Source organism: Burkholderia sp. Ax-1720, from assembly GCF_011753035.1.
GTDB lineage: Bacteria > Pseudomonadota > Gammaproteobacteria > Burkholderiales > Burkholderiaceae > Burkholderia > Burkholderia gladioli.
The window spans coordinates 1-50,350 of the sequence record NZ_VWWK01000040.1 but is presented as its reverse complement, the minus strand read 5'-3'; the positions used below and the strand labels follow the sequence as shown (position 1 = coordinate 50,350).

The following is a 50,350-nucleotide window of genomic DNA, read 5'->3' as shown; positions in this document are numbered from 1 at the left end:
CTTACTTGCTGCCGAAAAGGCGTTGCAGCAGGCCCGGCTTCGAGTAGTCGACGAAACGCATCGTCTTTTCCTCGCCGAGGAAGCGCGACACCACGTCCTTGTAGGCCTCGGCGAAGCTGCGCCGCTCCCACTCGAAGCGGGCCCAGGCGCCGCCGGCCGTGGCCGGGCTGCCGGCGCGCGACGGCTCGGTGGCCAGCACGGTGTCGGCCACGCCCTGCTCGCGCAGCCAGGCGTCGTCGTAGACCGAATCGATGTAGCGATGGCCTTCGTCCGGCGCGATGAACACCACGGTCTTGCCGTCCTGCCGTTGCGCGCGCACCCATTCCGCCACCATGAAGGCCGCGCCCGAGGTCGGCCCGCAGTACAGGCCGTGCTCGGCATGCAGGCGCCGCGTGCTGGCATAGACCTCGGCCGGCGACACCCAGTGCACCTCGTCGAAGCAAGCGTGGTCGACATTGCCGGGATGGATCGAGTTGCCCAGCCCGCGCAGCGCGCGCTTGCCCACCGGCAGGCCGAACAGCACGCTGCCGAAGGTGTCGACGCCGACCAGCCGGATCGAGGGATCGGTCTCGCGCAGCGCCTTGATGGTGCCGCAGGTGGAGGCGCCCGAGCCGACCGTGCCGACCACCACCAGGTCGCGGCCGAAGGCGGCGATCAGTTGCCGCGCGAAGGCGCGATAGGCCTGCTGGTTGTCGGGGTTGTCGTACTGGCGCGGCCAGAAGCCGCCGGGGTTGTCGCGCAACTGCTCCTGCAGCGCCTCGAGCCGCAGCACCTGAACGTTCGAGCCGGAAGCGTCGGCGCCGACGATCTGCACGCGCCCGCCGAGCTGCGCGAGACGCGCCTGCAAGCGCGCGTCGATCGCCGCGTCGCTGACGATATGGAACGGGATGCGCTTCTCCGCGCAGACGATGCCGATCCCCATCGCGAAGGTGCCGCTGGAGGTTTCGAGCACCGGCATGCCGGGATCGAGCTGGCCGGTGGCCAGCGCCTTCTCGATGATGTACTTGGCCGGCACCAGCTTCATGAGCCGGAACGCGGCGGCCACCAGGCCGGGCCGCAGCGCGATCAGGTCCGGGTGGTCGAGCGAGGCGGAAACGCTGTCGTAGAGCCGGGCGTCGAAGCCGCCGGCATGGTCGAGGATCTGGGTCATGGTGTCGTTCATGCGATCGATTGTTCGAGCATCCACAGATAGGTATCCGAATCGGTGCCGCTGCCGCGCACCGCCTTTGGCCAGCGCGCCGCGCGCCATTCGTCGGCCAGCGCGGCGCGCGCGGCCGCGTCGGCGCTGCGATGGCGCCGGTAGCACCACTCCACGCCGCTGGCGATCGCGGCCTTCAACTCGTCGGCGAACTTGCTGGGCTCGAGCACGTGGCGCGGCAGCTCCTGGTGCGCGCCGGGCGTGCTGCCGGCGGCCGCCGGCGCGATCTCCAGCAGCTCCAGCCGGCCGGTGCGGTTCTTGCGGATCGAGAGCCGGAACGCGGCGCCCGTGCCCGAGGTGATGGCCACGTGGTAGATCCCTTCCGGCACCTGGCCGGTGCCGCCCACCTTGGCGCCCGGCAGCCGGTAGTAGGACACCGTGCCGTCCTCGATCAGCACGAATTCCAGGCCCCGGTAGCGCAGCATCGAGGCGTGGAAGAAGTCGGTGATCAGCCAGCGCCGGGCATCGACGCGATGCACCCAGTAGTAGATCAGCGGATGGGCGGCGACCATCTCGCCGAAGGCGCTGCCGAGATGCTGCAGCTCGGCGGGCGCGAGCGCCTCGAACGGCGTCTCGCGGTACAGCAGACGACGCAGCTTCATGCTTCCTCCCCGGTGTCGACGCAGCGCGCGACGATGAAGATGCCGAACGCGCAGGCGGCGATCAGCGAGGACGACGCCATCACCTGATGGATCGCCAGCGATTTCGCGAGATAGCTGTACAGGAAGTACATCACCGCGATGGTGACCGACATGCAGAGCCCGATCAGCGACAGGAACGAGGCGCGGATCCGGCTCGGCAGCCGTTTGTTGAAGTACTCGTTGGCCACCACGGTGACGATCGGGTTGATGATCATCACCAGGAAGAAGCCGGCGAAATCGACCGCCACCACGTTGAACCACATCGAGGCCAGCACCGCGGTGGTGAGCAGCGTGCTGGCGATCACCACCGGGTAGAAACGCAGGAAGGACATGGTCCGCTGCATCACCAGGTAGACCACGCCGATCAGCATCTGCGCGGCGAAGAAGAACCAGGTGATGGTCTCGATGCTGAAGCCGTTGCCCTTGAACAGCGCCTGGCTGAAGGTGAAGAACGGCGAGGTGCAGGCCGCGAAGGCCGTGAAGCCGAGGATCGGCAGCGCCACGCCGCGCCAGTGGCCGCGCAGGAACGCGAACAGTTCGCGCATCACCTCGCCGCGCATCACCTCCTTGCCCGGCGGCTCGTGCCCCGCCGCCTGGCCCTCGGCGGCCAGCCGCGGCGGCTCGGCGGCGAAGCTCCAGGCCGCCAGCGCCAGCGCATAGACCACGAAGTAGGCGGCATACACGGCGTTCCACGACAGCTCCTGCAGCAGCCCGCCGGCCAGCACCGCCAGCGCCCCCGAGATCAGGCCCAGCGCGTTGGCACGCAACTGGATGCCGTTGAAGTCGGCCACCCGCCGGTCGGCCACCAGGCTGTCGTAGAGCAAGGCCGTGTCCGAGCCGTAGACCAGCGCGAGCGCGGTACCGAGCAGCGCATAGAGGCACAGGAAGGCCACGAAGCCATCGCTGACCATCACCCCGAGCGCATACAGGCAGTAGGCGGCCAGCCCCAGCAGCACCGAACGCTTGCGGCCGAAGGCATCGCCGAACATGCCGGCCGGCACCTCGAACAGGATGTTGGCGACGAAGAACACGCCCTGCAGGATGCCGATCTGGTAGGCGTCGAAGCCCTTGTGCAACAGGAAGATCACGAAGATCGCGCGATCCACGATGGCCAGCGTCAGCACCCGGTAGGCGAGGTAGATCCGCGCGTTGCGGGTGCTGAGCCGCCCGGCCCGATCGACCGGGCTCGGCAGTTCGGCGACGGTGTCAGGCACGCGCATGGCACCCTCCCCGGCTGGCCGGCGCGGCGGCGACGGCGAGCCGCCGCGTGCGCGAGGCGCCCGGCGCGCGGCCGGGCAGGCGTTCAGCAGATCGTGTCATAGACCCTCACGCTTCCGTGGGCGGACAGCGCGTCGACCGCCCGCGCCAGGTTCACCGCATGGTCGGCGCGCCCCGCCTCGTAGAGGATCCCGATGCAGGTGCCGCTATGCGCCGTCACCAGCCCGAGCCCGCCGGTCGCGGCGCTGACCTCCTGCACCGCCGCCAGGTGCCGCTTCGGGTTGACCTTCTGGTTGATCTGGGCGCTGCGCGTCGAGACCCGCCCGATCTCCGCCAGGTCGCGCGCCGCGAAGGCCGCCACGATCCGCTCCAGCAGCTCGTTGAACTCGGCGCGATGCTCGCGGTTGTGGCGATTGGCTTCGCCGCCGCGATGGTATTCGAGCGTGTCCAGCGTGCCGCCCTCGTCGAGCGAGACGATCTGCAGGTTCGGCAGCCGGCCCAGCCGCGCGCGCAACATGCCCTTGCGCTGCAGGTAGACCACCGATTCCGCGAACATCACGCCGTCGGTCGGCTCGATGCCGCTCATGTCGCGGCACAGCTGCTCCAGCGGCAGCTCGCGGCCCAGGTAGACCTCGATCGCGCGCGCGGTGGCCAGCAGGTCGGCCGAGGAACTGCTCAGGCCCTTGCCGACCGGGATATCGCAGTCGATATGGAAGGTGCCGCCGACCGTTCTGCCGTGACGCGCGAGGATCACCCGCGCGAGCGCGGCCGCCTTGGTCTTGCCGCTGGGCTGCGTGACGATCTCGCTGCTGCCGTGATCGGGCACGAAGGTGCTGACCGAATACTTGCGGATCGGCAGGGTGACGAGGAAGTCGCTCTCGTCCTCGAGCAGCACGCCCTGCAGCAGTTCGCCGAACGAGCAGTACGAGATGCCCGCCGCCGCGCGCGGGGCCGGATGGAAGGAACGCATGGGCTCGGACATGAGCATGGTCGTCCCGTCAGCGGCCGGACTGGTGCGCGGCCAGCATCGAGCGCAGCCGCGCGAGCAGCTCGTCGAGTGCCTGGTCGCCGCACGAGCCCAGCGAGTTCTTGCGCGCCACCATGTCCTCCACCGTGATGCGCGCCACGTCCTCGCCGAACAGCGCGCTGGCCTGCGCGAAGCGCTCGTGCGGCAGCTCGGCCACGTCCACGCCGAGCGTGTCGGCGGTCTTCACCAGCTCGCCCACCACGCGATGCGCCTCGCGGAACGGCATACCCTTGCGCACCAGGTAGTTGGCGTACTCGGTGGCGATGATGTGGCCGCCCAGCGTGGCCGCGCGCATCCTCTCGGGCACCGGCGCCATGGTGCGCACCAGCTCGGTGAGGATCGCCAGCGAGCTCATGCAGTTGTCGAGCGCGGCGAACCAGGCGGTCTTGTCCTCCTGCAGGTCCTTGTTGTAGCCCAGCGGCAGCGCCTTGAGCAGGGCCATCAGGCTCATCGCGTTGCCGATCACCGAGGCCGACTTGCCGCGCACCAGCTCGGGCACGTCGGGGTTCTTCTTCTGCGGCATGATCGAGCTGCCGGTGCAGTAGCCGTCGGCCAGCGCGATGAAGCCGAACTCCTGGCTGGTGAAGGAGATCAGCTCCTCCGACAGGCGCGACAGGTGGATCATCAGGTTGGCCGCGTGCGCGCCGAACTCGACCAGGTAGTCGCGGTCGGACACCGAATCGATGCTGTGCAGGGTCGGCTCGCGAAAGCCCAGCAGCGAGGCCGACAGGCGGCGGTCGATCGGCAGGCTGGTGCCGGTCGAGGCGCAGGCGCCGAGCGGGCACTGGTCGGCGCGCTCGAGCGCGTCGACGAAGCGGCTGCGGTCGCGCTCCAGCATCACCACGTAGGTGGCCAGCCAGTGCGTGTAGTAGGTGAACTCGGCGCGCTGCAGGTGCGTGTAGGACGGCATCACCAGGCCGGCGTGCTGCTCGCCGTGCTCGAGCAGGGTGCGTTGCAGCGTGTCGATCGCGTCCACCAGCTCGCGCGTCGAGCGCATGAAGTAGATGCGCTGCGCGGTGGCCTGCTGGTCGTTGCGGCTGCGCGCGGTATGGGTCTTCTTGCCGAGTTCGCCGACCTTCTCCACCAGCAGCGTCTCGAGATTCATGTGGATGTCCTCGAGCGCCGGGCGCAGCGTGATCTCGCCGGCCTGCCAGCCGGCGCGGATCTCGCCGAGCGCCGCGGCCAGCGCCGCGTGCTCGTGGTCCTGCAGCAGCCCCACCGCGTGCTGCATGTCGACGTGGGCGGCGGTGCCGTCGATGTCGGCCTCGAACAGGCGCGCCTCCAGCGGCAGGCTGGTGTTGAAGGCCACCAGGCTGTCGGTCATCTGCTGGCTGAAGCGGCCGGCCCAGGGATTCGCCAGGGGCGTGCTCATGCCTGGCCTCCCGCTTTCGCGCCGCGCGCGGCCTCGATGCCGATGCGCAGGCCCAGGGTGTTGAGGAAGCCGGTGGCGTCCTCGCCGCTGATCGACTGGCCCGCGTGCAGGGTGACCAGGTCGCGCGAGTACAGCGATTGCGGCGACTCCACCGCGGCGGCGGTGGCCGAGCCCTTGTAGAGCTGCACCGTCACTTCGCCCGTCACGTACTTCTGGGTCTCGTCGATCAGGGCCTGCAGGCACAGGCGCTCGTCGCTGAACCACAGGCCGCGGTAGACGATGTCGCCGTATTCGTCGGACACCAGGTTGCGCAGGCGCTCGACGTCGCGGCCCAGGGTGATCTTCTCGAGCTTGCGGTGCGCCGTGTGCAGGATGGTGAGCGCCGGGTTCTCGAACACGCCGCGCACCTTCAGGCCGTTGATGCGGTTTTCGATGATGTCCTGGAAGCCCACGCCGTTGCGCGCGCCGGCCGCGTTCAGGCGCGCCACCAGCTCGACCGGGCCCAGCGCCTCGCCGTCCACGCTGACCGGCACGCCCTGCTCGAAGCCTACGCGCAGCGTCTCGATCGCGTCCGGCGCGAGCGTCGGCGGCGTGATCCAGTTGGCGTCGTGCCAGTCGAAGGCATTGCCCACGCTCTCCAGGTAGTCGCCCTCGGTGGTGATGTGCACCAGGTTCTCGTCGTGGCTGAGCAGGTTGTCCGGGCGGCTCTCGACCGGGATGCCGTGCTTCTGGCAATAGGCGAACAGGTCCTCGCGCGAGGCGATGTCCCACATCCGCCACGGCGCCACCGTCGGCAGGTTCGGCGCGAGGATGCGCGAGGCCATCTCGAAGCGCACCTGGTCGTTGCCCTTCTGGGTGCAGCCGTGCGAGAGCGTGTCGACGTCGTGCGCCAGCGCGTAGTCGGTGAGGCCCTTGACGATCGCCGGGCGCGCCAGCGGCGTGCCGAGCAGGTAGTCGCGCTCGTAGGCGGCATTGGCCTTCAGCGCCGGGAACACGTAGTCGCGGATGAAGGTCTCGCGCAGGTCGGCGATCACCAGTTCGTCGGCGCCGGCGATCGCGGCGCGCTTCTTCATGCGCTCCCAGTCCTCCTTCTGGCCGAGGTTGGCGCAGTAGGCGGTGACGCGGCAGTCGAACTGCTGCTTGAGGAAGTGCAGCGCGGTGGAGGTGTCGAGGCCGCCCGAGTAGGCGAGCAGGATGTGCTTGGGTTTCATGTCTGGTCTTCCGTGAGGGTGGATCGCCGCCGGGTCAGCCGACGAGATAGTTGTCGCGCTTGCCGCGCACCTGGTTGACGTTGTCGACGAGTTCCGAGAACTCGATGCCGATGCTGTATTTCTTGCCGTCGATCTGCATCAGGCAGCCGCCCTCGCCGCGAAAGCTGAAGGTGCGCAGCAGGTCGATCAGCTCGCGCGCCACGTAGGTCGCGTCCGGGTCGATCTCCATGGCCGCGGTGGTCTCGGTGATCTTCTTGCGCGTGCCGCCGTGGCGCTGGCGGAACAGCCGGTAGGTGCCGGTCTCGATGCTCGGCCAGGTGGTGCGGAACAGCTCGATCGAGGCGTCCATGTGCTTGTCGTAGATGATGTCGCCGGTATCGGTGCCTTCCACGCGCACGCGCATCTGGCTGATGATCGGCCCGGCATCCACGGCGGTCTCGATGCGGTGGATGCTCACCCCCGCCGGGGTGCCGTCGAGCACCGCCCAGGCGTAGTAATAGAAGCCCTTGTTGTAGGGCAGGTAGCCCGGATGCAGGTTGATCGAGTCCTTGGCGGCCAGCGCAAGGAAGCGGTCGTCGAGGATGTAGTCGAAATAGATCGAGACGATGAAGTCGGGCGCGAGCGGCACGATCAGCTCGTCGAAGCGCGCGCGCGCGTCGAGCACGTTGATCGCCGGAATCGCGTGCCGCTCGCACAGCGCGAGGATCTCGTCGAGCTGCACCGCATTCGCCTCGGGATGGACGATCACGGCCACCACCTCGACGCTCGGCCGCTGCGCCAGGTAGCGCAGCGATTCGAGCCCGGCGATGTTGTCGATGCAGAGCAGCACCTTGTCGCGAATTGGGGTATTCATTCAGGAATCCTGTTCGGTCCGCGCGCGGGTCGGCGCGCGGTCGTTGTCCGGTCGCTCAGTCGGCCTCGCCGCGGTGCTTGAGCACGTAGCAGATGCCGAAGCCGGTCGGGTCGGCCTTGGCGCTGGTCACCTCGTCGCGCACGATGTCGTAGCCGGCCTCGTCGAAGATCTGGTCCCACTCGCGCTTGGGCAGCAGCAGCTGGTTGGTGAACGGATGCAGCAGGAAGTACGGGTTGTAGTAGCCGCGTCCCATCGGCGCCTGCATGGCGGCCGCGTTGTCGATGTCGTAGTCGACCTCCATCACCATCAGGTAGCTGCCGGCGAACTTGCGGCCGAGCTTGCGCAGGTACTCGATGAAGGCCGGGCGGCCGATCTGCGAGATGATTTCCTGCAGCACGAAGCCGAACAGGATGAAGTCGGGCGCCTCGTCGATCTCGTAGTCGAGCGCGTCGACATTGACCAGGCGGATCTGGTCCTGCATGCCCATCGACTCGACCTGGCGCAGGCCGGCCTCGTAGGCGCCGGTGTCCGGCTCGATGCCGACCGCCTTGATCGCGCCGAGCTCCTTGACCAGGGTGCAGAGGTATTGCGCGTTGCCGCAGCCGAAGTCGACGATCTGCTTCGCATCGGGCTTGACCGACTCGATGAAGGCCTTGGTGATCGGAATCGTGTCGTACTGCGAGATCTGGCAACTGCCGACGCCGACCAGCCGGCCGTTGCGCTTGTAGCCGTCGATGCCCTCGGTCAGCATCGCGCCGACGTTCGAGAAGATGCTGTCGTAGCCGCCGATCAGGATGTTGAACCAGCCCTCGTAGTGCTTGATGCGCGAGCCGTAGTCGGACAGGCGGAAGCTCGCCTGCGGGTCGCGCCCCTCGCCCTCCTTCACCAGCAGCCCCTCGACGGCGAGGTATTCGAAGATGGTGCGCAGCAGGTACGCGTCCATCTTGCGGCCCTCGGCGATCTGCGCGAGCGACTTGCCCGCCAGCAGGTCGTCGAACACGCCGAGCTGCAGCATCTGGAAGATCACCTTGGCGCCGACGAAACCCTTCACGTAGTCGAGCGTCTTGAACTGTTCCGGCTGGAACCAGGTCGAGTCGAGGATGGCCTCGACGGTCGGTTCGGCATCGCGCACGTCGGCGCGTTCGAGCGTTGCTTCAGTCATGGAATTCACCTTGGATGGAAACGGATTCGGAAAAACCGGCGGCTTCGGGGAAGCTGCCGAGCGCGGCCAGCAGACGATCGTTCTCGTGAGCGAGGCCGATGCTGATGCGCAGGTGGCCGGCCAGGCCGAACTGCGCGGCGTCCTTCACCTGCACGCCCTGCCCGGCCAGCCAGGCCAGCGTGCGCGCGCCGGCCGGGTTGGCGACCAGCACGAAGTTCGCCTCGGAGGGCACCACGCGGTAGCCGAGCGCGCGCAGCGCCTCGCTCACGCGAGCGCGCTCGGCCAGGATCGACGCCACGTGCGCATCGCGGGCCTGGTCGTGGTCGAGCACGGCCTCCAGCGCGTTCAGCTCGAGCGTGCCGACATTGCTGAACCACTGGCGGCGCTTCATCGACGCGATCGCCTCGGCCGGCCCGAACAGCACGCCCAGCCGCAGCCCGGCCAGCCCGTAGGACTTCGAGAACGAGCGGAACACGTACTCGTGCTCGCCGAAGGCGGGCCGCTGGCGCCGCCGCGTCGAGTAGTCGACGTAGGTCTCGTCGATCAGCAGCTTGCCGGCGCGCGCGCGCAGCGTTGCCAGTTCGTCCTCGCCCAGCAGCAGGCTGGTCGGGTTCGAGGGGCTGGCGAGCGTGACGAAGTCCTCGCGCGTGAGCCGGGCCAGGTCGGCCGGGTCCAGTTGCAGCGACTCGGTCAGCCCCAGCTCGAAGTGCGGCAGGCCATACACGCCGATCCGCCCGCGATAGCCGTCGAAACCGGGCCAGGCGCTGACCTGGCGCATGCCCGGAAACGCCTCGCAGAGCCGGTCGAAACACTCGTCGATGCCGCGCACCAGCATCAGGTTCGCTTCCGGGCAGTCGAAGTGCTCGGCAAGCCGGCGCATCACGCGCGGTTCGTCCTCGAACGGATAGCGGTTGACGCGCGAGGCGGCGGCGGTGATGGCCGCCACCACCGCCGCCTCGACCGGCGCCGGGTTCTCGTTGAACGCGAGGCAGACGGCCTCGACGGCTGTCGCCGTGCGCACGCCTGCTGCCCGCTCCTTCACTGCTCCATCGCTCACGGTGTGATCCTTGCCGGGTGGGTTGGGAATCGCTGCCTGGCTGCCTGGCACGTCGGGCTCAGCGCGGCGGCGGGTTGAGGCCGGCGCGCTCGTTGCGCATGCCCTTCCAGCGCCAGCCCTCGATCGCGCGCTTGATGTACTCGCCGAAGAACTCCGGCACCAGGCTGAACAGTTGCGGATAGGTGATGAAGAACGAGCTGATCGAGATCGACACGTCCATCGAGATCACGCAGTGGCACCAGTTGCGCGGAATGTGCAGCGACTCGCCCGGCTCGATGATCACGCGATAGGGCGTGGCCTCGCGCAGCTTCGGGAAGCGCTTGAAATCGGGGTTCTCGATGTCGACCGGGCTGAAGGTCTCGCGCTCGAACTCGCCGATGTAGAGATGCGACTTGGCCTGCTCCGGCGGGAACAGCCAGACCATCTTGCGGCCGACGATCTGGGTCAGGAAGTTCGGCATCGGATCGGTGTGGGTGGGCGTATGCGTGCCGGCCGGCCCGATCCACAGGTACGAGTCCATGTGCGCGCCGGGGATATGCTCGATATGCCCCTTGATGTACGGGTGCTGGACCAGGTCGGTGCGCAGGTTCGGGAAGGTCTTGCGGAACGGGTGCGAGGCCATGTAGTACATGTGGTCCGGCTTCTCGCGCAGGATCGCGATCAGTTCCCTGAGCTTCATCTCCTGGAAGCGCAGGTACTTCACGTAGCCCTGCGGGCTGTTGTTGCCCGGCCCGCGCTCGTGCGGCTGGAAGCTCTCGACGCCGATCGTCTCCTCGCCGAAGTTCTTCTCGAAGTAGTCGAGCGACCACTTCTGCATGGCGGGCCAGCCGCCCAGCGCGCCCGCGATCTTCACCGGGCGGTCCTTGTTCAGGTAGTGCTTGCGGAAGTCCGAGACCTTGGGCTGGTGCAAGGTGTCGACGGACAGGATTTCATCGAACGGCATGGTCAATTTCCGATCCCGAATGTTGGTTGAGGTGTTCGCGGACGCTGGCGGGCACCATGTCCGTCCAAAGTTGCTCGATCCGCTGCAGGCAGGCCTGCTTGCTGGCGGGTTCGCCGACCGTCTCCCAGCCGGCAGGCAGGTTGCGTCCGTCGAGCCATACCGAGTACTGCCCCTCGCTGTTTCGCACTACAAAATACAAATCGTCATCCATGGCTGTTCCCCTGGAAAGGCAATGTGAAGCGCCGAACTTCGCCGCGATCGCGGCCGGGCCGCGTCGCGCGAATGCAGAAGCCGCCTGCCCCGTCAGGGGATATCGAAATGCGCCGCCACCTGGTCAATTCGGATTGGTCAACAAAATCACCCGAAAAACATAATGTCGATTCATTCCCGGCTCCAATGAGCGCAAAGACTGAGGCATCCGCCTTACGAGTGTCAAGACTTATTCAAATAACGAGTCATTTTGAGTTAAATCAGAAAACGATCCGATATCAATTGAAAAAGTTTTGAAGCGTAAATAAATGAATCGAACCTGCCGATTCTGACGGCGGAAAAACTTACATCGCGCCGACACTGGCTGACATTCGAGAAACGTGATATCACGCGCGCGGTCGCGCCGGCGCGAAGCTTACATGCCAGGTTGCCGCCATCGCCCCACATCCCTTTGCCGGCGCGGATTCAGCCAGGTCGCTCGAGCCGGCCTTACAGGTCGAAGCATGATTTGAAAGGCATTTTTCATATTGGCATTCTTTTTGTTATCGAGCCTCGACGCGCTCAAGACGATCGCTTTCTTATCGCCATCACTCATTCCGGGAAATTTCGATATCGTCACTTAATGCCGGCGGCGCGCGAAATTATTACCTGGCATTGCCGTTTCATTTATTGACCACCGCACCCGACGTCAACCGGAATCCCAATTGATTTCTTTTTTTATTCATTCCGAATCGGATCGGCGAACTCAAAACGCTATGATTGAACGCGACGATTATTCATTTTTTATTTATTGCGAAGCGGATCACGAATTAGGCGATTGATGCGGGATGTTTCGCGAATCGCCTCATGCGCACCATCCGCGTTTCCACAAACGCAACCCGGAACGACAATGTTGCACGAACAGGAACGACCGAAGAAAGCGTCGCCGAACCACGCCGAAAGCGCCGGCGATACGCCCGGCGCGGCTTCTCATCAGGCCGCTCGCGCGCCCGAGGCCGAGACGCGAGACACGATCGCCGTGCTGGCCGACGGCATCGGCGAGCTGGAAAGCACGGCACCGCTGGAAGAAATGCAACGATCGCGCCTGATGGCCAGCTTGCTGGATCCAGGCGGCGAAGGACGTCCATCGTCGCTGACGCTGGCGTTCGCCTCGCGTGCGCGGCTCGATGCCTGCCTGGCGTCGCTGCAGCGTGCGATCGACGGCAATGCTGCCTTGCGTAGCGGCGTGGCCTGGACGCTGCCTTCGCGGCCGATGCGCTTCACGCCGCGCGAGGCGACGCTGCGGGTTCATACCGCCCGGCTGGCGGCCGGCATCGACGGCGAGGCGCAGTTGACGGCGCTGGCCGCCCTGCCCGGCATGCAGATCGATCCGCAACGGCCGCCGCTATTGCATGCCGTGATTGCGCGCCTGCCCGGTGCGCGGCCATGGCGGTTGCAGTTGCTGGCCTCGCCGCTCGCTATCGAACTCGATGCGCTCGCAACCTTCCTGCACGAGGCCGTCGCCGACGATCCCGGCTCCGGGCTGGCCGTGTTTCAACGGATCGAGCCCCTCCCCGCCGCATTGCGCCCCGCCCCGTGGCATGAGATCGAGGCCCACGCACCCGCAAGCACCGAAGCGGGCGATGCCGATGTCGACACGGATACGGCGCTGCGGGCCCAGCTCGCCGCGCTGGCCGCCGAGGCGACCGGCCTGGCCTCGAACGGCCCGCATGCCGACCTGCTCGGCAGCGAAGCGCCCGAGGAACGCGCGCTGCAGGCCCTGCGGATCGCCATGCAGGTTCGCGATCGGCTGGACGTCTCGATCCCGCTCGGCGCGTTGCTCGCGGCGCCGACGCCGGCAGGCATGGCGACGTATCTCTCCGGCGTCGTGCAAGCACGGGCCCGTGTTACCGGCCAGGACGAGCCCGCGCCAATTCCGATCCAGGCGGGGCGACACGCGCAGCCGCCCGTGTTCTGCCTGCCCGGCGCCGGCGCCAGCGCGGCGAGCTTCGTGGCACTCGCCACCGCGCTCGGCCCCGGCGTGCCGATCCATGGCTTGCAGGCACGCGGCCTCGACCCACGACAGGCGCCCGAAACCAGCGTCGAGGATGCCGCGCGCCGCCATCTGCAATCGATCCTGGCGCTATGCCCGCAAGGCCCGGTGAGGATCGTCGCGCACTCGTTCGGCGGCTGGATCGCGCTCGAGACGGCGCGGCAGCTCGAACGGCTGGGGCGCCGCTGCGCGCCGCTGGTGCTGCTCGATTCGCCGCCACCGCCGATCCTGCCGCTCGCACCCGAACCGAGCCCTGCCGATATCCTTCGCACCCTGGTGCGCCTGCTGGAGCAATCCTCGGGGCTGTCGTTCGAGCTCGACGACGCAACGATCGAAGCCGCCGCCGCGAGCGATTTCGAGGCGCGGCTCGCCTTCGTCGGCAAGCTGATGCGCGACGCCGCCCTGTTGCCGGCCGCCGCGGGTGTCCATCGGGACGCCGCCATCGCGCCGATGCTGCGTACCTTCGAGGCGCAACTGCGCTCCTGCCATGTCGCACGTGGGCGCCTCGACGGCGAAGCCATCGTGATCGTCGCGCACGACGGCGGCGAAGGCAGCCCGATGCCGGGCGCGTTCGGCTGGAGCGCGCTGGTCGAGCACGTGGAGTTCGCCGTGATGCGCGGCAATCACATGAGCCTGCTCCAGGAGCCGGCCGTGCGCGAGATCGCGCTGACGATGCGCGAACGCTGGCGCATCGTCTGAGGCGGCCGGGGCGCCCGCTCTTCCACCTTGCTCGTCACGCCTGCGCCGCGGTCCGCCTTCCCGCCGCTTTGCCGTCGTCCTCCCCGCCTCGACCGCGGCTCGCAAAAAAACTTTCCCCGTGCTGTAACCGCCGTCCCTGATGCGTCGAACTCACTGTCGTACCCGCTGCGGGTATCACTCACCTACCCATCAGGAGAATCACCATGTCGGCAAAGCAATCGATCCATTCCGCCCTCGTCCTCGGTGCCGTCGCGAGCCTGCTCGCCTCGGTCGCCCACGCCGCCCCGCTCACCAAGGCCGAGGAAGGCGCAGCCATCGCGGCCCACAAGGAAAAGTGCTACGGCGTGGCGCTCAAAGGCCAGAACGACTGCGCGGCAGGCCCCGGCACCACCTGCCAGGGCACCTCGACGGTCGACTTCCAGGGCAACTCGTGGAAGTTCGTGCAGGGCGGCACCTGCGCCAGCATCGTCACGCCGGGCGGCGGCCACGGCTCGACCACGCCGATCAAGTCCTGATCGCCGCTGTTTCCACCGATGGCGGCCCTTCGCGAAAAATTCGCAGCTCGCTGTAACCCGCCGCCGTCCTCCAACGAACTCACTGCCGTACCCACACCAGGTACCCCTCATCCACCCATCAGGAGAATCACCATGTCGGCAAAGAAATCGGTCAATTCCGCTCTCATCCTCGGTGCCGTCGCGAGCCTGCTCGCCTCGGTCGCCCACGCCGCTCCGCTCACCAAGGCCGAGGAAGGCGCGGCCATCGCGGCTCACAAGGAGAAGTGCTACGGCGTGGCGCTCAAAGGCCAGAACGATTGCGCGGCAGGTCCCGGCACGACTTGCCAGGGCACCTCGACGGTCGATTTCCAGGGCAACTCGTGGAAGTTCGTGCAGGGCGGCACCTGCACCAGCATCGTGACGCCGGGCGGCGGCCACGGTTCGACCACGCCGATCAAGTCCTGATCGCCGCCGGCGGCCCAGGAGACGAGCATGATGGAGTTCCTCAGCCCGGCAGGCCACGAGCCCAGCCGTCTCCAGCCGGCCGCCGCGCAGGCGGGCCTGCTGGCCGGCACCAGCCTCAAGAGCCAGCACATCGCCGAGATCCTCGACGAAACCCTGCACGACGCATTCTTCGAAGTCCATGCCGAGAACTACATGGGCGCGGGCGGCCCGCCCCATCGCTGGCTGGCCGCCGTGCGCGAGCGCCATGCGCTGTCGGTGCATGGTGTCTGCATGTCGATCGGCGGCCCGGCCCCGCTCGATGCCGCGCATCTCGCGCGCTTCGGCGAGGTGGTGCGGCGCTACCAGCCCGCGCTGGTTTCCGAGCACCTGGCCTGGTCCTCGCATGGTGGCGCGTTCTTCAACGACCTGCTGCCGCTGCCCTACACGAAGGCCACGCTCGAGCGCGTCTGCGATCACCTCGACCAGGTGCAGAACGCGATCGGCCGCGCCATCCTGCTCGAGAATCCATCGACCTACGTGGCCTTCGCGCAATCGAGCTTCAGCGAGACCGAATTCATCCGCGAAGTGGCGCGACGCAGCGGCTGCGGCCTGCTGCTCGACCTCAACAACGTGTTCGTGTCCGCGACCAATCACGGCGGCTCGGCCGAGGCCTACCTCGCCGAGTTCCCGATCGAGCGGGTCGGCGAGATCCACCTGGCCGGTCATACCGAGCAGCGCGACGACGAAGGCGAGGCGCTGCTGATCGACAGTCACGATCGCCCGATCGCCGATGCGGTCTGGCAACTCTATGCCGACCTGATCGCGCGCACCGGCTCGATTCCGACGCTGATCGAATGGGACAGCGCGCTGCCCGACTGGCCGACGCTGCGCGCACAGGCGCTCGAGGCGCGGCGCATCCAGCTCGCGCTCGCGCCGCGTTCCGAACCGGCCAGTGCCCACCACGAGGCCGCCGATCATGCGCACTGAGATCGATATGGATAACTACGCTTCGGCATTCGCACCGGGCCTGATCGACCCTCGCGTCGACGCGCCGGCCGAGCTGGTCGCGCATCGAGGCAAGCGGGTCGCGAAGCGCTACGACGTCTATCGCAACAACGTCACGGTCAGCCTGATCGACGCGCTCGCCGCGATCTACCCGGCCGTGCAGCGCATCACCGGCACCGAATTCTTCCGTGCCATGGCGCGCTTCCATCTGCGCGAGACGCCGCCCGTCTCGCCCCTGCTGTTCGAATACGGTCGCGATTTCCCGGCCTTCATCGAGCGCTACGAGCATGCGCGCGCGATGCCCTGGCTCGCCGACACGGCACGCATCGAGCGCGCCTGGCTCGACGCCTATCACGCGGCCGATGCCGAACCGCTGTCGGCGCAGGACTTCGCCGCCTTCGCGCCGCAGCGGCTGGCCGAGCTGCGCTTCACGCCGCATCCGGCCACGCGCATGGTGCGCTCGCCCTATTCGGCGCTGGCGATCTTCGCGATGAACCGGGGCGACGCGCCGCTGCGCACGCTCGATGCCAGCGAGGCGGAAGACGCGCTCGTCACGCGCCCTGGCCTCGAGGTGATCGTCACGCGCCTGCCGGCCGGCGGCGCCGAATTCCTCGGCAGCCTGATCGACGGCGCCACGCTCGGCGAGGCGCTCGCGCTCGCCATGCAAACCCAACCCGCGTTCGAGCTGTCCGCCCATCTCGGCGGCATGCTCGACGCCGGCGTGTTTAGCGCCGCCCACCTCGGAGACTGATCATGATGTCCGACGCCCGAACCCTGAAGCGCTCGCCGCTGGCCTGCGCCGCCGTGCTGGTCGGCCGCGCGCGCCGCGCGGTGCAATGGCTGGCCCGCCCCTGGCTGGTCCAGCTGGTGCTGCGCCTGGCCCTGGCGGTGCCGTTCTGGAAATCGGGGATCCTGAAATGGAACGGTTTCCTGCAGCTCAACGACACGGCGATCGAGCTGTTCACCAGCGAATTCCAATTGCATCTGCCCGGCGGCCCCTATCCGTTCCCGGCGCCGGCCCTGTTCGCCTTCCTGTCCGGATGCGGCGAGGTGCTGTTCCCGGTGCTGCTGGTGCTCGGCCTCGGCACGCGCTTCGCGGCGATCGGCCTGCTGCTGATGACCTGCATCGTCGAGCTGACCGTGCCCGACGGCTGGCCGGTGCACCTGACCTGGGCCGCGATGGCGCTCGGCATCGCCGCCTGGGGACCGGGCCGGATCTCGATCGATCATCTGCTCGGCGATCGTTCGCCGCGCGACTGACACGGCGCGACGGCCGGCAGCCCGACGAGATGCTCCGATGAAAACCCGCGAACTGGTCGCGCGGCTCGCCGCCGATGCCGGGCCGGTCGAGCCCGACCGCGTGACGCGCCGGATCGGGCGCGCCCTGCTGGGCGGCCTGGCCGGCAGCATCGCGCTGCTGGTCGCGCTCTACGGCATCCGCAGCGACATGCCGCAAGTGCTGCTGAGCGCGGCCTTCTGGATCCGGCTGGCATTCCCGCTGGCGATCATGGTGGCGGCGGTGCAGTTGACCGAGCGCCTCGGCCGGCCCGGCGCGCCCACGCGCCTGGCCTGGTTCGCCGCGGCACTGCCGCTGGCGGTCATGGCGCTGGCCGGCATCGGCCTGCTGCTGGCGACGCCGCCCGGCTACCGGCTGCAATTGATGCTGGCCGACTGCTGGCCGCTCGCGGTCGGGAACCTGGTGCTGCTGTCGCTGCCGCCGCTGGCTGCGGCGATGCATGCCTTGAAGGGGCTGGCGCCCACCCGCCTGGCGCTGGCCGGCGCGGGCGCCGGGCTGCTGGCCGGCGCGCAGGGCCTGCTGGTGGATTCGCTGTATGGGGCCGACGGCGCGCTGTCGCTCTGGGGGCTGGCCTATGCGCTGGCGATCGGCCTGACCAGCGCGCTCGGTGCCGCGCTGGCGCCCAGGTACCTGCGCTGGTGAGACGGATCGATGATGCCGCGTCGCGCAGGAGCGCGACGGGAATGGGAACGGGACAACGTGGAAATCGGGATCAGCCGCCGCCGACGCAGGCTTCCTCGGCCGAGATCGTCTCGCGCAGCGCGGCGGTGTGCTCGATGAAGGCCGCGTACATCAGCAGCGAGCAATCGCTGTCGCGCAGCGCGACGCCCCGCTGCTCGGCCTCGCTGTCGAGCAGGCGCAGCAGGCCCTCGCGATCGCTGCACTGGTCCAGCATCGCCTTGAGCAGGATCTCCTGGGCATGGACCCGGCCGGACAGCACGTCGATCCGCATCTCGTCCCTGCTCATCCTGCCCGCGCCCGCCGCGGCTCCGGTTCGCTCGCGCCGCTGCGTGCCGTCTCGATACTGCCCGTTCATCTGGTCTTGCTCCCGTGATGCATGCCGCGCGCCCGGCGCGATGCCGCGGCCGCGCTAACCGGCCCCGCGCGCGAAGCCGTCCTGTCTGCCCTGTCCTGCCCGATGTGCGGCTCGCGCCGCGGTTCAGCTGACGAAGATCGCCAGCGCCACCGCGCAGGCCACCAGCAGGGCACTCGCCCCGAGCAGGTATTTCTCGAACGTCACGGCCCGGCTGCGGCGCGGTTCGCCCAATGGAGTTTCCATTGCCCTCTCGATATCGAAACGACGCCGCGAATCGAAACGCGCGGCGGCTGAGCCAGATCGCGGCATCTGCCGCGAGTTGAAGGAATTCCGGTTTTTCAACATCGCGGAATGAATACGGGGATTATGCAATCCGCGCCTTTCATTCGCGATAGACGGCATTCTGTTATCGACAACAGTTCGATTTATCATTGTCCGATCACCGCATGAAAGATGAACCAGCAGTGCAACAATTGCAGCATCGAATCCAGGCCGGCACGCGCCAGGACTGGCGCCGCGGTGCGGCCCATGCGCCGTTTCCGGCCCTGTAGCGGGAATGCGGACATATCCTAGCATCCGTCATTTCCCGACACTAGATTAATCGTGCGGCCCGAGTGATATCGGGGCATTTCGTTCTCGACGATGATCACCATCGAGCCGCATTCAATCCAATTACATATCCAATAAGCCGAGTGTTGCGGCGCGTTTTACTGTCAGCGAAATGTGATTAACGGAAAATTTTTCGTTAAGCCGCTTGTAATAGCCATATACGGTGGGCACCGCCACGCACAATTGCCCGGCGATATCGTGGGCGGTGCAGCCGCTGCGCAGCAGCCTGAGGATGCCGGTCTCGCGCTCGGTCAGCGCGAGCGAGCGAGCCGCGTCGGAACGCTGTTGCCGTGCATGCCAGTCGAGCAGTTCGCTGGCGATCAGCCGATAGAGGATGCGCTTGCCGTGCAAGGCGGCCTCGCCCTCGCCCGCTCTCGCGTCGAGGCCGACGTAGAGCACCCCGCCCAAGCCCGGCGTCGGCAGGTGGGCCGGCGCGATCAGCTTGGCGCGAAAGCCGTGCGCCGCGTCGTGCTCGCCCAGCGCGCAGGGGCCGTCCGCGCGCGGCGCGATGGCGGCCGCGCCGGTGGGCGCCGAGTTGCGCCGCGCGTAGGCGATGCCGGGATCCGTCTCGAACCAGCCGCGCGCGCGATAGCTGTCCAGCCAGGCCGGAGCGGCATCGGTCAGCACCTCCTCGTCGCCCAGCCTCGGCGGCTCGCCTTCCGCCGGAACCAGCAGGAAGGCGAAACGTTCGGCGCCGAGCAGCCGGACCAGGCGCGAGACGATCTCGCGCAGGGCCTCGCGATGCGGCGCGCATTCGAGCTCGTCGAACAGCGCGAAGCAGTCGTATTCGGATGCTTCGTGCGACAGGGCTGGCGCCGCGATCGACAGCGCGCCGGCACGCACGCCGAACGCGCCGGCATGCGCCTGCGCGCACAGCACGCCATCGGAGGGAGTCGGCAGGCCGGGCCTGCCGTCGGTCTTGCCGGGTCTTGAGAAAACGCTCATACGAAGGCTCTCTAGGTGTGTGCCGGGGTTCGTGCGCCGATGGCGCCCTCGATCGAACCCGCCACGTCATGGATAGACGGTTTCCGCTCCAGCCTGCCCTTGTCGCTTGCAAAATCTGTGATCGCAGTTTGCTCGATCGCTTCAATGGACCAGGGGCATCCTCTCCGATCGGAAAGGACGCCGTGCCGCAACTTCGACTGCCTGATGCTGCCCTGCTCGCGCCGCCGGGCTGGTGGCCCGCGGCGCCTCTCGTGTCATGCCATCGTGCCGGCTCAGGTACGCAGGCTCGCCCCGCCGTCCAGCTCGTCGGCGGCGGCCTGGTCCTCGCTGCGGGTCAAGCGCAGCGACACCGTCATCGCCACCGTGCTGGCATAGACGTTCAGCGCGGTGCGGCCCATGTCGAAGAAGGCATCGACGCCGAGGATCAGCAGCACCGCCTCGGCCGGCAGGCCGATCGCGGCCAGCACGATGGTGATCGCCACGATCGCTCCCGAGGGCACGTTCGCCGCGCCGTCGATGGTGATGATGGTCAGCACCAGGATGGTCAGCGCGAGCGGCCAGCTCCAGGCCACGTGATAGGCATCGGCCAGGTAGCCGACCGCGAGCGCCGTATAGAGCACGGCGCCGTCGCGGTTGAAGATGTAGGACAGCGGCAGGATGGTGGAGGCCACCGACTGCGGCACGCCCATCTCGGTCAGCTTCTTCAGGTGCACCGGGTAGGTGATTTCCGAGGAGCGCGTGGTGAAGGCGAGGATCAGCGGCTCGCTGACCTTGCGGATCACGGCCAGCGGCCGCTGGCCGGCGGCGATCACGATCGCGCTGAGCAGCAGGCCGAGGATCAGCATGCCGAGATAGGAGATGCCGAGCAGCTTGACCAGCGGCATCAGGCCCGACACGCCGCGGCTGCTCATCAGGCCCGCGACGGCCGCGAAGATCGCCAGCGGCGAGAGCGCGACGATCCATTCGACCATCTTGAACAGGCCGGCGAGCAGCGAGGCGAACAGGTTGATGGCGGGACGCCCGGCCTCGCCGGTGGCGCCCAGCGCGGTGCCCAGCAGCACGCCGAACACCAGCACCGGAATCGCGTTGCCCGAGGACAGCGCGGCCACCAGGTTCTGCGGGATCAGGTCGGTGATGAACTTGACCCAGTCGATGCTCGAGGCGAGGTGCTCGGGCAGCGCGCCCGATTCGGTCAGCGGCGCGCCCAGGCCCGGGCGGAAGATCCAGTTGAGGCCGAGCCCGAGCGAGCTCGACACCAGGGTCATGACGATGAAGAACAGGATGGTGATGAGCGCGGTGCGCCCGAGATTGCGTCGCTGCTCGACCGCGCGGTAGCTCCCGACCGTCACGGACAACAGGATCAGCGGCATCACCACCATCTTGATGGCGTGGCCGAACATGGTCGACAGGAAACCGACGTCGGCCGCGAAGCGCGGCGCCGTGACGCCCGCGATCGCGCCGAGGATCAGCGCCACGATCATCAACAGGGGAAGCGAGGTCCTGCTATTCTTTTGACTCATTTTTGGCCCGGATTAATTTGATTCTTGCAGGGGTACCGTCGACGATGTGATGCCACATATGCGTGCGGGCCGCCTCGGGCTGCCCGTCGCGGATCGCGGCATAGATCGCCAGGTGCTCCACGGTGCCGCGCCGCACGGTCTCGATGTCCTGGCGTGGCAACTCGTTCAATGCAAGCGTCTGTGCTCTCAGTAATTTATAGAAGTTATGCAGCCGCTCGTTACGCGCGGCCAGGAACAGCTCCTGGTGAAACACCCAGCCGATGCGCTGCTCGGCCATGATGTCGGTGTCGCCGCTCTCGATCAGCCGCTCCATGCGCTCCACCGATGCCGACATCGCCAGCGTCGGCCCGCGGGCTGCCGCCAGGTAGGCCGCCGTGCTCTCCAGCGCGAGGCGAACCTCGTAGATCTGCTGGAGATCGTCGCGCGTCGGATCGTTGACGAAGGTGCCCCGCTTGTCGAACACGGTGACGAGGTTCTCCGCGGCGAGCCGCTGCAACGCGCTCCTGACCGGCATCTGCCCGATTCCGAGCTTGCTTGCCAACCCGCGATGTGAAATTTTTTGCCCTGGTTCCAGCCTGCCGTCGAGAATTCGTGTTCGAATTTCGTCGTAGGCGTGGTCAGCATCGGAATTTGTTTTTTCTTCCATTCTGTGATCGCAGTGTTGTCATTGCTAAACTCGCAATCGGCCCGCGCTGAGGATACCTCTACCGCCAGCGCCGATCAACCGTCAGATGTGACGAATCGAATAACGACTACGAAGGCATCTTTTTGCTCCCCGATTCTCAATGAATACTCACGCTCCGATATTTGAAATTCTTACGGTTAGCGCGGATCAGGTGTATCCGCTGCGCGCGCGACTGCTGCTCGACGGCGATGAAATCGCCTCCCGGCTGTCCGGCGATCTCGGAGCGGATACGCTGCATTTAGGAATCCGGCGCGGCGAGCAGTTGGTGGGCGTGGCCTCGGTATGTCGCGAGGATTGCCCCGACCTGCCGCGCGACGGCTGGCGCCTGAGGGGCATGGCGATCGACGAGGCGCTGCGCGGTTTCGGCTTCGGCCGTGTGCTGGTGCGGCTGTGCGCCGAGCATGCGCGCGAGCGCGGCGGCCGCACCCTGTGGTGCACCGCGCGAGAAACCGCGAAGGGGTTTTATGAAGGATTGGGGTTTACCAGCGATCCCCGAGTGCTGTCATTGCCGACCAAGCCCGATGTGCAGTTTTATCGGATGTGGATGGATATTTGAAAATCGCCGCTCAATCGGCGCGATTATCTAGAGTAGAAACTCCAGGGCGCGGCGTCTCGATGTCGTGAAAATACGTCGCGCCGAAAGCGTGCGCGCGGCATGGCCGCCGGTTAATCGCGACGGCGATGCGATGCGCCATTATGCGGGCCGCATCGCCGGCCGCATCACGCACAGGATCATTCACCTGTTATTTATCCCGTCGCGCCGGCCCTGCCTCGACAATCTGACGGCAACTTGATTCGATGACGAGTATTGGTCCCTTCTCGGTACAGGTGGTGGCGCTGGCGGCCGCCGCGCTGCTGGCATGGCTGATCGCCCTGGGCCTGGCGCGTGTCCTGCCGGGCGAGGCCGATCGGCGCGCGCCGAGCCTGCTGGTCGACGCCCTGCTGGTCGGCCTGCTGGCCGCGCGCCTGGCCTATGTGCTGCGCTGGTGGCCGCAGTACGCGGCGGCACCGGCCTCGATCGTCGCGATCGGCGACGGCGGCTTCTCGGCCTGGGCCGGGCTGGCCGCGGCGCTGGCCCTGCTTGCCTGGCGGCTGCGGCACCGGCCGGCGGCGCGCCGCCCGGTGCTGGGCGGCCTGCTGGTCGGCCTGGCCGCGTGGGGCATCGCGCAAGGGGTGCTGGGCAGCGTCCGGGACAACGCGCCGTCGCTGGACACGCTGGCGATCAGCACGCTCGACGCCAAGCCGGTGGCGCCGGGCCGTTTTGCCGGCAAGCCGGTGATCCTGAATCTGTGGGCGAGCTGGTGCCCGCCCTGCCGCCGCGAAATGCCGGTGCTCGCGCGGGCACAAGCAGACCATCCCGAGCTCACGGTGCTGATGCTCAACCAGGGCGAGGACGCCTCGACGGTGCGCGGCTTTCTCTCGCAGATGGGCCTGCGCTTCGACGAGGTGATGCTCGATCCGCGACGCGACGCGATGCGCGTCTACGGCTCGCGCGGCCTGCCCACCACGCTGTTCTTCGACGCCCGTGGGCGCCTGGTGGAATCGCATGTGGGCGAGATCACCGCGGCCCGGCTCGAGGACATCCTGCAGCGGCAGTTCGGCCGCTGAGCGCTCGCGCGAAAACCGCTGAGCGCTCGCGCGAAACCGGATCGCCCCCGCCCTCAGCCAGGCAGCCGCACGCCTTCGGCCGGCTCCGTCCCGGCCAGCCGCACCGGCCTCATGCGCGGCATCAGCACGTGCATGATCGCGAGCGCCACCAGGTAGGCCAGCGCGCCGATCGCGAACAGCGCCCAGTACTGCCCGGTGCGCTGCAGGGTCTCGCCGATCACGCCCGAGAACAGGAAGGAGCCGAGCATGCCCATCGTGCCGCCGATGCCGATCACGGTGCCGACCGCGCGCCGCGGAAACACGTCGGAGACGGTGGTGACGAGATTGGCCGACCAGCCCTGGTGCGCGGCCGCCGCCAGGCCGACCGCCAGCACCGAGAACCACAGCGCATGGAACTGCGAGAGCAGGCCGATCGGCGTGACGCACAGCGCGCACACGCCCATCGTCAGCTTGCGCGCGAAGTTCACGCGGCCGGTGCGCGCGACCAGCCGCGACGAGGCCCAGCCGCCCAGCACGCTGCCGCCGCAGGCCATCGCGTAGATCAGGATCAGCGGCGGCCCCATGTGCTGCATGTCGATGCCGTTGGCCTCGTTGAGCCACTTCGGCAGCCAGAACAGGTAGAACCACCAGATCGGATCGGTCAGCAGCTTGCCGACCATGAAGGCCCAGGCCTCGCGATGGCGCAGCACCGCGAGCCAGCCGACCCGGCGCGGCTCGGGCTCGCCGCCGGCATCGGCGTCGATGTGGGCGAGCTCGTCGGGTGCCACGCGCGGATGCTCGGCCGGCGCGCGATAGATGCGCCACCAGGCGGCCAGCCAGACGAAGCCGACCGCGCCGCTCACCGCGAAGCTGGCGCGCCAGCCCCACAGTACGGCCATGATCGGGATCACGGCCGGCGCGACCACCCCGCCGACGGTGGCGCCCATGTTCCAGATGCCGGTGGCCAGCGCCCGCTCCGCCTTCGGAAACCAGATCGCGGTGGTACGCAGCGCGACCGGGAAGTTCGAGGCCTCGGCGAAGCCGAGCAGCCCGCGCACCGCGGCGAAACCCGGCACGCTGGCGGCCAGCGCGTGCAGTATGGCGGCCGCGCTCCACATCGCCATCGCGCCGCCATAGACCAGCCGCGTCGAGACGCGATCGGCGAGCCGCCCGAACAGCATCAGCCCCAGCGCATAGGCGGCCGTGAAGATCATCACCGTCTGCGCGTACTGCACCTGGCTCCAGCCGATGTCGGCCTGCATCAGCGGCGCGAGCAGGCCCAGCGTCTGCCGGTCCATGTAGTTGATGGTGGTGGCGAACAGCATCATCGCGCAGATGGTCCAGCGGTAGCGCGTCGAGGGCCGGCCCGCGGCGCCCGGATTCGGTGGGTTCACGTCTGTCTCCATGTTGGTGTTCGATCCGCGCCCGCGCGCATGACGCGAGACGCGCGACGGGGCGCATGACGCGAGACGCGCGACGGGGCGCATGACTCGCCCTCGCCGCTTGCCGTCGTTGCTGCCGGTTGCTCCCTGTCGCTGCCTTATCGCGCTGCCTCGACAGCCCCTCCTCAGTAGCGCGGCTTCAGGTTCTTCCAGTCGGGCCGGTACTTGCGCATCTGGCCGACGTCGTCGCGCTGGCGGATCCCGCAGCCCAGGTACAGCTCGTGCAGCTTGCGCAGTTGCTCGCGATCGATCTCGAGCCCCAGGCCCGGCGCGTCGGTGAGCTGCACGCAGCCGTCGCGGATCGGCAGCTTGCCGCCGCGCACCACCTCCTCGTCGGGCTCCTGCCACGGGTAATGCGTGTCGCAGGCATAGGAGAGGTTCTCGACCGAGGCGGCCACGTGCGTCATCGCCATCAGGCTGATGCCGAGGTGCGAGTTCGAATGCATCGACACGCCGATCCCGAAGCTGTCGCACATGCGCGCCAGTTGCTGCGTGTCGCGCAGGCCGCCCCAGTAGTGATGGTCGGCCAGCACGATCTGCACGCTGTTCAAGGCCACGCCGCGGCGGAACTCGTCGAAATCGGTAACCACCATGTTGGTGGCCAGTGGCATGCCGGTGCGCCGGTGCAGCTCGGCCATGCCCTCCAGGCCCGGCGTCGGATCCTCGTAGTACTGCAGATCGTCGCCGAGCAGCTCGGCCATGCGCAGCGCGGTGTCGAGCGACCAGTTGCCGTTCGGGTCGATGCGCAGCGGCGCGGCGGGGAAGGCACGCCGCAGCGCCTTGATGCAGGCCACCTCGTGCTCGGGCGCGAGCGCGCCGGCCTTCAGCTTGATGCTCTCGAAACCGTGCGCGTCGATCATGCGGCGCGCCTGCTCGACGATCTGCGCCTCGTCGAGCGCCTCGCCCCAGGCATCGGGCGCATAGGGGCTGTCGATATGTTCGGCGTACTTGAAGAACAGGTAGGCGCTGAACGGCACCTCGCGACGCACCGCGCCGCCGAGCAGGTCCACCAGCGGCGCGTTCAGGTAGCGCGCCTGGGCATCCAGGCAGGCCACCTCGAAGGCCGAATAGGCATTGCTGACGGCCTTGCTCGCATGCGAGCCCGGCGCGAGCTCGGCGCCGGCGGCGCTGGCGGGCGCCTGCCTGGCCACCACGCCGCGCACGATCTCGCGCAGCCGGTTCAGCTTGAACGGATCGAGCCCGACCAGCTCGCCCTTCACCGCGTCGAGCACGGCCAGCGCGGGCGCGTCGCCGTAGCTCTCGCCCAGGCCGATATGGCCGGTATCGGTCTCGATCTCGATGATCGAGCGCAGCGCATAGGGCTCGTGGATGCCGGCCGCGTTCAGCAGCGGCGCGTCCTTGAAGGCGATCGGGGTGACGGTGACGCGGGTGATCTTCATGCGGATCTCTGGATGGGAAAGGGGGGAAGGCGTTGCTCAGCCGGCGCGGCGCGACAGGGGCTCGGCGCGCCGGCGGGGCCGCTCGCGCGTGAACCAGACGGCGAGCACGGCCAGCAGCGAGCAGATCGACAGGCCCGCGAGGCCGCCGCGGATCGAACCGGTGTGCTGCTCGAGCAGCCCGAACACGGCCGGCGCGACGAAGCCGCCGAGGTTGCCGATCGAATTGATCAGCGCGATCACGCCGGCGGCGATGCGCGCATCGAGATGATTCTGCGGGATCGGCCAGAACAGCGAGGACGCGGCCTTGAAGCCGACCGCCGCGAAACAGATCGAGACGAAGGCGAAGGCCCCGCCGCCGAAGCTGGAGACGAACATGCCGAGCGCGGCGATCAGCAGCGCGACCGAGGTCCACCGCTGCTGGTGGGGATGGCGCGCGGCCAGCCGCGCGAAGCCGATCATCGCCACGATCGATACCAGCCAGGGAATCGAATTGAACAGGCCGACCTGGAAGTCGCTGTAGTGGCCCATCTTGCGGATGATGCTGGGCAGCCAGAAGGTGGCGCCGTAGATCGTCAGCGAGATCGCGAAGTAGATGAAGCAGTAGAGCGCGATGCGCGGATCGGCCAGCAGCTTGAGCGGCGATACATGGGCCGGCTGCTCGCGCTCGCGCGCGGCCTGCTCGGCGGCGATGGTCTCGACGATCGCGCGCCGCTCCTCGTCGGCCAGCCAGCGCGCCTCGGCCGGGCGCGAGTCGAGCCAGCACCACGCCACCGCGCACAACAGGATCGAGGCCGCGCCCTCGGTGACGAACATCCACTGCCAGCCGTGCAGGCCGCTGCCCGCCATCGCGCCGAGCCCGAGCAAGGCGCCGGAAACCGGGCCGGCCAGGATCGAGGCCAGCGCCGAGCCGCTCAGGAATACCGCCATCGCCTTGCCGCGCGCGCCGGCCGGCAGCCATTGCGTGAAGTAATAGATCACGCCGGGAAAGAAACCCGCCTCGGCCACGCCGAGCAGGAAGCGCAGCACGTAGAAGGAGGTCTCGCCGCGCACGAAGGCCATCGCGGTGGCCGCGATGCCCCAGGTCAGCATGATCCGCGTCAGCCAGGCCTTGGCGCCGAAGCGCGCCAGCAGCAGGTTGGAAGGCACCTCGAAGATCGCGTAGCCGACGAAGAACAGCCCCGCGCCGAGCCCGTAGGCGGCCGTGCCGATGCCGACGTCGGCCGCCAGGTGCTCGCGCACGAAGCCGATGTTGACGCGGTCGATGTAGTTGACGATGAACATGATCACGAACAGCGGCAGCACGCGGCGCTCGATCTTCGCCACCGCCCGCGCCAGCGGCGCGGCTGGTGCCGGCGCGAGCGCGCCCGGCGCGGCGGAATGCTTCGCAGTGTCCACGGCTGTCTCCTGGATGTTCTCGTTCGTATTCGTTGCGCCCGCGACGGGTATTCGCCTTGAGCTGGGGCGGATTAAAACACTAAAACATTAGTGCGTCAATGAAGCGGGATTGCGGTATCGTGGCGGCTGGCCGGCGCCGCGCGGCGGCCGGCTTTCCCGCTTCCCGTCATCCCATGCCCACATGACCCCGACGCTTTCCGACGCTCCCGCCGCCTCGTCCCCCGCCGAACTGATCGCGCCCTCCTTCGACCGCTCGCGCCACGCGGCGCCGCAGGTCTTCGAGCACCTGCGCGAGCTGATCGTGGCGATGCGCATCGCGCCGGGCACCGTGCTGCAGCGCGCCGAGCTCGCCGCGCTCTACGGCCTGAGCCAGACGCCGATCCGCGACGCGCTGATCCGGCTCGGCGAGGAAGGCCTGGTCGACATCTTTCCGCAGCACGCGACGGTGGTCAGCTCGATCGACGTGCCGCTGGCGCGCCAGCAGTTGTTCCTGCGCCGCTCGATCGAGCTGGAGATCGTGCACCGGCTCGCCAGCGCGCCGAGCGCCCCGCTGCTGGCGCGGCTCGCCGACAGCATCGAGCTGCAGCGCATGCACGCGGCGCGCGAGAACTACGTCGAGTTCGTGCACGCCGACGAGGCCTTCCACAAGCTGATGTACGACGCGGCCGAGGTGATGGATCTATGGACGCTGGTGCGCCGGCAGAGCGGGCACCTGGACCGGCTGCGCAACCTGCACGTGCCGATCCCGGGCAAGACCGAGCGGGTGCTGGAGCAGCATGCGGCGATCGTCGCCGCGATCGCGGCGGGCAATCCCGAGGCGGCGCAAGCGGCGCTGCGCGCGCATCTGTCGGGGACGCTGTCGCAGGTCGACGAGATCCGCGCGCGCTTTGGAGGATTCCTGAAGAATTGAAGGCCGGCGGCGCACACCTCGACGACGCGCGCGCCGCCCCGGCTCGCGTCAGTGGCCGGTCGCCGCCGCGCCGCTGGCAGGCTGCCTGACCACGGCGTCGGCCAGCGCCTGCGCGAGATCGTCCTTCTTCGCGGCCAGCGCCTCGCCGAGCGCCTTGTCGAGCGTGTTCGCCTTGCCGGTCTCGAGCACCGTGACCTTGATCGTGACCGGCGCGTTGTCCGTCAGGGCCGGCACCTTCTGCCACGGCAACGGCCTGCCGTCGAAATACTTCGCATCGAACATCGTGTCCTTGCCCGGCTTGAGCGCCTCGAGCGAAATCACCGAGCTCGAGATCGGCGCCGTTTCGGACGGCTTCAGCACATCGATCGTTACGCCGAGGTCGCGCTTGTGGGCGCCGAACAGTCCACCCGATTTCAGGTGCTCGCCGTAGTAGAGGAATTGCGGCTCGAAGGCATACACGCCGGCGGGCTCCTTCGATTGCTGGTAGAGCCCCTCGAAGTACAAGGCCGGCGCGTCCTGCAACCCGAGCTTGCGCAGTGCGTCGGAAGCGTCGCTCCCCAGGCTGGTGAAATCGCCTGCCGGACTGTCCCCCGGATTGCCATAGCGGCCCACCGCGCCGTAGACGCAGGCATAGATGACCGACATCCGCGCTGTCTGCACCGGGTTGCCTTTCGCGTCGACCAGCGCGCGGCTGTTGCTGTCGGTGGCGGGGATCGCATCGAGCATGCGCGGCGCGCGCGCATAGGCGGTCTTGGTGATGGACGTATCGTCCTTGAGATAGTCCGCCGCCTTCTCGAGCGCCGCCCCCGCCAGCTTCTGCACCACCACGCCGGCCAGGGCCAGCGCCACCGGCGCCAGCGCAATCTCGGTGCGCTGCGCGCCCGTCTTCGGGCACTTGATCGCCACGCCGACCCGCAACTCATCCGCCTGCGCGACGCCAAAACACAGCGCACAGACTCCCGCCACCATCGTCCCTGCCTTGTTGGGCCTCATCGTATCCCCCGTTCGTGCTTGTTGAACCACGCTCACTCGGCCAGCCGTTTCGCCGGAATGGCCACGTTGTATGCCGCACTTTTCAGTCCCTTCACCGTGCAGGCTTTCGTACCGCCCCCCACATGCATGGCCACCAGCACCAGCTTGTCGTCGCGCACGACAAACACCGGCGCGCCGCTGGTGCCCTGCACCGCCTGGCAGCTATGGACGATGCAACCGTCCGCGGTGACTTCGCCGACCACGCACCCGGATTTGCTCTCGCGCATCCACGACAACTCGCTGGAGGGGCCGGTACTGATCAGTTGCAGATCGCTGAAGAGCCCGAACAGGGTGAGGTCGGCACCCTTGGCCAGGCCGGCCGTATCGACCGGAATCTGCGGCGGCGCCGGAGGCGAGCCGGCCACCAGCAACTCGATGTAGTCGTCCTGCATCGGGAATCCACCCGAACTGCCGGCCGCCTTCGAATTGCGGGTTTCACTGCATACCTCGTAACGAGCGTCCGGTTCGCCGGGATAGGAAAACCACACCGAGCCGGGGCGCACCATGGCATAGCGCCGGTTGTCCGCCGCGTCGTAGATGCAATGGCGAGCCGTCCAGATTCGATTGGCGCTGCGCCGGAAGGCCGTGCAGGCCGGCTTGCCGTCGATCGTCAGCACGCCGACCAGCTCCTTGAGCTGCTCGGGCCTGGCGGTGGACTCGAGACAGCTCGCGTCGTAGGCGGAGAGATTCCGCAACGCGGGGGCGAAAGCCGCCGGCGCCGGCCCATGTCCGGGCGTATTGGCCCACTCGGCCAGCGTGGTGGCGCTGCCCAAGGGCACCTCGGCGGCACTCAGGAGCGCCTGCTCGCTGTCATTCAGTGCCCGCGTGGCGTCGTTGCAGGCCTTCGCCTTCGGCAGGTACGCCTGCTCCCTCGGTGACAGCTTGATAGGCCCGGCATTGGCAATGGCTTCGTCCGAGGGAATCCGATAAGAAGTCTCGTCGCGGCGCCGATTCAGGGCCTGCGCCAGCAAGCGACCCAGGATCGGCTTGTCGCCCGCATCTGGATTCGCCCACGCCGGCCGGCTCGCCTCGAAGCGACGCAATAACTCGATTTCCGGTGAATTACGCCATCGCGGCATCGATTCCGGAATCATTCCGGACGGATTCAACGACGCGCCGCCGCCACGCTCCGACAATAGCGACGACGATAATGACGACGACCAGCGCATCGAGAGATCCGGATTCACCATGAGGCCGCCGCCGGACACATGTGGATTGCCGGAAAAGGCATGTCCGGATAATTGCGCGAGGGCCGGATTTTCGGGTGCACCGCTTTTTCCGAGTGCCCAGGCGCCCTGCGCACAGGCGTGATGCTGGATGGATTCCGCGGGCGCCGGTGCCGACGCGGCCATGATGATGGCCCCGATCAGCCCAGCCACGCCCCGTGCCGTAGAACGGCTGCGCCACGATCCGCCGGGAATCGGCGACTTCAGGCACCGCGCGGACGATGCCGCAGCGGCCACTCCCCCGGTCTCGCTCGAAACGAACATGATTGCCTCACTGGCAATTGGAATCGTTTTAATAGGATGGTTATTATTTTCCGGAACTCAGCCAATGCAATTCACATCACGCAACAGCCGAATTCCAGATTTTCCACAATCTATCAAATCGATTCACCGATCACCAGTGAAAATCGTTAATTATTTTTTCACACGACTCGCCTTAATTCATCAGATTTTAGGCAAGCGCATGCGCAATCGTTAAAATCCGAAATCGATATAAAGTACGCACTTATAAAACCCGACGACATGATCGTTCGCACTCGACACGGCAACCATCACGCACTACCGCTCATGTCCGCCCCGCGCCCCTGAGCTTGAACACGCTGACCGCGTCGGCCAGCAACGCGGCCTCGTCGCTCAGCGCCACCGCCTCGCGCTGCGCCTGATCCACCACCTGCGCGTTCTGCTGGGTCGCCTCGCCGATCTGCGTGACGGCGATGTTGACCTGCTCGATCGCCTGCGACTGCTCGCGCGAAGCCTGGCTGATCTCGCCCATCAGGTCGCGCACCTGGCCCACCCGCTCGACGATGCCCTGCATGGTGGCGCTGGCCTCGCCGGCGATCCGCGCGCCGCTGTCGACGGTGGCCGTTGATTCGGCCACCAGGGTCTCGATCTCCCTGACCGATGCCGCGCTGCGCTGCGCGAGCGCGCGCACCTCGGCGGCCACCACCGCGAAACCCTTGCCCTGCTCGCCGGCGCGGGCCGCCTCGACGGCCGCGTTCAGCGCCAGGATATTGGTCTGGAAGGCGATGCTCTCGATCACGCTGGTGATGTCGGCGATGCGGCGCGCCGAGCGGCCGATCTCGTCCATGGTCGAGACCACCCGGCCGACCGCCTGGCCGCCGTCGAGCGCGGCCTCGGCGGCGCCGGCCACCAGTTGATTGGCCTGCGCGGCGTGATCGGCGTTCTGCTGCACGTTCGAGGTCAGCTCCTCCATGCTGGCGGCGGTGCGCTCCAGGTTGCCGGCCTGCGCGGCGATGCGCGTGGCGATGTCGCCGCTGCCGCCGGCGATCTCGCTGGTGCGCGCCGACATGCCGGCCGCGCCCTCGCGAACCTGGGCGACGATGCGCGCCAGGCCGTCGCCGATGCCGTCGATGGCGCGGATCAGGCGGCCGATCTCGTCGTGGCGCGGCGGCGCGCCGTCGGCGATCCGCACGCTGAGGTCGCCCGCGGCGATCCGCTCCGAGGCGCGCGCCGCCGCCTCCAGCGGGCCGCTGACGAGCCGCCGCACCGCCAGCACGAACAACACGCCGAACACCAGCACCAGCGCCAGGCCGACCAGCAGGAAACGATTGCGGGTGGCGTTCACGTCCGCCATCACCTCGTCGCGCGGGGCAATGCCGGCCACCAGCCAGTGCCATTCGGGCAGGGTCTGGAACACCACGTACTTGGCGCGCGCCTCGCGCTCGCCGAGCGCCGCGTCGGCCGACACGTAGTCGAGCCGGCCCTGCCCGGCCTCGAGCATGCGCCGCACCGGCAGGTCGGTGTCCTCGGCCGGCTTGCCCTCGGCGCGCGGATGGACGAGGTACTTGCCGCGATCCGCGCCGCCCGAGGCGTCGATCGCCAGGAAGTAGCCGCTCTCGCCGATCTTCTGGCGGCGGATGCCGTCCTCGATCGAGGCGATCTCCGCGCCGACGTCCACGCCGACGAACAGCGCGCCGATCACGCGCCCGCTCGCGTCGCTGATCGGCTTGTACTGGGTGATGTAACGTTTGCCGAACAGCGCGGCCAGGCCCGTGTAGCTGCGGCCCGACGCGACCGGGCCGTAGGCGGGCCCCTTGCGGTCGAGCAGGGTGCCGATCGCGCGCGTGCCGTCGGCCTTCTTCAGCGAGGTGGTGACGCGCACGAAATCGTCGCCGCGCCGCGCGAAGATGGTCGCGATCGCGCCGCTGCGGGCGAGGAATTCATCGGGGATCGTGAAGTCCAGGTCGAGCACGCGATCGCCCACCTTCAGCGTCGGCGCATCGGTGCCCTGGATGTTGATCGTTTGCGCGGGGTCCAGCGAAAAACCGCCGGGCAGCAGGCTCTCGAACTGCGTCATCGAGCGCCCGACCTCGGTGCCCAGGGCCTTGTCGAACAAGGCGATGGTCTCGGCGATCGACTGGTTGCGCTCGGCGATGCGCAGCAGCACCTGGTCGGTCACGTGCGTGCCGGCGGTGCGCGTCAGGGCCCAGGCGAACACGGCGAGGCTCAGCGCGAACAGCAGGCAGGAAAGAATCGCGAGCCGCACACCGATACCGGCGCGGCGCAAGGCAAGGAAGTTCATAAGGGACCGGCAGTGACAGGAAAAGACCGTGGATGGACGGCGAGACGCCTCGCGGCTCCACGGCCCGCGCGACAAGGCGTGCGCGGTACCCGCCCTTATCGGCAGTTTCCCGGGGATCTTGAATATGTCATTTCAGACATATTTCAAACTGCTTCCAGCGACGAAAGAATCGGCGCACGCGTGCATATGGCCGCCCGACGCGGCGGCGGCCCCGGCTAGCCAAGCCCTGACGCGATCGCCGCCCGGACCTTCGCCATGCGCGCCCGCGCCATCGCCAGGAACACCTGCACGATCGGTTTCTCCTGCTGCCATCGCGGGCACACGGTGAAGCCGCGAAACAGGATCTCCGGCGCGAACGGCCGGAACACGATGCGCGCGGGGTTCGTCTCCTCGATCGCCAGCGGATTCACCACGCCCACCCCGAGCCCGCGCGCCACCAGCGCGCAGATCGTCGCGCCATAGGGCGTCTCGATCGCCGGCACCTGCAGCGCTTCGGCCTGGCGCAGCACACGATCGACCGAGGCGCGCGTGTCGTCCGCGTAGGACGGCAGGATCAGGCGCTCGCCGCGCAGGTCGGCCGCCACGATGCGCTCGCGCGCGGCCAGCGCATGCCCGGCCGGCAGCGCGCAGACGCCCGGCAGCCGATACAGGTCGACGCTGGTCACCTCCACCACCTCGGGCGGGGTGGTCGCGAAACCGATATCGCAGCTCGACGAGGAGGCCCAGCGCTGGATCGTGCCCTCGCTGCGCATTTCCAGCGACACCGCCACGCGCGGATGCTCGGCCAGGAAATCCTCGATCACGGCCGGCAGGAAGGACAGCGCCATGATCGGCGCGGCCACCAGGCGCAGCCGGCCGCTGCCGAACTGGCGGATCTCGCGCGCCGCCTGCCCGAGCTTCTCGAGCCCGACGAAGCTGCGGTCGACCTCGCGATAGAAGGCGGTGCCCGCGTCGGTGGCGCGGATCCGCCCGCCGTGGCGCACGAACAGCGCCAGCCCGGTGGCCGCCTCCAGTTCCGCGATCAGCCGGCTCACGCTCGGCTGCGAGGTGCCCATCTCCTCCGCGGCGGCCGTCATCGAGCCGCGCAGCATCACCAGCCGGAATGCCTCGATCTGCCGTTGATTCATGCGCGCCCCGCCTGGTCCGGATCCCCTGGCAGGTTGCCATATCAAAAATGAATGGAAGCTGTTTTTGTCGCTATTTGACCGCATGAGCGGCGCAAACCTAGACTGGTCCCGACCTCTGCACGACGGAGCCCGGATGCGACCCGACGCCCTGCTGTTCCACGACGACTTCCGTCTCGCGCCTTATTGGTGGGACGCGGCGCCGCCCGAGACCGACCGTTCGCCGCTGCCCGGCTCGGTCGAACTGCTGGTGATCGGCAGCGGCTACTGCGGCCTGTCGGCGGCGGCCGAGGCCGCGCGCCACGGCCTGGCCACCGCCGTGATCGACGCGGCCGAGCTCGGCGCGGGCGGCAGCACGCGCAGCGGCGGGATGGTCTCCAGCGGCCAGAAGCTCGCGCTGACCAGGGCGATCCGCGGCGTCTCGGCCGAGCGCCTGCAGCGGCTGATGCGCGAATCGATCGCCAGCTTCGACTTCCTCAAGCAGTTGATCGCCGACGAAGGGCTCGACGCGGACCTGCAGATCAGCGGCCGTTTCTTCGGCGCCTACACCACGCGCCACTTCGATACCCTGCGCGCCCAGGGCGAACTGCTGCGCGACAAGACCGGCGTGACCGTCCACGTGATCTCGCGCGAGCAGCAGCGCGCGCTGATCGGCAGCGACTACTACTACGGCGGCATCCTGATCGACGATTACGGCGGCCTGCACACCGCGAAATACCATCGCGCCCTGCGCGCTCTCGCGCGCCGACGCGGCGCCAGCCTGCACTCGCATGCCGGCGCCGAGCGCATCGAGCGGCTCGGCGGCGGCCGGGCCGCGCGGTTTCGCGTGCATACCGCGCGCGGCACGATCGAGGCCGCGCGCGTGCTGGTCGCCACCAACGGCTATACCGGCGACCTGCTGCCCTTCCTCGCGCGCCGCGTGCTGCCGGTGGCGAGCTACCAGATCGCCACCGAGCCGCTGCCGCCGGGGCTGATGGACGCGCTCAATCCCGGCCGGCGCATGGTCAGCGATTCGCGGCGCAACCTGTTCTACACGCGGCCCTCGCCGGACGGCACGCGCATCCTGTTCGGCTCGCGCCCGGCGATCCGCGATCTCGACGAACGCGACGCGGCGCGGCGGCTCCACGCCAAGCTGGTCGGCCTGTGGCCGGCGCTGCGCGACGTGCGGCTCACGCATGCCTGGAAGGGTTTCGTGGCGATGACCACCGACCGCCTCGCCCACCTCGGCGAGGCCGACGGCATCCACTACGCGCTGGGCTGCAACGGCAACGGCGTGGCCCTGATGAGCTGGCTCGGCCAGCGCATCGCGCGCCGCCTGGTGGGCGCCGCCGCCGAGGCCGGGCCGTTCGGCGAGGGCGGCTTTCCGCTCGGCCCGATGGGGCTGGCGCGCTCGCTGGCGGTGCCGGTGGGCGCGGCGCTCTACCAGCTCGACGATTACTGGAGCGGCCGCCATCGCAGCGCGCTCGCATGATTCGAGGTTCGACCCGCAGGAGCCGGCGATGATCAGCTTGAACAAGGTTTCGAAATGGTATGGCGAGCATCGCGTGCTCGACGCTTGCTCGGCGACGGTCGCGCGCGGCGAGGTGGTGGTGATCTGCGGCCCCTCGGGCTCGGGCAAGTCCACCCTGATCAAGTCGATCAACGGGCTGGAGGCGATCCAGCAAGGCGAGATCCTCGTCGACGGGCGCCGCGTGGGCGGCATGGTGTTCCAGCACTTCGAGCTGTTCCCGCACCTGACGGTGCGCGAGAACCTGGTGCTGGCTCAGGTCAAGGTGCTGCGACGGCGCCGCGACGAGGCCGCCGAGCGGGCACGCGTGCTGCTCCGGCGAGTCGGCCTGCATGCGCACGAGGATCGCTTTCCCGCGCAGCTTTCCGGCGGCCAGCAGCAGCGCGTTGCGATCGCACGCGCGCTGTCGATGGACCCGGTGGCGATGCTGTTCGACGAGCCCACCTCCGCGCTCGATCCGGAGAGGGTGCACGAGGTGCTCGAGGTGATGAGCGAGCTCGCGCGCGAAGGCATGACCATGCTGTGCGTGACCCACGAGATGGGCTTCGCGCGGCGCGTGGCCGATCGCATCCTGTTCATGGATCGCGGCGCGATCGTCGAGGACGACCGCAGCGAGCCATTCTTCGAGCGGCCGCGCTCGGCCCGCGCGCGGGAATTCCTGTCGCGCATCCTGCACTGAGCACGGCCCAGCACCCGCTTCCCGTTCGCCCTACCCTTGCCACGAAGGAGTTCCGTCATGCGTTTGAGCCAGTTCCTGCGCGCCGCCGCGATCGCCGTGCCGCTGTCCCTCGCCGCCTTGTGCGCCGCCCCGGCCGCGGCCGCCGACGACCTCGGCACGCTCACGCCGGGCCGGCTGATCGCCGGTGTGGACGCAAACAACAAGCCCTATTCCTACGTCGACAACGGCAAGATGACGGGCTTCGACGTCGAGCTGCTGCGCGCGATCGGCGCGCGGCTCGGGCTGCAGGTGGAGTTCCGCGCGCAGGACTTCGCCGGGATGCTGCCGGGCGTGGCGAACCGCCAGCTCGACGTGGCCGCCGGCTCGATCTCGATCACCACCGACCGCCTCAAGATGGTCGATTTCTCCGAGGGCTACCTGACCGGCCTGCTGAGCGTGACGACCCTGCCGGGCAGCGCGATCGGCGCCGATGTCGCCTCGGTAAAGGGCAAGCGGATCGGCGTGGTGCAGGGCACCATCGAGGACACCTATGCCGATACCTACATCCCCGGCGCCCAGGTGGTGCGCTTCCCGAACCTGAACGCCGGCTTCCTGCAACTGCGCTCGAAGTACATCGACGGCTACTTCATCGACAAGACGCTCGCGGTCGGGCTGCAGGCCAAGTATCCGCAGCTGGACCTGCAGGACAAGCTCGACATCTCGGCGGTCAACCTGCCGGCCGGCTTCCCGCTGCGCAAGGGCAACAGCAAGCTGGCGCAGGCGCTGAACAAGTCGATCGACGCGCTGGTGGCGGACGGCACCTGGCTCAAGCTCTACAAGCAGTTCAACCCGACCTACCCGACGCCCACCAGCCTGCCGCCCTATGCGATGAAGACCGGCAACTGAGCCGGTAACCGAGCCGGCAATTGAGCCGGCAACCCAGCGCGCCGCCGCGCCCGGTCCCTTTCACGATCAGGAGGAGTCCACCATGCAGGCCTTCATCGAGAACTTCCTCGACTGGCAGTTGCTGGTCTCGTCGCTGCCCTCGCTGCTCTACACCGGCCTGGTCAACACGCTGGTGCTGTCGGTGTTCTCCACCCTGCTCGGCATCCTGGCGGGCATGGTGCTGGCGCTGATGGCGGTGTCGCCCACGCGCTGGCTGACCACGCCGGCGCGCATCTACGTGGACGTGTTCCGCGGGCTGCCGGCCGCGCTGGTGATCCTGGTGGTCGGCCAGGGGCTGGCGCCGGTCGGGCTGGCGCTGTTCGGGCCGAATCCGTATCCGCTCGCGATCGTGGCGCTGGCGCTGATCTCCTCGGCCTATATCGCCGAGATCTTCCGCTCCGGCATCCAGAGCGTGGGCCGCGGCCAGCTCTACGCCTGCCAGGCGCTGGGCATGAGCTACTGGAGCAGCATGCGCCACGTGATCGTGCCGCAAGGGATCCGGCGCATCCTGCCCGCGCTCGCCAACCAGTTCATCTCGATCGTCAAGGATTCGAGCCTGGTGTACTTCCTCGGCCTGCTGACCTCGCAGCGCGATCTCTTCACGATCGGCCAGAACACGGCGGTCAACACCGCCAACCTCTCGCCGCTGGTGGCCGCCGGCGCCGTCTACCTGCTGATCACCGTGCCGCTCACCCACGCGATCAACCACCTGGACCGCTGGACCAACCGCCACGCCAACCCCGGCACGCAACGGCCCGAGCGCGCCACCGCGATGCGGCGCGCCTTGCGAGCGGCGGTCTCGCGCGTCGCGCCGCGCCACTGAGCGCGCGGCATGGTTCGCCGCCCTCGCCCTCATGAACCACAGGAGATCGCATCCGAGATGGGACCGAAAGTCGACCCCGTAGCAGAAGACATCAGGCCGCCCGAGCGCGCGGACGTGGTGGTGATCGGCGGCGGCATCATCGGCGTGAGCACCGCGCTCGCGCTGGCCGACAAGGGTTTGTCCGTGGCGCTGTGCGAGAAAGGCCATATCGCCGGCGAGCAGTCGAGCCGCAACTGGGGCTGGGTGCGCGTCACGCGGCGCGACCCGCGCGAGCTGCGGCTGGCGATCGAGAGCCTGCGGATCTGGCGCACGCTGGACGCCACGCTCGGCATCGAGACGGGCTTCCGCCAGTGCGGGATCCTCTACATGTCCGAGGACGAGGCCGCCATCGAGGATCATCGCGACTGGCTGCGGCGCGCGCGCGACGAGGCCGGCGACAGCTTCGACACGCGCGAGGTGGGCACCGCCGAGATCGACTCGCTGCTGCCCGGCGCCACGGTGCGCTACCGCGGCGGGCTCTACACGCCCGGCGACGCGCGCGCCGAGCCGCAGAAGGCCGCGCCCGCGATCGCCAACGCGCTGCGCCGGCGCGGCGTGTCGATCCTCGCGCCCTGCGCGGCGCGCGGCATCGAGACCAGCGCCGGCCGCGCCAGCGCGGTGGTGACCGAGCACGGCACGATCGCCTGCTCGGCCGTGGTGGTGGCCGGCGGCGCCTGGACCCGCTATTTCTGCGGCAGCCTCGACATCGAGCTGCCGCAACTGCTGGTACGCGCCTCGGTGATGCGCACCGAGCCGCTCGACGGCGGCCCCGAGCTCAGCGCCAGCAACAAGCATTACGCGTTCCGCAAGCGCGCCGACGGCGGCTACACGATCGCGGCGGGCTTTCGCACCCGGACCGATCTCACGCCCGACGCGTTCAAGCTGTTCTTCCAGTATCTCGAGGCCCTGAAGAGCCAGGGCGGCGCGATGCGGCTCGGCATCGGCCGGCGCTTCGTCGAGGAGCTGCGCCGCCCGCGCCGCTGGGCGCTGGACCGCCCCACCGAATTCGAACGCGTGCGCACGCTCGACCCCGAGCCGATCGCGCGCTATGTCGACCCGGGCCTGGCGGAATTCAAGCGGGTGTTTCCGCACCTGGCGCAGGCGCGCATCGCGCAGCGCTGGGCCGGCTACATGGACGTCACGCCCGACGCGATTCCGGTGATCTCCGGCGTCGAGCGCCTGCCGGGCTGTTTCATCGCCACCGGCTTCTCCGGGCATGGCTTCGGCATCGGCCCCGGCGCGGGCCGCTTGATGGCCGACCTGGTCGCCAACGACGCGCCGCTGGTCGATCCGCATGCGTTCCGGCTCACCCGTTTCTCCGACGGCACGAAGATCGTGATCGATGCCGGGTTCTGATCCGCGGCGGCGGGGCAGCGAGGCTGCGCCGCCGTCAACACGAGGCACATGACGCATGGACAAGGTGGCGATGATCTCCGGTGCGAACCGCGGCATCGGGCTGGCGATCGCCGGCGAATTGCAGCGGCGCGGCTACCGGCTGTCGCTGGGCGTGCGCGAACCGGCGGCGCTGGCCGGCCGCTTCGGCGACGCGCTGCTGGCAAGCTACGAGGCGCGCGAGCCGGACGCCGCACAGGCCTGGGTCGAGGCCACCGTGGCGCGCTTCGGGCGCATCGACGTGCTGGTCAGCAATGCCGGCATCTGCCGCCAGATCGGCTTCGAGGACGGCACCGACGCGCTGCTCGACGAGACGCTCGACATCAACGTCAAGGCGCCGTTCCGGCTGGTGCAGGCGGCGCTGCCGCATCTGCGCCGCGCCGGCAGCGCGCGCTTCGTGCAGATCGCCTCGCTGTCGGGCAAGCGCGTGCGCAACGGCAACGTCGGCTACCAGATGTCGAAGCACGCCACCATCGCCTTGACGCACGCGGTGCGCCGCGCGGGCTGGGACCAGGGGCTGCGCGCGGTGGCGGTGTGCCCCGGCTTCGTCAACACCGAGATGGCGGCCGGCATCGCCGACCTGCCGGCCGAGGCGATGACCCAGCCCGAGGATATCGCCCGGCTGGTCGCGAACACGATCGAGATGCCGGATTCGGCCAGCATCGCCGAGTTGCTGGTGAATTGCCGGCACGAGGATCTGTTCTGACGATGCACCGCCGAGGCGCGACGATCGCTTCGGCACCCTGGACGGTTCACCGCGTCGCCTTCTCCTCCCCTCGCCGCGCCCCGCCCGAGGATTCATCTATGCCATAGATGCATGGCATCGAAATATCGCATTTCTGCAAGGCGAAGTCGGCTGGCATAGTTCGTCCCAACGAACCGAACGGAAATCCCGACCATGCCCCCGCTGAACCGCCGGCGCTTCGTCCAGGGCCTGCTGGCGCTCGGCGCCGCCTCCACGGGCCTCGCCCACGCCGTCGCCGCCGACACCTCGACCGAGGCCGCCATGAATCCGCAACAACTGCTGCTCGCCCGCAACGGCTGGGTGCCGAACAACCCGCAACTGCCCGTGCTGCTCTATCGCCAGGCCCTGCAGGGCGAGGATCTCGCCGCCGCCTTCGAGCAAGGGTTCCGCCACAACGGCTGGGTGCCGCAATGGCGCGCGGGCGTCTACCCCTATCACCACTACCACTCCACCGCGCACGAGGTGCTCGGCATCGCGGCCGGCAGCGCGCGCCTGATGCTGGGCGGCCCCGGCGGGCACGAACTGCGGGTCGAGCGCGGCGACGCGCTCCTGCTGCCGACCGGCACCGGCCATTGCGAGTTGTCCTCGACGCCGGACTTCCTGGTGGTGGGCGCCTATCCGCCGGGGCAGGACTGGGACGTCTGCCGCGACGCGCCCACCCCCGAGATGAGCGAGCGCATGCGCCACCTGCCGTTCCCGGACAGCGACCCGGTCAACGGCATGCATCCCCCGTTGAGCACCCTATGGCATCGATCCTGATGCCCGCGCGCGCCGCGCGCCGGGCCACCTTGCCGACCATGGCGCAGTTCTTCATGAACGGCGCGAGCTTCGCCACCTGGGGCGTGCAGATTCCCGTGCTCAAGGCCGCCTTCGGCGCCTCCGAGGCGCAGATGTCGATCGCGATGCTGTGCGTGGCCGCCGGCGCCGTGCTGGCGATGAAGCACGTCGGCGGCTGGGTGGCGCGCGTGGGCAGCGCCCGGGCGCTCACGCAGAGCAGCTTCGTCTACGCGGCGGCCCTGCTGGCGATGCCGTTGGCCGGCCGCTTCGCCCTGATGCTGCCGATCCTCGCCGTGTTCGGCATGGCGATGGCCGCCTTCGACGTCGCCATGAACGTGCAGGCCGCGAACCTGGAGACCCGGCTCGAACGGCCGATCATGTCGAGCATGCACGGCATGTTCAGCGTCGGCGGCATGGCCGGCGCGGCGTTCGGCGGCGCCATGCTGGCCGCCGGCGTGTCGCCGCGCCTGCATCTGGCGATCGTCGCGGCGCTGCTGTGCGCCAGCGCCCTCTACGCATCGTCGCGGCTGCTCGCCGATCCACCCGCCGGGCACGACGAGGCATCCCCTGGCGGCGCCGGCATCCCGCGCGTGCTGTGGATCCTCGGCGGCATCGCCTTTCTCGGGCTGGTCTGCGAGGGCGCGATGTACGACTGGGCCGCCATCTACCTGCGCGACGTGACCGGCGCCTCGCTCGACACCAGCAGCTACGGCTACGCGCTGTTCTCGGCCGGCATGGCGCTGGGCCGCTTCGGCGCCGATCCGCTGCGCCGGCGCCTGAGCGTGAAGACGATCCTCTGCGCCAGTGCCTGGCTCGGTTTCGCCGGCATCACGCTGGCCATCGCCGTGCCGTTGCCGGCGGCGAGCCTGGCCGGCTTCGCGCTGATGGGGCTCGGCGTGGCCAACTTCATGCCCTTCTTCTTCCTGGCCGGCACCCGGCTGCCGGGCATGAGCGCCGCGGCAGGGGTGGCCGGCGTGGGGCGCTTCGCCTACGCGGGCATGCTGTTCGGGCCGCCGCTGATCGGCGCGCTCACGCACGCGACCAGCCTGCGCGGCGGCCTGGCCGCCATCTCGGTCACGATGGGCGCGATCGCCCTGCTGGGGATCCGGCAGGTCGCGCAGGTGCTGAAGGACGCCTGAGCGCCGTCACGATCGCCGTCGTGATCGCCGTCGTGACCACCATCAGTCGGCCAGCGTCTCGCACTCCCGGCGCAACTGCTCGACGAAGGCCTGCTGCACCGCCGTCGCCAGCCAGTCGGTGCGCGTGGTGTAGCCCACCACGCGCGAGGCTTCGGGCGTCTCCAGCGCCAGCTCGACCATGCCGCTGCCCGGATAGGCCTCGCGGATCTGCGAGCGCGTGAGCAGCGTGATGCAATCGCTCTCCACCAGCATCGCCATCATCATCGCCAGCGAGCTGGTCTCCACCCGCATCGGCGGCTTGCGCGGCAGGCGCGCCAACATCGCCTCGATCACCCGGCGGCGCGGCACGTCGCGCTGCGGCACCACCCAGTCGTCGTCGGCCAGGTCCCGCACCTGGACGGCGCGCTTGCGCGCCAGCCGGTGCCCCTTGCGCACCGCCACCACGTAGGGATCGGCGAACAGTTCGGTTTCCTGCACGATGCCGGCCAGCCGCGGCTCGCGCAGGCCGCCGATCACGATGTCGATCGCGCCGCTGCCGAGCTCGCGCAGCAGCCGCGCGTGCGAACCCTCGTCGACCGTCACGCGCGCGGCCGGATACCGTTCGCGCAGGCGCTGGATCGCCCGCGCCACCAACCGCGGCGGCAGCAGCGGCAGCACGCCGATCGCGACGCGGCCGCTGCGCTGCCCGCGTGCCAGCTCGAGCTCCTCGCCGGCCTGCTTGATCTCGTAGAGCGCCAGGCTCAGGCAGCGCGCGAATTCGACGCCGGCGGGATTGGCCAGCACGCTGTGCACGCGCCGCCGGTACAGCGACACGCCGACGGTCTGCTCGATCTGGCGCGCCGCGCGATGCACGGCCGGCTGCGAGATGCCGAGCGCGCGCGCGGCCTCGGTCGCCGAGCCGGCCTCGGCGATCGCGATATGGCAGCGCACCTGCGCGTCGCTCAGGTGCCGGCAGATCTTGCCGACATTGGCCGCCGCGGCCGGCTGGCCGGTCAGCGCGGCCACGGCGCGCTCCATCTGCTCCAGCATGCGCCGCACCCGGCGCTGCAGGATCCGCCCCTCCTCGGTCAGCTCGCTGCCGCCGAAGCCGCGCTCGAACAGCCGGCAGCCGAAACCCGCCTCCAGCTTGCCGATCGCCAGGCTCACCGCCGGCTGGGTCCGGCCCGCGCGCGCTGCCGCCTGGCCGATGCCGCCGGTCTCGCACACCGCGTCGAACAGGAACAGGCGCCGCAATCCGGCCCGCTCCTCGTCGTGCGTCTCGTCGTGCTCCTCGCCGTCGATTTGACTCATCGCGCCCCTTGCCATGGCGCTTCACGCGCCTCGGAGAAAACCCCTAGCTTAACCAGAATTTATGCCTCGTGCCGCACTTCATATTAAGGCGAGGGCCGGCCGCGCCCGTAAAGTAGCGCTCATTCGATCAAATCGTTACCTGTCAGGAGGCAGTTCATGTCCGTCATCATCGACACCCATACCCACGTGATTTCCCCGGATACCGAGCGTTATCCGCTCGCTCCGGTCGGGGGGCATCAGTCGGAATGGTCGGTGAAGCGGCCCGTCAGCCTGGAGGGCCTGCTCGACTCGCTCGACGCGGCGGGCATCGAGCGCGCCGTGGTGGTGCAGGCCTCGACGGTCTACGGCAACGACAATAGTTATGTGGTCGAGGCGGTGCGCCGCCATCCCGATCGCTTCGCGGGCGTGTTCTCGGTCGACGTGCTGGCCCACGACGCGGTCGAGCAGATGCAGCGCTGGCTCGACGCGGGCCTGTCCGGCCTGCGCCTGTTCACCACCGGCAGCACCATGCCCGGCCAGGCCGGCTGGCTCGACGACGAGCGCTCGTTCCCGGTGTGGGAGCACGCGCAGCGCCATGGCGTGTCGATCTGCCTGCAGATGACCGCGCAGGGCATCCCGGCGCTGCTCAACATGCTGGCGCGCTTCCCCGAGATCCGCGTGCTGCTCGACCACCTGGCGCGTCCGGAGCTGGCCGGCGGGCCGCCCTACGCAGCGGCCGAGCCGCTGTTCAGCCTCGCCTCGCACCCGGGCGTGTTCCTCAAGCTGACCAACCGCACCATCGCGGAAGCCTCGCGCGGCGCCTCGACGCCCGCCGCCTTCTTCCCGCGCGTGCTGGACGCCTTCGGCGCGCATCGCATCGCCTGGGGCTCGAATTTCCCCGCCGCGGAAGGTTCGCTGCCGCAACTGCTGGCCGAGGCGCGCGAGAGCCTGTCGATGCTGCCAACGGACGCGCAACAAGCGATCTTCGGCGGCACGGCGCGCAGCGTCTACCCCGCGCTGGCCGCCTGATGCGCGCCCGCGCCACGCACCCGTATTGTTCAGGAACCCGAACGTGAACACCGAAGCTTCGATCGACCCCGCAGGCCAGGCCGGCACCGCGCCGCTGAGCATCGCGCTGAAGTCCTACCCGCATACGCGGGCGCTGATCTCCGGCGAGCTCGCCGATCCCGCGCTCGCGCTCGCCTTCCAGGAGGTGGAGCCGATCCACCGCGCCTTCGCGCCGATGGCGCGCCGCCAGGCCTACGACGTGAGCGAGATGGCGATCGTCACCTACCTGCAGGCCAAGGCCTACGGCAAGCCGGTGGCCCTGCTGCCCGCGGTGGTCGCGGCGCGCTTCCAGCAAGGCTGCATCATCCACGACGCGCGGCGCGGCAAGCTCGATCTCGGGGACCTGGCGGGCAAGCGGATCGGCGTGCGCGCCTATACGCAGACCACCGGCATGTGGGTGCGCGCGATCCTCGACGAAACCTACGGCGTGCCGCTCGATCAGGTGAACTGGATTACGATCGAGGGCGCGCACCTGGAGGAATACCGGGACCCGCCCTTCGTGCGGCGCGTGGAGGGCAAGTCCCTGCTGGGCATGCTGCGCGAGGGCGAGATCGATGCCGCGATCCTCGGCAACGACCTGCCCGACGAACCCGGGCTCGAGCCGCTGATCCCGGATGCGGCGGCGGCGGACCGCGCCTGGTACGCGCTGCATCGCTACGTGCCGATCAACCACGTGGTGGTGGTCCGGCAGGCGCTGCTCGAGGAGCGGCCGCAGGCGGTACGAGCGCTCTACACGCTGCTGCGCCGCGGCAAGGCCGCGGCCGCCGCCGACCAGGCCGGCAAGCCCGACAAGCTGCCCTTCGGCTACCAGGCGCTGCGCGGCCCGCTGGAGGAAACGCTCGCCTACTGCGAGCGCCAGCAACTGCTGCCGCGCAAGCTGGGCGTCGACGAGATCTTCGCCGACACCATCGAGCTGCTCGGCGAGCTGGCCCGCTGAGCGCCCCGCGCGCCTGCCCCTCGCTTCGTCGCACCGGGCAGGCGCAACCGACCATCGCGTTTCACCCGTTTCGAGCGAACCCGAGTTCGCCCCTGCCACACAAGGAGACAGCAGCATGAGCCCGCGCGGCAAATCCACCACCGAACCCGGGAAAGCTCGCCCGTTCTATCGCGACCTGTCCTTCCAGGTGATGGCCGGCATGGCGCTCGGCATCCTCACGGGCTACGTCTTCCCGAAGTTCGGCATCGACCTGCAACCGGTCGGCGATGCCTTCATCCGCGTGATCCAGATGCTGATCGGTCCGATCATCTTCTGCACCGTGTGCAGCGGCATCGCGGGCGTCAGCGATTTCAGGAAGGTCGGCCGCATCGCGATCAAGGCGCTGCTCTATTTCGAGGTGGTCACCTCGCTCGCGCTGGTGATCGGCCTGGTGGTGATCAACGTGCTGAAGCCCGGCGTCGGCATGAACGTGGACATGCACAACGTGCATTCGGCCGCCGTCGACAGCTACGTGAGCCGCGCCCACCACGTGGTGACGATGAGCGAATTCCTGCTCAACGTGATCCCGCACACGGCGCTGAGCGCCTTCACCGGCGGCGACGTGCTGCAGGTGCTGTTCTTCTCGGTGCTGTTCGCCTTCGGCCTGGCCGCGATCGGCGAGCGCGCCCGCCCGGCGCTCGACTTCATCGATGCCGCCTCGGGCTCGCTGTTCTGGGTGATCGGCCTGACCATGAAGATCGCGCCGCTGGCCGCCTTCGGCGCGATCGCCTACACGGTCAGCAAGTTCGGCCTGGGCACCCTGCTCTCGCTGGGCAAGCTGGTGCTCGAGTTCTACCTGACCTGCGTGATCTTCATCGCGCTGATCCTCTGGCCGATCGCGCGCGCCAACGGCTTCAGCCTGCTGCGCCTGATGCGCTACATCGGCGCCGAGCTGCTGCTGGTGATCGGCACCAGCTCCTCGGAAACGGTGTTCCCGCAACTGATCGACAAGCTCGAACGCCTCGGCTGCGACAAGTCGGTGGTCGGCCTGGTGCTGCCCACCGCCTACACCTTCAACCACGACGGCACCTGCCTGTATTTCGCGGCGGCCGCGGTGTTCCTGGCCCAGGCGACCAACACGCCGATGAGCTGGCACGAGCAACTGGTGCTGCTGGCGGTGCTGCTGCTGACCTCCAAGGGCGCGGCGGGCGTCTCGGGCGCGGCGATCGCGGTGCTGGCGGCCACCCTGGCGGCCTCCAACACCATCCCGGTCGAATCGATCGCGCTGATCCTCGGCATCCACAAGGCCATGTCGAGCGCCTTCGTGTTCACCAACATCGTCGGCAACAGCGTGGCCACCATCGTGGTGGCGAACTGGGAAAAGGCGCTCGACCGCAACGCGTTGCGCCACGAGCTGAAGACCGGCTTCAAGCCCGACTCGAGCGCGCTGGACCGGCTCGAACCCGGCAAGGGCGGCGCCGCCGGCCACTGAAACGACCTGGCGGCGCGCGGCAGGTCCCGCGCGCCGCCGAACCGGCAGGCCTGGCGCCGCGCCGGTGCGGTGATCGATTAGTCGTGCGTATCGAATGCGACAGCGATGGCAGTGACGCGAACCGTTTCGCGATCAAAAAATATCAAGATCAGGAGACACACCATGGCACTTGCGGTCTGGAGAAGCGTGCGCTTGACGCTGTCCGCCTCGTTGGGACTGACGATGGCGGCCCCGGCGTTCGCGCAATCGAGCGTGCAGCTCTACGGCACGGTGGACGGCGGCATTCGTCACCAGACGAACGCCGCCAAGGGCGGCGGCTCGATCACCACCGAGAATTCCAACGGCTACTTCAGCTCGAACAAGCTGGATTTCCGTGCGCGCGAGGAGCTCGGCGACGGCTGGAACGCGCACTTCCTGCTGGAAAGCGGCTTCAACATCAGCAACGGCCAGTTCGACAACACCACCGGCACCGAATTCAACCGGCAGGCCTTCGTCGGCATCGGCAACGCGCGCTACGGCTCGCTCGATCTCGGGCGCCAGTACACCATCGCGCACGACATCATCAGCCTCTACGATCCGTACAACTTCCACTTCACGCCGATCATCCCGCTCACCCAGGCCTCCGACGGCACGCGCAACAACAATGCGGTGAAGTACAAGAACAGCTTCGGGCCGGTGCTGTTCGAGGCCGACGATTCCTTCGGCGGGGTGCCGGGCGATTTCAGCAGCGGCGCCACGCGCGCGGTGGGCCTGAGCGTCGCCCTCGGGCCGGCCGCCGTGGGCGGCGTGTACGGCCATCGCAGCATCCTGAGCGGCACCGCCTACGCCGGCGACAGCTACTACATGCTCGGCGCCAGCTACAAGCTCGGCCCGGTGCGTTTCTCGGGCGGCTTCATGTCGGAGGACCTGCAGAGCCCGAGCGCGCCGCACCAGGTGACCAACAACGGCTTCGGCGGCATCGCCTGGACCATCAACCCGGTGACCGTGTTCCGCGGCGCCTACTACCAGACCGGCGTCTCGAACGACAAGGCCGGCCGCCGCGGGCTGAGCGTGCTGACGCTGGCCTACCTGCTCTCCAAGCGCACCACGCTCTACGCCGAGTTCGACTACACCTCGTACAGGCACGCGGTGGTCAGCACCCTGAACCCGGCCGGCGTGAACAGCCAGAGCGCCTTCACGATCGGCATCGACCACCTGTTCTGAGGCAAGGCGCCGCTCGCGCGCCCGCGCGCGGCTTCAGGCGCGCCGCGTCGCCAGTTCCGCGCCCTGGCGCAGCGCCTCGAGCATGCTGCCCTCGTCGGCGATGCCCTTGCCGGCGATGTCGAAGGCGGTGCCGTGGTCGACCGAGGTGCGCACCACCTCCAGCCCGACCGTGACGTTGACGCCCGCCTCCAGGCCCAGCACCTTCACCGGGCCGTGGCCCTGGTCGTGATACATCGCCACCACCAGGTCGAAGTCGCCGCGCCCGGCGCGATAGAACAGCGTGTCGGCCGGCAGCGGGCCGGTCACGTCGAACCCGCGCACCTGCAGCAGCTCGACCGCCGGGATGATCTTCTGCTCTTCCTCGCCGTAGCCGAACAGGCCGTTCTCGCCCGCATGCGGATTGATCCCGCACACGCCGATGCGCGGCCGCGCGATGCCGGCCTTGATCAGCGTGGCGTTGCCGCGCTCGATCGTGCGCTGCACCAGGCCCGGCTCGATCTTGCGGATCGCGTCGATGATGCCGATGTGGGTGGTGACGTGGATCACGCGCAATTGCGGCGCCACCAGCATCATCGACACCTCCTCGACGCCGGTCAGGTGCGCCAGCATCTCGGTGTGACCCGGGAACTTGTGGCCGCCGGCGTGCAGCGCTTCCTTGTTGAGCGGCGCGGTGCAGATCGCGTCGATCCGGCCGGCCTGCGCCAGCTCGACCGCGCGCGCGATGTAGCGGTAGGCGGCGTCGCCCGCCACCGGCGAGAGCTGGCCGAACGGCAGTTCGTCGGGGATCAGGCCGAGGTCGATGCAGTCGATCGTGCCGGGTTCGTAGCGCGCCTCGGTGGCGTCGTCGATGCGGCGCACCGTGGCCCGGCCGCCGACGATCTCGATCGCGCGCGCCAGGCGGCGCGCGTCGCCGATCACCAGCGGCCGGCATTGCCGGTAGACCGATTCATGCGCGAGGCTCTTGACCACGACCTCGGGGCCCACGCCGCTCGCGTCGCCCATCGTGATGCCGATTACGGGGAGATAGTTGCTCATGATGTGTTTCGTTCAGGGGTGAAGGCTTGAAGGGTTTCAGGCGCCGTCGCGCACGAGCGCAGCGGGTTCGCCGCGCAGGTGCCGGTAGGCGCCCAGCAGCGCGTGTTCGGTGCCGAACGCGCCGGCCTTGGTGACGACATGCGGGCCGCGGCCGTCGGCGGGCCGGCCCAGCGCGACGCCGGCCTCGATCTCGCGGGCCAGCTCCAGCGCGCCGATGCGAGCGGCGCCCAGCATCGCGCGGGCGGTCTCGCCGCCGGTCACGATCAGGCCGCCCAGGCCCTCGACGTGCGGCGCCACCAGGGCCGCCAGCGCGCCGGAGAGCAGCGCGCCCTCGGCGGGATCGAAGGCCGCGTCGCGGCCGATACGCACGATCGCGTCCTGCCGGCCGCGCAGGCAGGCGCCGATCCGCTCGTGCCAGGCGGGCCATTGCGCGTGCGTCGCGCCCTCGCGCAGCACCGCCGGCGGCACGATGAACTCGGCGATGCCGGCCTCGGCACGCAGCAGCGCGCACTGGCGCTCGGAAATCGCCGAGAGGCTGCCGACCAGGGTCAGCAGCGGGCCGGAGGCGACGACGCTCGCGGCCTCGGCGGATCGGGCTTCGGATTCGGCTTCGGCTTCGGCTTCGGCTTCCGATTCCGAGCCGGCCGCGGCATCGGCGTCGAACAGCCCGGGCAAGGCCGCCAGCTCGCGCGACAGCCCGCCCGAGCCGACCCAGAAGAACGGCGTGTCGAGCGCGGCCGTGAGGCGCGCCAGCCGTGCCAGGTCCTCGCTCGTCTCGGCGTCGACCACGATCGCGCGCCCGCCCTCGGCGGCCGCCGCGGCCAGCATCGCGACGATGCGCTGCGGATCGCCGCGCAGCACCTCGAGCCCGACCTGCTCGACCCGCAGGCCCGCGTCCTCGAGCAGCGCGCGCAGCGCGGCGTCGCGCCCCGCATGTTCGAGCTGCCAGGTTTCGGTGTCCTCGAGCGGCACGCCGCGCACCAGCACGCGGCCATCGATCACGCCGCGGCCGGTGGCCGGAAACGC

At 68.8% G+C, this 50,350-nt stretch carries 49 protein-coding genes; 24 read left to right on the top strand and 25 right to left on the bottom strand.

The features are described 5' to 3' along the window. Nucleotide 1 precedes the first annotated feature (1 nt). The 11 genes from F3J18_RS14890 to F3J18_RS14840 all read right to left on the bottom strand — a co-directional run bounded on the left by F3J18_RS14890 (nucleotide 2) and on the right by F3J18_RS14840 (nucleotide 10,893). On the bottom strand, nucleotides 2-1,162 hold the full coding sequence (locus F3J18_RS14890) for a pyridoxal-phosphate dependent enzyme (RefSeq protein WP_166913212.1): 1,161 nt from the start codon (nucleotides 1,160-1,162) through the stop codon (nucleotides 2-4). Then, nucleotides 1,159-1,800, bottom strand: a complete 642-nt coding sequence (locus F3J18_RS14885) for a hypothetical protein (protein WP_166913211.1) — start codon at nucleotides 1,798-1,800, stop codon at nucleotides 1,159-1,161. The genes F3J18_RS14890 and F3J18_RS14885 overlap by 4 nt, the downstream gene beginning before the upstream one ends. Beyond that, nucleotides 1,797-3,059, bottom strand: a complete 1,263-nt coding sequence (locus F3J18_RS14880) for an MFS transporter (protein ID WP_025100042.1) — start codon at nucleotides 3,057-3,059, stop codon at nucleotides 1,797-1,799. The genes F3J18_RS14885 and F3J18_RS14880 overlap by 4 nt, the downstream gene beginning before the upstream one ends. 83 nt (nucleotides 3,060-3,142) lie before the next feature. Next, complete coding sequence (locus tag F3J18_RS14875) at nucleotides 3,143-4,027, bottom strand: kinase (RefSeq protein WP_205195434.1); 885 nt, start codon at nucleotides 4,025-4,027, stop codon at nucleotides 3,143-3,145. 28 nt (nucleotides 4,028-4,055) lie between these two features. Continuing rightward, nucleotides 4,056-5,456: an argininosuccinate lyase gene (gene argH, locus F3J18_RS14870; protein WP_025100040.1), complete on the bottom strand. Its 1,401-nt coding sequence runs from the start codon at nucleotides 5,454-5,456 to the stop codon at nucleotides 4,056-4,058. Further along, nucleotides 5,453-6,667, bottom strand: coding sequence for an argininosuccinate synthase (locus F3J18_RS14865; protein WP_025100039.1), 1,215 nt, complete (start codon nucleotides 6,665-6,667; stop codon nucleotides 5,453-5,455). Before F3J18_RS14865 ends, argH begins: the two co-directional genes overlap by 4 nt. Before the next feature lie 34 nt (nucleotides 6,668-6,701). Next, nucleotides 6,702-7,520, bottom strand: coding sequence for a formyltransferase family protein (locus tag F3J18_RS14860; protein WP_013697626.1), 819 nt, complete (start codon nucleotides 7,518-7,520; stop codon nucleotides 6,702-6,704). A gap of 55 nt (nucleotides 7,521-7,575) precedes the next feature. Continuing rightward, nucleotides 7,576-8,682: a methyltransferase domain-containing protein gene (locus F3J18_RS14855; protein WP_025100038.1), complete on the bottom strand. Its 1,107-nt coding sequence runs from the start codon at nucleotides 8,680-8,682 to the stop codon at nucleotides 7,576-7,578. Continuing rightward, a complete protein-coding gene (locus F3J18_RS14850) occupies nucleotides 8,675-9,739 on the bottom strand; it encodes a histidinol-phosphate transaminase (RefSeq protein WP_084152558.1) in 1,065 nt (354 codons plus the stop codon). The genes F3J18_RS14855 and F3J18_RS14850 overlap by 8 nt, the downstream gene beginning before the upstream one ends. A gap of 58 nt (nucleotides 9,740-9,797) precedes the next feature. Further along, on the bottom strand, nucleotides 9,798-10,682 hold the full coding sequence (locus F3J18_RS14845; protein ID WP_025100036.1) for a cupin-like domain-containing protein: 885 nt from the start codon (nucleotides 10,680-10,682) through the stop codon (nucleotides 9,798-9,800). After that, nucleotides 10,669-10,893, bottom strand: coding sequence for an MbtH family NRPS accessory protein (locus F3J18_RS14840; RefSeq protein WP_013697622.1), 225 nt, complete (start codon nucleotides 10,891-10,893; stop codon nucleotides 10,669-10,671). The genes F3J18_RS14845 and F3J18_RS14840 overlap by 14 nt, the downstream gene beginning before the upstream one ends. A gap of 888 nt (nucleotides 10,894-11,781) precedes the next feature. On the opposite strand from F3J18_RS14840, the gene F3J18_RS14835 reads away from it, so the two are divergent. The 7 genes from F3J18_RS14835 to F3J18_RS14805 all read left to right on the top strand — a co-directional run bounded on the left by F3J18_RS14835 (nucleotide 11,782) and on the right by F3J18_RS14805 (nucleotide 17,505). Further along, nucleotides 11,782-13,623, top strand: coding sequence for an alpha/beta fold hydrolase (locus F3J18_RS14835; RefSeq protein WP_166913209.1), 1,842 nt, complete (start codon nucleotides 11,782-11,784; stop codon nucleotides 13,621-13,623). 203 nt (nucleotides 13,624-13,826) lie between these two features. Beyond that, a complete protein-coding gene (locus F3J18_RS14830) occupies nucleotides 13,827-14,138 on the top strand; it encodes a DUF2282 domain-containing protein (RefSeq protein WP_025100034.1) in 312 nt (103 codons plus the stop codon). 132 nt (nucleotides 14,139-14,270) lie between these two features. Further along, on the top strand, nucleotides 14,271-14,582 hold the full coding sequence (locus F3J18_RS14825) for a DUF2282 domain-containing protein (protein ID WP_013697619.1): 312 nt from the start codon (nucleotides 14,271-14,273) through the stop codon (nucleotides 14,580-14,582). Between the two features lie 27 nt (nucleotides 14,583-14,609). Beyond that, complete coding sequence (locus F3J18_RS14820) at nucleotides 14,610-15,548, top strand: DUF692 domain-containing protein (RefSeq protein ID WP_166913208.1); 939 nt, start codon at nucleotides 14,610-14,612, stop codon at nucleotides 15,546-15,548. Continuing rightward, nucleotides 15,538-16,317 (top strand): DNA-binding domain-containing protein, encoded by a 780-nt coding sequence (locus F3J18_RS14815; RefSeq protein WP_166913207.1) that lies wholly within the window; start codon nucleotides 15,538-15,540, stop codon nucleotides 16,315-16,317. Before F3J18_RS14820 ends, F3J18_RS14815 begins: the two co-directional genes overlap by 11 nt. Before the next feature lie 5 nt (nucleotides 16,318-16,322). Next, on the top strand, nucleotides 16,323-16,826 hold the full coding sequence (locus F3J18_RS14810) for a DoxX family protein (RefSeq protein WP_025100031.1): 504 nt from the start codon (nucleotides 16,323-16,325) through the stop codon (nucleotides 16,824-16,826). A 37-nt stretch (nucleotides 16,827-16,863) separates the two neighbouring features. After that, complete coding sequence (locus F3J18_RS14805; protein ID WP_025100030.1) at nucleotides 16,864-17,505, top strand: DUF1109 domain-containing protein; 642 nt, start codon at nucleotides 16,864-16,866, stop codon at nucleotides 17,503-17,505. 70 nt (nucleotides 17,506-17,575) lie between these two features. On the opposite strand, the gene F3J18_RS14800 is transcribed toward F3J18_RS14805, so the two are convergent. The 4 genes from F3J18_RS14800 to F3J18_RS14785 all read right to left on the bottom strand — a co-directional run bounded on the left by F3J18_RS14800 (nucleotide 17,576) and on the right by F3J18_RS14785 (nucleotide 21,619). Further along, complete coding sequence (locus tag F3J18_RS14800; protein ID WP_025100029.1) at nucleotides 17,576-17,899, bottom strand: hypothetical protein; 324 nt, start codon at nucleotides 17,897-17,899, stop codon at nucleotides 17,576-17,578. Between the two features lie 672 nt (nucleotides 17,900-18,571). Further along, on the bottom strand, nucleotides 18,572-19,453 hold the full coding sequence (locus tag F3J18_RS14795; protein ID WP_200873225.1) for an autoinducer binding domain-containing protein: 882 nt from the start codon (nucleotides 19,451-19,453) through the stop codon (nucleotides 18,572-18,574). Between the two features lie 272 nt (nucleotides 19,454-19,725). Next, nucleotides 19,726-20,973: a dicarboxylate/amino acid:cation symporter gene (locus F3J18_RS14790; RefSeq protein ID WP_036031934.1), complete on the bottom strand. Its 1,248-nt coding sequence runs from the start codon at nucleotides 20,971-20,973 to the stop codon at nucleotides 19,726-19,728. After that, nucleotides 20,957-21,619 (bottom strand): GntR family transcriptional regulator, encoded by a 663-nt coding sequence (locus F3J18_RS14785; RefSeq protein ID WP_013697612.1) that lies wholly within the window; start codon nucleotides 21,617-21,619, stop codon nucleotides 20,957-20,959. Before F3J18_RS14785 ends, F3J18_RS14790 begins: the two co-directional genes overlap by 17 nt. A gap of 139 nt (nucleotides 21,620-21,758) precedes the next feature. On the opposite strand from F3J18_RS14785, the gene F3J18_RS14780 reads away from it, so the two are divergent. The 3 genes from F3J18_RS14780 to F3J18_RS14770 all read left to right on the top strand — a co-directional run bounded on the left by F3J18_RS14780 (nucleotide 21,759) and on the right by F3J18_RS14770 (nucleotide 23,266). Continuing rightward, nucleotides 21,759-22,214 carry a GNAT family N-acetyltransferase gene (locus F3J18_RS14780; RefSeq protein WP_046578453.1) on the top strand — a complete coding sequence of 152 codons (456 nt, stop codon included), beginning with the start codon at nucleotides 21,759-21,761 and terminating at the stop codon, nucleotides 22,212-22,214. Between the two features lie 64 nt (nucleotides 22,215-22,278). After that, entirely contained in the window at nucleotides 22,279-22,452 is a 174-nt protein-coding gene (locus tag F3J18_RS14775; RefSeq protein ID WP_166913206.1) for a hypothetical protein, read from the top strand. Nucleotides 22,453-22,456: 4 nt separating this feature from the next. Continuing rightward, nucleotides 22,457-23,266, top strand: coding sequence for a TlpA disulfide reductase family protein (locus tag F3J18_RS14770; protein WP_166913205.1), 810 nt, complete (start codon nucleotides 22,457-22,459; stop codon nucleotides 23,264-23,266). A 53-nt stretch (nucleotides 23,267-23,319) separates the two neighbouring features. Here the strand turns inward: F3J18_RS14770 and F3J18_RS14765 are convergent, their stop codons facing one another. The 3 genes from F3J18_RS14765 to F3J18_RS14755 form a co-directional block, all read right to left on the bottom strand. Beyond that, on the bottom strand, nucleotides 23,320-24,651 hold the full coding sequence (locus tag F3J18_RS14765; RefSeq protein ID WP_166913204.1) for an MFS transporter: 1,332 nt from the start codon (nucleotides 24,649-24,651) through the stop codon (nucleotides 23,320-23,322). A 161-nt stretch (nucleotides 24,652-24,812) separates the two neighbouring features. Then, entirely contained in the window at nucleotides 24,813-26,087 is a 1,275-nt protein-coding gene (locus F3J18_RS14760) for a glucarate dehydratase family protein (RefSeq protein ID WP_166913203.1), read from the bottom strand. Between the two features lie 36 nt (nucleotides 26,088-26,123). Further along, nucleotides 26,124-27,482, bottom strand: coding sequence for an MFS transporter (locus F3J18_RS14755; protein ID WP_166913202.1), 1,359 nt, complete (start codon nucleotides 27,480-27,482; stop codon nucleotides 26,124-26,126). A gap of 181 nt (nucleotides 27,483-27,663) precedes the next feature. Between F3J18_RS14755 and F3J18_RS14750 the strand changes: the two genes are divergently transcribed. After that, nucleotides 27,664-28,392 (top strand): GntR family transcriptional regulator, encoded by a 729-nt coding sequence (locus tag F3J18_RS14750; protein ID WP_025100022.1) that lies wholly within the window; start codon nucleotides 27,664-27,666, stop codon nucleotides 28,390-28,392. Nucleotides 28,393-28,440: 48 nt separating this feature from the next. Here F3J18_RS14750 and F3J18_RS14745 read toward each other — a convergent pair whose 3' ends face one another. Both F3J18_RS14745 and F3J18_RS14740 read right to left on the bottom strand, forming a co-directional pair. After that, a complete protein-coding gene (locus F3J18_RS14745) occupies nucleotides 28,441-29,385 on the bottom strand; it encodes a hypothetical protein (protein ID WP_124076203.1) in 945 nt (314 codons plus the stop codon). 32 nt (nucleotides 29,386-29,417) lie between these two features. Then, nucleotides 29,418-30,803: a hypothetical protein gene (locus F3J18_RS14740; protein ID WP_166913201.1), complete on the bottom strand. Its 1,386-nt coding sequence runs from the start codon at nucleotides 30,801-30,803 to the stop codon at nucleotides 29,418-29,420. On the opposite strand from F3J18_RS14740, the gene F3J18_RS14735 reads away from it, so the two are divergent. Beyond that, nucleotides 30,775-31,128, top strand: a complete 354-nt coding sequence (locus F3J18_RS14735; protein ID WP_166913200.1) for a hypothetical protein — start codon at nucleotides 30,775-30,777, stop codon at nucleotides 31,126-31,128. The two genes, F3J18_RS14740 and F3J18_RS14735, sit on opposite strands and share 29 nt — an antisense overlap. Nucleotides 31,129-31,215: 87 nt before the next feature. Here F3J18_RS14735 and F3J18_RS14730 read toward each other — a convergent pair whose 3' ends face one another. Continuing rightward, nucleotides 31,216-33,192: a methyl-accepting chemotaxis protein gene (locus F3J18_RS14730; RefSeq protein WP_166913199.1), complete on the bottom strand. Its 1,977-nt coding sequence runs from the start codon at nucleotides 33,190-33,192 to the stop codon at nucleotides 31,216-31,218. Between the two features lie 215 nt (nucleotides 33,193-33,407). After that, on the bottom strand, nucleotides 33,408-34,319 hold the full coding sequence (locus F3J18_RS14725) for a LysR substrate-binding domain-containing protein (protein ID WP_025100020.1): 912 nt from the start codon (nucleotides 34,317-34,319) through the stop codon (nucleotides 33,408-33,410). A 133-nt stretch (nucleotides 34,320-34,452) separates the two neighbouring features. On the opposite strand from F3J18_RS14725, the gene F3J18_RS14720 reads away from it, so the two are divergent. From F3J18_RS14720 to F3J18_RS14685, 8 genes are all read left to right on the top strand, one after another. Continuing rightward, complete coding sequence (locus F3J18_RS14720) at nucleotides 34,453-35,787, top strand: FAD-binding oxidoreductase (RefSeq protein WP_166913198.1); 1,335 nt, start codon at nucleotides 34,453-34,455, stop codon at nucleotides 35,785-35,787. Nucleotides 35,788-35,815: 28 nt separating this feature from the next. Then, nucleotides 35,816-36,502 (top strand): amino acid ABC transporter ATP-binding protein, encoded by a 687-nt coding sequence (locus F3J18_RS14715; protein WP_166913197.1) that lies wholly within the window; start codon nucleotides 35,816-35,818, stop codon nucleotides 36,500-36,502. A gap of 57 nt (nucleotides 36,503-36,559) precedes the next feature. Continuing rightward, nucleotides 36,560-37,387: an ABC transporter substrate-binding protein gene (locus F3J18_RS14710; protein WP_025100017.1), complete on the top strand. Its 828-nt coding sequence runs from the start codon at nucleotides 36,560-36,562 to the stop codon at nucleotides 37,385-37,387. A gap of 82 nt (nucleotides 37,388-37,469) precedes the next feature. Next, nucleotides 37,470-38,249 carry an amino acid ABC transporter permease gene (locus F3J18_RS14705; RefSeq protein ID WP_025100016.1) on the top strand — a complete coding sequence of 260 codons (780 nt, stop codon included), beginning with the start codon at nucleotides 37,470-37,472 and terminating at the stop codon, nucleotides 38,247-38,249. Between the two features lie 57 nt (nucleotides 38,250-38,306). Then, nucleotides 38,307-39,644, top strand: coding sequence for an FAD-binding oxidoreductase (locus F3J18_RS14700; protein ID WP_025100015.1), 1,338 nt, complete (start codon nucleotides 38,307-38,309; stop codon nucleotides 39,642-39,644). A gap of 55 nt (nucleotides 39,645-39,699) precedes the next feature. After that, nucleotides 39,700-40,386 carry an SDR family NAD(P)-dependent oxidoreductase gene (locus tag F3J18_RS14695; protein ID WP_166913196.1) on the top strand — a complete coding sequence of 229 codons (687 nt, stop codon included), beginning with the start codon at nucleotides 39,700-39,702 and terminating at the stop codon, nucleotides 40,384-40,386. Between the two features lie 192 nt (nucleotides 40,387-40,578). After that, nucleotides 40,579-41,184 (top strand): cupin, encoded by a 606-nt coding sequence (locus F3J18_RS14690; RefSeq protein WP_166913195.1) that lies wholly within the window; start codon nucleotides 40,579-40,581, stop codon nucleotides 41,182-41,184. Then, complete coding sequence (locus tag F3J18_RS14685) at nucleotides 41,169-42,341, top strand: MFS transporter (protein WP_166913194.1); 1,173 nt, start codon at nucleotides 41,169-41,171, stop codon at nucleotides 42,339-42,341. The genes F3J18_RS14690 and F3J18_RS14685 overlap by 16 nt, the downstream gene beginning before the upstream one ends. Before the next feature lie 42 nt (nucleotides 42,342-42,383). On the opposite strand, the gene F3J18_RS14680 is transcribed toward F3J18_RS14685, so the two are convergent. Continuing rightward, nucleotides 42,384-43,631, bottom strand: a complete 1,248-nt coding sequence (locus tag F3J18_RS14680) for a LysR family transcriptional regulator (RefSeq protein ID WP_166913193.1) — start codon at nucleotides 43,629-43,631, stop codon at nucleotides 42,384-42,386. A 156-nt stretch (nucleotides 43,632-43,787) separates the two neighbouring features. Here F3J18_RS14680 and F3J18_RS14675 point away from each other — a divergent pair, with 156 nt between their 5' ends. From F3J18_RS14675 to F3J18_RS14660, 4 genes are all read left to right on the top strand, one after another. Further along, entirely contained in the window at nucleotides 43,788-44,639 is an 852-nt protein-coding gene (locus F3J18_RS14675; RefSeq protein WP_166913192.1) for an amidohydrolase family protein, read from the top strand. A 43-nt stretch (nucleotides 44,640-44,682) separates the two neighbouring features. After that, nucleotides 44,683-45,615 (top strand): hypothetical protein, encoded by a 933-nt coding sequence (locus tag F3J18_RS14670; protein ID WP_345891767.1) that lies wholly within the window; start codon nucleotides 44,683-44,685, stop codon nucleotides 45,613-45,615. Between the two features lie 115 nt (nucleotides 45,616-45,730). After that, nucleotides 45,731-47,086, top strand: coding sequence for a C4-dicarboxylate transporter DctA (gene dctA, locus F3J18_RS14665; protein WP_166913191.1), 1,356 nt, complete (start codon nucleotides 45,731-45,733; stop codon nucleotides 47,084-47,086). 162 nt (nucleotides 47,087-47,248) lie between these two features. Further along, nucleotides 47,249-48,289, top strand: a complete 1,041-nt coding sequence (locus tag F3J18_RS14660) for a porin (protein ID WP_166913190.1) — start codon at nucleotides 47,249-47,251, stop codon at nucleotides 48,287-48,289. Nucleotides 48,290-48,322: 33 nt separating this feature from the next. On the opposite strand, the gene pdxA is transcribed toward F3J18_RS14660, so the two are convergent. Together pdxA and F3J18_RS14650 are read right to left on the bottom strand one after the other, a co-directional pair. After that, nucleotides 48,323-49,324: a 4-hydroxythreonine-4-phosphate dehydrogenase PdxA gene (gene pdxA, locus F3J18_RS14655; protein WP_166913189.1), complete on the bottom strand. Its 1,002-nt coding sequence runs from the start codon at nucleotides 49,322-49,324 to the stop codon at nucleotides 48,323-48,325. A gap of 36 nt (nucleotides 49,325-49,360) precedes the next feature. Next, the coding region (locus F3J18_RS14650) for a four-carbon acid sugar kinase family protein (protein WP_166913188.1) at nucleotides 49,361-50,350 on the bottom strand (990 nt) is incomplete at its 5' end.

Bases quoted from the DNA above. Each gene is read 5' to 3' on its own strand.
- pdxA (WP_166913189.1), bottom strand. From the start codon at position 49,324: ATGAGCAACTATCTCCCCGTAATCGGCATCACGATGGGCGACGCGAGC.
- F3J18_RS14820 (WP_166913208.1), top strand. From the start codon at position 14,610: ATGATGGAGTTCCTCAGCCCGGCAGGCCACGAGCCCAGCCGTCTCCAG.
- F3J18_RS14890 (WP_166913212.1), bottom strand. From the start codon at position 1,162: ATGAACGACACCATGACCCAGATCCTCGACCATGCCGGCGGCTTCGAC.
- F3J18_RS14830 (WP_025100034.1), top strand. From the start codon at position 13,827: ATGTCGGCAAAGCAATCGATCCATTCCGCCCTCGTCCTCGGTGCCGTC.
- F3J18_RS14875 (WP_205195434.1), bottom strand. From the start codon at position 4,027: ATGCGTTCCTTCCATCCGGCCCCGCGCGCGGCGGCGGGCATCTCGTAC.
- F3J18_RS14715 (WP_166913197.1), top strand. From the start codon at position 35,816: ATGATCAGCTTGAACAAGGTTTCGAAATGGTATGGCGAGCATCGCGTG.
- F3J18_RS14815 (WP_166913207.1), top strand. From the start codon at position 15,538: ATGCGCACTGAGATCGATATGGATAACTACGCTTCGGCATTCGCACCG.
- F3J18_RS14840 (WP_013697622.1), bottom strand. From the start codon at position 10,893: ATGGATGACGATTTGTATTTTGTAGTGCGAAACAGCGAGGGGCAGTAC.
- F3J18_RS14880 (WP_025100042.1), bottom strand. From the start codon at position 3,059: ATGCGCGTGCCTGACACCGTCGCCGAACTGCCGAGCCCGGTCGATCGG.
- F3J18_RS14860 (WP_013697626.1), bottom strand. From the start codon at position 7,520: ATGAATACCCCAATTCGCGACAAGGTGCTGCTCTGCATCGACAACATC.
- F3J18_RS14765 (WP_166913204.1), bottom strand. From the start codon at position 24,651: ATGGAGACAGACGTGAACCCACCGAATCCGGGCGCCGCGGGCCGGCCC.
- F3J18_RS14745 (WP_124076203.1), bottom strand. From the start codon at position 29,385: ATGAGGCCCAACAAGGCAGGGACGATGGTGGCGGGAGTCTGTGCGCTG.
- F3J18_RS14865 (WP_025100039.1), bottom strand. From the start codon at position 6,667: ATGAAACCCAAGCACATCCTGCTCGCCTACTCGGGCGGCCTCGACACC.
- F3J18_RS14790 (WP_036031934.1), bottom strand. From the start codon at position 20,973: ATGAGTCAAAAGAATAGCAGGACCTCGCTTCCCCTGTTGATGATCGTG.
- F3J18_RS14675 (WP_166913192.1), top strand. From the start codon at position 43,788: ATGTCCGTCATCATCGACACCCATACCCACGTGATTTCCCCGGATACC.
- F3J18_RS14700 (WP_025100015.1), top strand. From the start codon at position 38,307: ATGGGACCGAAAGTCGACCCCGTAGCAGAAGACATCAGGCCGCCCGAG.
- F3J18_RS14805 (WP_025100030.1), top strand. From the start codon at position 16,864: ATGAAAACCCGCGAACTGGTCGCGCGGCTCGCCGCCGATGCCGGGCCG.
- F3J18_RS14750 (WP_025100022.1), top strand. From the start codon at position 27,664: ATGACCCCGACGCTTTCCGACGCTCCCGCCGCCTCGTCCCCCGCCGAA.
- F3J18_RS14710 (WP_025100017.1), top strand. From the start codon at position 36,560: ATGCGTTTGAGCCAGTTCCTGCGCGCCGCCGCGATCGCCGTGCCGCTG.
- F3J18_RS14660 (WP_166913190.1), top strand. From the start codon at position 47,249: ATGGCACTTGCGGTCTGGAGAAGCGTGCGCTTGACGCTGTCCGCCTCG.
- F3J18_RS14730 (WP_166913199.1), bottom strand. From the start codon at position 33,192: ATGAACTTCCTTGCCTTGCGCCGCGCCGGTATCGGTGTGCGGCTCGCG.
- F3J18_RS14885 (WP_166913211.1), bottom strand. From the start codon at position 1,800: ATGAAGCTGCGTCGTCTGCTGTACCGCGAGACGCCGTTCGAGGCGCTC.
- F3J18_RS14780 (WP_046578453.1), top strand. From the start codon at position 21,759: ATGAATACTCACGCTCCGATATTTGAAATTCTTACGGTTAGCGCGGAT.
- F3J18_RS14855 (WP_025100038.1), bottom strand. From the start codon at position 8,682: ATGACTGAAGCAACGCTCGAACGCGCCGACGTGCGCGATGCCGAACCG.
- F3J18_RS14690 (WP_166913195.1), top strand. From the start codon at position 40,579: ATGCCCCCGCTGAACCGCCGGCGCTTCGTCCAGGGCCTGCTGGCGCTC.
- F3J18_RS14835 (WP_166913209.1), top strand. From the start codon at position 11,782: ATGTTGCACGAACAGGAACGACCGAAGAAAGCGTCGCCGAACCACGCC.
- F3J18_RS14685 (WP_166913194.1), top strand. From the start codon at position 41,169: ATGGCATCGATCCTGATGCCCGCGCGCGCCGCGCGCCGGGCCACCTTG.
- F3J18_RS14760 (WP_166913203.1), bottom strand. From the start codon at position 26,087: ATGAAGATCACCCGCGTCACCGTCACCCCGATCGCCTTCAAGGACGCG.
- F3J18_RS14845 (WP_025100036.1), bottom strand. From the start codon at position 10,682: ATGCCGTTCGATGAAATCCTGTCCGTCGACACCTTGCACCAGCCCAAG.
- F3J18_RS14720 (WP_166913198.1), top strand. From the start codon at position 34,453: ATGCGACCCGACGCCCTGCTGTTCCACGACGACTTCCGTCTCGCGCCT.
- F3J18_RS14770 (WP_166913205.1), top strand. From the start codon at position 22,457: ATGACGAGTATTGGTCCCTTCTCGGTACAGGTGGTGGCGCTGGCGGCC.
- F3J18_RS14795 (WP_200873225.1), bottom strand. From the start codon at position 19,453: ATGAGCGTTTTCTCAAGACCCGGCAAGACCGACGGCAGGCCCGGCCTG.
- dctA (WP_166913191.1), top strand. From the start codon at position 45,731: ATGAGCCCGCGCGGCAAATCCACCACCGAACCCGGGAAAGCTCGCCCG.
- F3J18_RS14695 (WP_166913196.1), top strand. From the start codon at position 39,700: ATGGACAAGGTGGCGATGATCTCCGGTGCGAACCGCGGCATCGGGCTG.
- F3J18_RS14725 (WP_025100020.1), bottom strand. From the start codon at position 34,319: ATGAATCAACGGCAGATCGAGGCATTCCGGCTGGTGATGCTGCGCGGC.
- F3J18_RS14735 (WP_166913200.1), top strand. From the start codon at position 30,775: ATGATGATGGCCCCGATCAGCCCAGCCACGCCCCGTGCCGTAGAACGG.
- F3J18_RS14825 (WP_013697619.1), top strand. From the start codon at position 14,271: ATGTCGGCAAAGAAATCGGTCAATTCCGCTCTCATCCTCGGTGCCGTC.
- F3J18_RS14705 (WP_025100016.1), top strand. From the start codon at position 37,470: ATGCAGGCCTTCATCGAGAACTTCCTCGACTGGCAGTTGCTGGTCTCG.
- F3J18_RS14785 (WP_013697612.1), bottom strand. From the start codon at position 21,619: ATGGAAGAAAAAACAAATTCCGATGCTGACCACGCCTACGACGAAATT.
- argH (WP_025100040.1), bottom strand. From the start codon at position 5,456: ATGAGCACGCCCCTGGCGAATCCCTGGGCCGGCCGCTTCAGCCAGCAG.
- F3J18_RS14810 (WP_025100031.1), top strand. From the start codon at position 16,323: ATGTCCGACGCCCGAACCCTGAAGCGCTCGCCGCTGGCCTGCGCCGCC.
- F3J18_RS14800 (WP_025100029.1), bottom strand. From the start codon at position 17,899: ATGAACGGGCAGTATCGAGACGGCACGCAGCGGCGCGAGCGAACCGGA.
- F3J18_RS14680 (WP_166913193.1), bottom strand. From the start codon at position 43,631: ATGAGTCAAATCGACGGCGAGGAGCACGACGAGACGCACGACGAGGAG.